46 protein-coding genes, 2 pseudogenes and 1 riboswitch (1 of these 49 only partly in view) are annotated in these 56,891 nt (G+C 73.4%); of the genes and pseudogenes, 19 read left to right on the forward strand and 29 right to left on the reverse strand.

Translation table 11 applies throughout. The features are described from left to right. Positions 1–111 precede the first annotated feature (111 nt). The 3 genes from ACZ4UB_RS04750 to ACZ4UB_RS04760 form a co-directional block, all read right to left on the reverse strand. The gene (locus ACZ4UB_RS04750; RefSeq protein WP_354381000.1) at positions 112–1,230 is read right to left on the reverse strand and encodes a calcium:cation antiporter; all 1,119 of its coding nucleotides are present in this window, start codon (positions 1,228–1,230) and stop codon (positions 112–114) included. A gap of 119 nt (positions 1,231–1,349) precedes the next feature. Further along, a complete protein-coding gene (locus tag ACZ4UB_RS04755) occupies positions 1,350–2,924 on the reverse strand; it encodes an acyl-CoA synthetase (RefSeq protein WP_468068246.1) in 1,575 nt (524 codons plus the stop codon). Next, complete coding sequence (locus tag ACZ4UB_RS04760) at positions 2,921–4,057, reverse strand: nitronate monooxygenase (RefSeq protein WP_354381002.1); 1,137 nt, start codon at positions 4,055–4,057, stop codon at positions 2,921–2,923. Before ACZ4UB_RS04760 ends, ACZ4UB_RS04755 begins: the two co-directional genes overlap by 4 nt. Positions 4,058–4,204: 147 nt before the next feature. On the opposite strand from ACZ4UB_RS04760, the gene ACZ4UB_RS04765 reads away from it, so the two are divergent. Further along, the gene (locus ACZ4UB_RS04765) at positions 4,205–6,205 is read left to right on the forward strand and encodes a serine hydrolase domain-containing protein (protein WP_468068247.1); all 2,001 of its coding nucleotides are present in this window, start codon (positions 4,205–4,207) and stop codon (positions 6,203–6,205) included. Positions 6,206–6,255: 50 nt separating this feature from the next. Here ACZ4UB_RS04765 and ACZ4UB_RS04770 read toward each other — a convergent pair whose 3' ends face one another. Beyond that, positions 6,256–7,029 carry an LppU/SCO3897 family protein gene (locus ACZ4UB_RS04770; RefSeq protein ID WP_468068248.1) on the reverse strand — a complete coding sequence of 258 codons (774 nt, stop codon included), beginning with the start codon at positions 7,027–7,029 and terminating at the stop codon, positions 6,256–6,258. 184 nt (positions 7,030–7,213) lie between these two features. On the opposite strand from ACZ4UB_RS04770, the gene ACZ4UB_RS04775 reads away from it, so the two are divergent. Beyond that, positions 7,214–7,660, forward strand: coding sequence for a nitroreductase family deazaflavin-dependent oxidoreductase (locus ACZ4UB_RS04775; RefSeq protein ID WP_468068249.1), 447 nt, complete (start codon positions 7,214–7,216; stop codon positions 7,658–7,660). A gap of 28 nt (positions 7,661–7,688) precedes the next feature. Here the strand turns inward: ACZ4UB_RS04775 and ACZ4UB_RS04780 are convergent, their stop codons facing one another. From ACZ4UB_RS04780 to metE, 4 genes are all read right to left on the reverse strand, one after another. Further along, the gene (locus ACZ4UB_RS04780) at positions 7,689–9,272 is read right to left on the reverse strand and encodes a phytoene desaturase family protein (protein WP_468068250.1); all 1,584 of its coding nucleotides are present in this window, start codon (positions 9,270–9,272) and stop codon (positions 7,689–7,691) included. Further along, positions 9,269–11,506, reverse strand: coding sequence for a serine/threonine-protein kinase (locus ACZ4UB_RS04785; RefSeq protein ID WP_468068251.1), 2,238 nt, complete (start codon positions 11,504–11,506; stop codon positions 9,269–9,271). Before ACZ4UB_RS04785 ends, ACZ4UB_RS04780 begins: the two co-directional genes overlap by 4 nt. After that, on the reverse strand, positions 11,488–12,513 hold the full coding sequence (locus tag ACZ4UB_RS04790; RefSeq protein WP_468068252.1) for an oxygenase MpaB family protein: 1,026 nt from the start codon (positions 12,511–12,513) through the stop codon (positions 11,488–11,490). The genes ACZ4UB_RS04785 and ACZ4UB_RS04790 overlap by 19 nt, the downstream gene beginning before the upstream one ends. 101 nt (positions 12,514–12,614) lie before the next feature. After that, the gene (gene metE / locus ACZ4UB_RS04795) at positions 12,615–14,963 is read right to left on the reverse strand and encodes a 5-methyltetrahydropteroyltriglutamate--homocysteine S-methyltransferase (protein WP_468068253.1); all 2,349 of its coding nucleotides are present in this window, start codon (positions 14,961–14,963) and stop codon (positions 12,615–12,617) included. Between the two features lie 195 nt (positions 14,964–15,158). Beyond that, positions 15,159–15,384, reverse strand: a riboswitch (cobalamin riboswitch). A gap of 214 nt (positions 15,385–15,598) precedes the next feature. On the opposite strand from metE, the gene ACZ4UB_RS04800 reads away from it, so the two are divergent. Continuing rightward, a complete protein-coding gene (locus tag ACZ4UB_RS04800; protein ID WP_468068254.1) occupies positions 15,599–16,294 on the forward strand; it encodes a hypothetical protein in 696 nt (231 codons plus the stop codon). A 32-nt stretch (positions 16,295–16,326) separates the two neighbouring features. Here the strand turns inward: ACZ4UB_RS04800 and ACZ4UB_RS04805 are convergent, their stop codons facing one another. Together ACZ4UB_RS04805 and ACZ4UB_RS04810 are read right to left on the reverse strand one after the other, a co-directional pair. Continuing rightward, complete coding sequence (locus ACZ4UB_RS04805; RefSeq protein ID WP_468068256.1) at positions 16,327–17,109, reverse strand: aminotransferase class IV family protein; 783 nt, start codon at positions 17,107–17,109, stop codon at positions 16,327–16,329. Between the two features lie 56 nt (positions 17,110–17,165). Continuing rightward, positions 17,166–18,842 carry a carbohydrate binding domain-containing protein gene (locus ACZ4UB_RS04810; protein WP_468068258.1) on the reverse strand — a complete coding sequence of 559 codons (1,677 nt, stop codon included), beginning with the start codon at positions 18,840–18,842 and terminating at the stop codon, positions 17,166–17,168. Between the two features lie 481 nt (positions 18,843–19,323). Here ACZ4UB_RS04810 and ACZ4UB_RS04815 point away from each other — a divergent pair, with 481 nt between their 5' ends. From ACZ4UB_RS04815 to ACZ4UB_RS04845, 7 genes are read left to right on the forward strand one after another with little or no spacing between them, the layout of a single operon-like run. Beyond that, positions 19,324–19,584: an acyl carrier protein gene (locus ACZ4UB_RS04815; protein ID WP_468068584.1), complete on the forward strand. Its 261-nt coding sequence runs from the start codon at positions 19,324–19,326 to the stop codon at positions 19,582–19,584. Between the two features lie 47 nt (positions 19,585–19,631). Further along, positions 19,632–20,768 carry a 3-oxoacyl-[acyl-carrier-protein] synthase III C-terminal domain-containing protein gene (locus ACZ4UB_RS04820; RefSeq protein WP_468068259.1) on the forward strand — a complete coding sequence of 379 codons (1,137 nt, stop codon included), beginning with the start codon at positions 19,632–19,634 and terminating at the stop codon, positions 20,766–20,768. Between the two features lie 4 nt (positions 20,769–20,772). Continuing rightward, positions 20,773–21,762, forward strand: coding sequence for a hypothetical protein (locus tag ACZ4UB_RS04825; RefSeq protein ID WP_468068260.1), 990 nt, complete (start codon positions 20,773–20,775; stop codon positions 21,760–21,762). After that, a complete protein-coding gene (locus tag ACZ4UB_RS04830) occupies positions 21,759–23,444 on the forward strand; it encodes an FAD-dependent oxidoreductase (RefSeq protein ID WP_468068261.1) in 1,686 nt (561 codons plus the stop codon). Before ACZ4UB_RS04825 ends, ACZ4UB_RS04830 begins: the two co-directional genes overlap by 4 nt. After that, positions 23,441–23,920, forward strand: a complete 480-nt coding sequence (locus tag ACZ4UB_RS04835) for an SCP2 sterol-binding domain-containing protein (RefSeq protein WP_468068262.1) — start codon at positions 23,441–23,443, stop codon at positions 23,918–23,920. Before ACZ4UB_RS04830 ends, ACZ4UB_RS04835 begins: the two co-directional genes overlap by 4 nt. Beyond that, entirely contained in the window at positions 23,917–25,167 is a 1,251-nt protein-coding gene (gene fabF, locus ACZ4UB_RS04840) for a beta-ketoacyl-ACP synthase II (RefSeq protein ID WP_468068263.1), read from the forward strand. The genes ACZ4UB_RS04835 and fabF overlap by 4 nt, the downstream gene beginning before the upstream one ends. 37 nt (positions 25,168–25,204) lie before the next feature. Continuing rightward, a complete protein-coding gene (locus tag ACZ4UB_RS04845) occupies positions 25,205–26,647 on the forward strand; it encodes a cytochrome P450 (protein ID WP_468068264.1) in 1,443 nt (480 codons plus the stop codon). 33 nt (positions 26,648–26,680) lie between these two features. Here the strand turns inward: ACZ4UB_RS04845 and ACZ4UB_RS04850 are convergent, their stop codons facing one another. From ACZ4UB_RS04850 to ACZ4UB_RS04865, 4 genes and pseudogenes are all read right to left on the reverse strand, one after another. Further along, positions 26,681–26,893 (reverse strand): VWA domain-containing protein, encoded by a 213-nt coding sequence (locus tag ACZ4UB_RS04850; protein WP_468068266.1) that lies wholly within the window; start codon positions 26,891–26,893, stop codon positions 26,681–26,683. Positions 26,894–26,975: 82 nt separating this feature from the next. Next, positions 26,976–27,491: pseudogene (locus tag ACZ4UB_RS04855) on the reverse strand (TerD family protein); the annotation flags it as partial. 46 nt (positions 27,492–27,537) lie between these two features. Beyond that, positions 27,538–28,656, reverse strand: a complete 1,119-nt coding sequence (locus ACZ4UB_RS04860; protein ID WP_468068268.1) for a fatty acid desaturase family protein — start codon at positions 28,654–28,656, stop codon at positions 27,538–27,540. 7 nt (positions 28,657–28,663) lie between these two features. Then, entirely contained in the window at positions 28,664–29,728 is a 1,065-nt protein-coding gene (locus ACZ4UB_RS04865; protein WP_468068269.1) for a ferredoxin reductase, read from the reverse strand. A gap of 87 nt (positions 29,729–29,815) precedes the next feature. Between ACZ4UB_RS04865 and ACZ4UB_RS04870 the strand changes: the two genes are divergently transcribed. After that, positions 29,816–30,955 (forward strand): PucR family transcriptional regulator, encoded by a 1,140-nt coding sequence (locus ACZ4UB_RS04870; RefSeq protein WP_354381022.1) that lies wholly within the window; start codon positions 29,816–29,818, stop codon positions 30,953–30,955. Positions 30,956–30,972: 17 nt separating this feature from the next. Here ACZ4UB_RS04870 and ACZ4UB_RS04875 read toward each other — a convergent pair whose 3' ends face one another. From ACZ4UB_RS04875 to ACZ4UB_RS04890, 4 genes are all read right to left on the reverse strand, one after another. Next, complete coding sequence (locus ACZ4UB_RS04875; RefSeq protein WP_468068271.1) at positions 30,973–31,341, reverse strand: VOC family protein; 369 nt, start codon at positions 31,339–31,341, stop codon at positions 30,973–30,975. A 124-nt stretch (positions 31,342–31,465) separates the two neighbouring features. Then, positions 31,466–32,656: an acyl-CoA dehydrogenase family protein gene (locus tag ACZ4UB_RS04880; RefSeq protein ID WP_385773355.1), complete on the reverse strand. Its 1,191-nt coding sequence runs from the start codon at positions 32,654–32,656 to the stop codon at positions 31,466–31,468. A gap of 90 nt (positions 32,657–32,746) precedes the next feature. After that, positions 32,747–33,592, reverse strand: coding sequence for a class II fructose-bisphosphate aldolase (locus tag ACZ4UB_RS04885; protein ID WP_354381025.1), 846 nt, complete (start codon positions 33,590–33,592; stop codon positions 32,747–32,749). After that, a complete protein-coding gene (locus tag ACZ4UB_RS04890) occupies positions 33,589–34,491 on the reverse strand; it encodes an SIS domain-containing protein (RefSeq protein ID WP_354381026.1) in 903 nt (300 codons plus the stop codon). Before ACZ4UB_RS04890 ends, ACZ4UB_RS04885 begins: the two co-directional genes overlap by 4 nt. A gap of 187 nt (positions 34,492–34,678) precedes the next feature. Between ACZ4UB_RS04890 and ACZ4UB_RS04895 the strand changes: the two genes are divergently transcribed. Next, positions 34,679–35,467, forward strand: a complete 789-nt coding sequence (locus ACZ4UB_RS04895) for a DeoR/GlpR family DNA-binding transcription regulator (protein ID WP_468068587.1) — start codon at positions 34,679–34,681, stop codon at positions 35,465–35,467. Between the two features lie 1,226 nt (positions 35,468–36,693). Beyond that, on the forward strand, positions 36,694–38,157 hold the full coding sequence (locus ACZ4UB_RS04900) for an erythromycin esterase family protein (RefSeq protein ID WP_468068273.1): 1,464 nt from the start codon (positions 36,694–36,696) through the stop codon (positions 38,155–38,157). Positions 38,158–38,204: 47 nt separating this feature from the next. Here ACZ4UB_RS04900 and ACZ4UB_RS04905 read toward each other — a convergent pair whose 3' ends face one another. The 3 genes from ACZ4UB_RS04905 to tdh form a co-directional block, all read right to left on the reverse strand. Then, positions 38,205–39,119 (reverse strand): LysR family transcriptional regulator, encoded by a 915-nt coding sequence (locus ACZ4UB_RS04905; protein WP_354381028.1) that lies wholly within the window; start codon positions 39,117–39,119, stop codon positions 38,205–38,207. 12 nt (positions 39,120–39,131) lie between these two features. After that, entirely contained in the window at positions 39,132–40,349 is a 1,218-nt protein-coding gene (locus tag ACZ4UB_RS04910; RefSeq protein ID WP_468068275.1) for a glycine C-acetyltransferase, read from the reverse strand. A 152-nt stretch (positions 40,350–40,501) separates the two neighbouring features. After that, positions 40,502–41,530 (reverse strand): L-threonine 3-dehydrogenase, encoded by a 1,029-nt coding sequence (gene tdh / locus ACZ4UB_RS04915; RefSeq protein WP_354381030.1) that lies wholly within the window; start codon positions 41,528–41,530, stop codon positions 40,502–40,504. A gap of 195 nt (positions 41,531–41,725) precedes the next feature. Here tdh and ACZ4UB_RS04920 point away from each other — a divergent pair, with 195 nt between their 5' ends. Next, on the forward strand, positions 41,726–42,673 hold the full coding sequence (locus ACZ4UB_RS04920) for an alpha/beta hydrolase fold domain-containing protein (protein ID WP_468068277.1): 948 nt from the start codon (positions 41,726–41,728) through the stop codon (positions 42,671–42,673). 19 nt (positions 42,674–42,692) lie between these two features. On the opposite strand, the gene ACZ4UB_RS04925 is transcribed toward ACZ4UB_RS04920, so the two are convergent. The 6 genes from ACZ4UB_RS04925 to ACZ4UB_RS04950 form a co-directional block, all read right to left on the reverse strand. Next, entirely contained in the window at positions 42,693–43,442 is a 750-nt protein-coding gene (locus tag ACZ4UB_RS04925) for a class I SAM-dependent methyltransferase (RefSeq protein WP_468068280.1), read from the reverse strand. A gap of 79 nt (positions 43,443–43,521) precedes the next feature. Then, positions 43,522–43,890, reverse strand: a complete 369-nt coding sequence (locus ACZ4UB_RS04930) for a FeoC-like transcriptional regulator (protein WP_468068281.1) — start codon at positions 43,888–43,890, stop codon at positions 43,522–43,524. Continuing rightward, positions 43,887–46,109 (reverse strand): ferrous iron transport protein B, encoded by a 2,223-nt coding sequence (gene feoB, locus ACZ4UB_RS04935; RefSeq protein WP_468068283.1) that lies wholly within the window; start codon positions 46,107–46,109, stop codon positions 43,887–43,889. The genes ACZ4UB_RS04930 and feoB overlap by 4 nt, the downstream gene beginning before the upstream one ends. Continuing rightward, positions 46,106–46,333 carry a FeoA family protein gene (locus tag ACZ4UB_RS04940; RefSeq protein WP_354381035.1) on the reverse strand — a complete coding sequence of 76 codons (228 nt, stop codon included), beginning with the start codon at positions 46,331–46,333 and terminating at the stop codon, positions 46,106–46,108. The genes feoB and ACZ4UB_RS04940 overlap by 4 nt, the downstream gene beginning before the upstream one ends. Before the next feature lie 148 nt (positions 46,334–46,481). Beyond that, positions 46,482–47,723: a glycosyltransferase gene (locus ACZ4UB_RS04945; protein ID WP_468068285.1), complete on the reverse strand. Its 1,242-nt coding sequence runs from the start codon at positions 47,721–47,723 to the stop codon at positions 46,482–46,484. 45 nt (positions 47,724–47,768) lie between these two features. After that, positions 47,769–48,698: a LysR family transcriptional regulator gene (locus ACZ4UB_RS04950; RefSeq protein WP_468068288.1), complete on the reverse strand. Its 930-nt coding sequence runs from the start codon at positions 48,696–48,698 to the stop codon at positions 47,769–47,771. A 92-nt stretch (positions 48,699–48,790) separates the two neighbouring features. Here ACZ4UB_RS04950 and ACZ4UB_RS04955 point away from each other — a divergent pair, with 92 nt between their 5' ends. Further along, positions 48,791–50,260 (forward strand): MFS transporter, encoded by a 1,470-nt coding sequence (locus ACZ4UB_RS04955; RefSeq protein WP_468068291.1) that lies wholly within the window; start codon positions 48,791–48,793, stop codon positions 50,258–50,260. Positions 50,261–50,278: 18 nt separating this feature from the next. Beyond that, positions 50,279–52,462 carry a SpoIIE family protein phosphatase gene (locus tag ACZ4UB_RS04960; protein WP_468068293.1) on the forward strand — a complete coding sequence of 728 codons (2,184 nt, stop codon included), beginning with the start codon at positions 50,279–50,281 and terminating at the stop codon, positions 52,460–52,462. 18 nt (positions 52,463–52,480) lie between these two features. On the opposite strand, the gene ACZ4UB_RS04965 is transcribed toward ACZ4UB_RS04960, so the two are convergent. Then, the gene (locus tag ACZ4UB_RS04965; protein ID WP_468068295.1) at positions 52,481–53,599 is read right to left on the reverse strand and encodes a glycerol dehydrogenase; all 1,119 of its coding nucleotides are present in this window, start codon (positions 53,597–53,599) and stop codon (positions 52,481–52,483) included. Positions 53,600–53,870: 271 nt separating this feature from the next. Between ACZ4UB_RS04965 and dhaK the strand changes: the two genes are divergently transcribed. From dhaK to ACZ4UB_RS04980, 3 genes and pseudogenes are all read left to right on the forward strand, one after another. Further along, the gene (gene dhaK, locus ACZ4UB_RS04970; protein ID WP_468068297.1) at positions 53,871–54,869 is read left to right on the forward strand and encodes a dihydroxyacetone kinase subunit DhaK; all 999 of its coding nucleotides are present in this window, start codon (positions 53,871–53,873) and stop codon (positions 54,867–54,869) included. Between the two features lie 106 nt (positions 54,870–54,975). Continuing rightward, positions 54,976–55,626 (forward strand): annotated as a pseudogene (gene dhaL, locus ACZ4UB_RS04975) (dihydroxyacetone kinase subunit DhaL); the annotation flags it as partial. Between the two features lie 144 nt (positions 55,627–55,770). Next, complete coding sequence (locus ACZ4UB_RS04980; protein WP_468068589.1) at positions 55,771–56,154, forward strand: PTS-dependent dihydroxyacetone kinase phosphotransferase subunit DhaM; 384 nt, start codon at positions 55,771–55,773, stop codon at positions 56,152–56,154. On the opposite strand, the gene ACZ4UB_RS04985 is transcribed toward ACZ4UB_RS04980, so the two are convergent. Then, on the reverse strand, positions 56,139–56,891 hold the 3' portion of the coding sequence (locus tag ACZ4UB_RS04985; RefSeq protein ID WP_468068298.1) for a serine hydrolase domain-containing protein. Its footprint extends 591 nt past the window's final position; the window shows 753 of its 1,344 coding nt (coding positions 592–1,344); the start codon falls outside the window, past its right edge; its stop codon occupies positions 56,139–56,141. The two genes, ACZ4UB_RS04980 and ACZ4UB_RS04985, sit on opposite strands and share 16 nt — an antisense overlap.

The raw sequence follows: 56,891 nt of genomic DNA on the forward strand, positions 1-56,891 counted from the left end.
CCCCTCCCTCTCTCCCTGCCCTGTGGCTGCCTCCACGTGCTCTCTGCCTCTCCCCTCCCCCCCCCCCCCCCCCCCCCCCCCCCCCCCCCCCCCCCCCCCCCGGGGCGCGGGTCAGGGACTGACCGCGAGGAAGAGGTAGGAGGCCAGCAGGACCAGGTGCACCCCGCCCTGGAGCAGGGTCGCGCGGCCCGGGACGATGGTCAGGGCGCTGACCACGACGGTGAGGGCGAGCAGCACCATGTGGATCGGGCCGAGTCCCAGCAGCAGCGGTCCGGTGAGCCAGACCGAGGCCAGGGCGATGGACGGGATGGTCAGGCCGATGCTCGCGATGGCGGAGCCGTAGGCGAGGTTGAGGCTGGTCTGGACGCGGTCGCGGCGGGCCGCGCGGACGGCGGCGAGGGTTTCGGGCGCGAGCACGAGCAGGGCGATGATCACACCGACGACGGCGTGGGGCAGGCCCGCGCTCGCGACCCCCGACTCGATGGTGGGCGAGACGGCCTTGGCGTTGCCGACGACGGCGACGAGGGCGACCAGCAGCAGGCCGAGGCTGATCATCGCGGCCCGGGCGGTCGGCGGCTCCGCGTGCTCCTCCTCTTCCCCGGCCGCCTCGCGGCGCTTCTTCGCGGCGGTGTCCACGGGCAGGAAGTAGTCGCGGTGACGGACCGTCTGGACCGCGATGAAGAGTCCGTAGAGGGCCAGTGAGGCGACGGCGGCGAAGGCGAGCTGCGCGGTGGAGAACTCGGGGCCCGGCTTGCTCGTGGTGAAGGTCGGGATGACCAGGCTGAGGACGGCGAGGGTGGCGACGGTGGCGAGCGCCGCGCCGGAGCCCTCGGCGTTGAAGACGGCGACCCGGTTGCGCAGGGCGCCGACCAGCAGCGACAGGCCGACGATGCCGTTGCAGGTGATCATGACCGCGGCGAAGACGGTGTCGCGCGCGAGGGAGGACGTCCCCTCCCCGCCGTCGGCCATCAGCGTGACGATGAGGGCCACTTCGATGACCGTGACCGCGACGGCCAGGACGAGGGAGCCGAAGGGCTCGCCGACGCGGTGGGCGACCACCTCGGCGTGGTGGACGGCGGCCAGGACCGCGCCCCCGAGGCACAGGGCGACGAGCGCCACCGCGAACGAGGGCAGGTCGCGCCCCCAGCTGAGGGCGAGCGCGACGAGCGCCACCACGGGGACCACCAGGGTCCAGTCGGTCAGGGGGGACGTGCGGGTTGCCGTACTCATACGGCCACGCTGCCAGAACTGTCGCCGTGGTGCGGCGCAAGGCGCGCCGCCGGGGCCCTGACGTGGAACATCTCACAAAATGTCAGGGCCTTTCGGGCAACTTGCCCGCGCGCCGCCCGTCACACGGCGCGCTCGTGCCCCTCCCAGTAGGGATCGCGCAGCCGCCGCTTGTAGAGCTTGCCGTTGGGGTCGCGGGGCATGGTCTCGATGAAGTCCACGGTCCTGGGCCGTTTGAAGCCGGCCAACTGCTGCTCGCAGTGCGCCAGGATGTCGGCGGCCAGCGCCTCGCCCGGCTCGTGTCCCTCCGCGGCTTCGATGACCGCCTTGACCTCCTCGCCCCAGTCCCCGTTCGGGATGCCGAAGGCGGCGGCGTCGGCGACGGCCGGGTGGGTGAGCAGGGCGGACTCGATCTCGGCCGGGTAGATGTTGACCCCGCCCGAGATGATCATGTCGATCTTGCGGTCGCGGAGGAAGAGGTAGCCCTCCTCGTCCATCAGGCCGAGGTCGCCGACGGTGAAGAAGTCCCCGATCCGGTTCTTCCGCGTCTTGCCCTCGTCCTTGTGGTAGCTGAAGCCGCCGGTGCTCATCTTCATGTAGACGGTGCCGAGTTCGCCGGGGGGCAGCCGGTTGCCGTCGTCGTCGAAGACGGCCAGTTCGCTGATGGGCCAGGCCTTGCCGACCGTGCCGGGCTTCTTCAGCCAGTCCTCCGCGGTGGCGAAGGCGCCGCCGCCCTCGCTGGCCGCGTAGTACTCCTCCACGCAGCTCCCCCACCACTCGATCATCGCCCGCTTGACGTGGTCGGGGCAGGGCGCGGCGCCGTGGATGGCGTGGCGCATCGAGGTGACGTCGTAGCCGTCCTTGACCTCCTGCGGGAGCGCGAGCAGGCGGTGGAACTGGGTGGGCACCATGTGGGTGTGCGTGGCGCCGTGCGCGTCGATCAGCCGCAGCATCTCGGCGGGCGTCCACTTGTCCATGAGCACCAGCGGGTGGCCGATGTGCAGGGAGGCGCCCGCGAATTGGAGCACGGCCGTGTGGTAGAGCGGCGAGCAGACCAGGTGGACGTTGCCGTCGAAGGGGCGGATGCCGAAGATGCCGAGGAACCCGCCGAGGTAGGTCTCCTCCGGGAGCTTGCCGGGCAAGGGGCGGCGGATGCCGCGCGGGCGGCCGGTCGTGCCGGAGGTGTAGTTCATGACCCAGCCGAGGGTCCGGTCGGCGGGCGGCGCGTCGCTCTGCCCGTCGAGGAGTTCGGCGTACGGGCGGAAGCCCTCAACGGCTCCGACGGCGTAGCGGTGGCTCGCGGGCAGCCCCGCCTCGTCGGCCGCGTCGGTGGCGGCCGCGGCGAAGCGCTCGTGGGCGATGAGCACCTTGGCGCCGGAGTCGGAGACGATCCAGGCGATCTCGGGGCCGACCAGGTGGTGGTTGACCGGAACGAGGTAGAGGCCGGCCTGGGAGGCGGCGAGGTAGGCGGTGAAGAACTCGACCCCGTTGGGCAGGACCACGGCGAAGACGTCACCGCGCTCCAGACCGGCCGCGCGCAGGCCGTGGACCAGCCGGTTGACGTCGGCGTGCAGGCGCGCGGCCGTCCACTCCTCGCCCTCGGGGGTGACGAGCACGACGCGGTCGGGTTCGGCGCTCGCCTGGGCCCAGAAGCCGTTGGGGCCCTGGGCGGCGGGGGTGCTGGGGGGCGGGGTCATGACGGGAGCTCCTCCTTGCCGGCCGGCCCGGACCGGCCCGCGATGCGGGTGATGCGGTCGATGGCGCGTTCGAAGCCCCGGGTGAGGTCGTCGAAGACGGCCTGGACGCTGCGCTCGCTGTTCATCCGGCCGACGATCTGGCCGACGGGGGTGCCCAGCAGCGGCTGGACCTCGTACTTCTGGATGCGGGAGACGGCTTCGGCGACGAGCAGGCCCTGGAGCGGCATGGGGAGCGCGCCGGGACCGGCCGGGTCGTCCCAGGCGTCGGTCCACTCGGTGCGCAGTTGGCGGGCGGGTTTGCCGGTCAGGGCGCGGGAGCGGACGGTGTCGCCGGAGCCGGCGGCGAGCAGCTTCTCGGTGAGCGCGCGGGAGTGCAGGTCCGCCTCGGTGGTGGTGAGCCAGAGCGAACCGAGCCAGGCCCCCTGCGCGCCGAGGGCGAGTCCGGCGGCGATCTGTTCGCCGCTGCCGATGCCGCCCGCGGCGAGGACCGGGAGCGGGGCGACGGCCTCGACGATCTCGGGCACGAGGACCATGGTGGCGATGTCGCCGGTGTGGCCGCCGGCCTCGTAGCCCTGGGCGACGACGATGTCGATGCCCGCCTCGGCGTGGCGGCGGGCGTGCGTGGCGGTCCCGGCGAGGGCGGCGACGAGGACCCCGTGGTCGTGGGCGCGCCGGATGACGTCGGCGGGCGGGGAACCGAGGGCGTTGGCGAGGAGCTTGATCGGATACGCGAAGGCCACGTCGAGCTGTCGGCGGGCGACCTCTTCCATCCAGCCGGTGATCCGCCAGCCGGAGGCCTCGCCCTCGGCCAGTTCGGGGACCTGGTGCTTGGCGAGGGTCTCGCGGACGAACTCCCGGTGCCCGGCGGGGATCATCGCCTCGATGTCGGCCTCGGAGATCCCGTCCACGGCCTTCTTGGCGGGCATGACGACGTCGAGCCCGTAGGGCTTGCCGTCGGTGTGTTCCTGCATCCAGTCGAGGTCGCGCGCCAGCTCGTCGGGCGCGGTGTAGCGGACCGCGCCGAGGACGCCGAAGCCGCCCGCGCGGGTGATGGCAGCGGCGACCGCCGGGAAGGGCGTGAAGCCGAAGATGGCGTGTTCGACTCCGAGTTTCTTGCTCAGCTCCGTCTCCATGGGCGGCAGGATGCCGCAGGGCGCGGCGCGAGGGAAGAGATTTTCTGATGCTGTGTCAGATTCTTTGCGGGCCGGTCGTGACGGGGTCGGTGGGGTGCGCGGGCAGATACTGGGTGGCGCGCAGGACAGCGGACAGGAGGGCCGGTCATGAGCCAGGGCACGGGGGTCGTCGGGGGCGGGACGGACGGCGGCGGGGAGGACGGGCCGGGCGGCGGACGGGCCGCGGCGGTCCGCAGCTCCGCGGCCGTCCCGAAGCCCGCGCGGGGGGCGAAGTCCGCGGCGGCGGAAGGGAGTCGGCGCGGCGGCCCGGCCGACGGGCTGACCCGCAGGCGGCTCGGGGCGCGCCTGCTCGCGCTGGGCGGGGTGCTGCTCGTGCACGCGGCGCTGCCCGCGGGCCCCGCCGGGGCGGCCGGTCGGGGCGCCCGGGGTGCGGACGGAGCGGGGGTGGACTCCGGCGCCGGCGGGAACCCGGTCGAGCGGCGCGCCCTGCAAGGGCTGCGCCTGCGGTACGGGTCCGCCCGCCAGGCGGGACTGCTGGAGCGGCACCTGGAGGCGACGGCGCAGGAGGCCGCGCGCTTCCTCGGCCCCTCCCCCGAACACCCCTACTACGCGGGGGCCGTGGTGCTCGCGGGGCGCGGTCGGACCGTGGCCCTGCACCGGGCGATGGGCGACGCGGTCCGGTACGCCGACTACGACGGCCGGACCGACCGGGCCCTGGAGTTCCCCGCCGCGGAACGGATCGCGATGAGCGAGGACACGGTCTTCGACCTGGCCTCGCTGAGCAAGCTGTTCACCTCGGTGCTGGCCGTGCAGCAGATGGAGCGGGGACGGCTGGAGCTCGAAGCTCCCGCGGCGCGCTACCTGCCCGAGTTCACCGGCGGCGGCAAGGAGGCGATCACGGTCCGCCAGCTGCTGACCCACACGTCGGGGCTGCGGTCATGGGCGCCGTTCTACCAGGAACCCACGCGGGCGGGGCAGCTGAGGCTGCTGTGGTCGGTGCAGCCTCAGGACACACCCGGAACCGTGTACCGGTACTCGGACCTGAACCTGATCGCGCTGCAACTGCTCCTGGAACGGATCACCAGTCGCACCCTGGACGTCCTGCTCCGCGACGAGATCACCATTCCGCTCGGGATGCACCGCACGCGGTTCAACCCCCCGCTCTCGTGGCGCCGGGTGACCGCCGCCACCGAGGTCCAGCGCCCGCCCTGGTCGGGGCTGGACCGGGGGCTGGTGTGGGGCGAGGTGCACGACGAGAACGCCCACGCGCTCGGCGGGGTGGCCGGGCACGCGGGGGTCTTCGGCACCGCCTGGGACCTGGCCGTCCTCGCCCGCACCCTGCTCGACGGCGGCGCGTACGCCGGCAAGCGGATCCTGCGCCCCGCCTCCGTCGAGCTGCTCTTCACCGACTTCAACACCGCCTTCCCCGGCGACGACCACGGCCTCGGCTTCGAGCTCTACCAGCACTGGTACATGGGCGCGATGGCCACGCCGCACTCCGCCGGGCACACCGGGTTCACCGGCACCTCGCTGGTCCTGGACCCCTCCACGGACTCGTTCCTGATCCTGCTGGGCAACTCGGTGCACCCGGTGCGGACCTGGCGGGCGGGCAGCGCGCCCCGGGTGGCGGTCGGCAACGCCTTCGCCCGGGCGGTCCCCGTCCGCACCCGGCACGGCGGCCCCGCGTGGTTCTCCGGGATCACCCCCGCCGCCTCGGGCACGCTCGTCCTGCCCCCGCTCGCGCCCGCCACGACGCGGGCGCGGCTGCGGTGCTCGGTGTGGTGGGACACCGTGCCCGGCGACGGCGGCTTCTTCGTCGAGGCGGCGCCCGGCCCGGACGGCCCCTGGCAGCCGGTGCCGTTCAGCACGGTGCGCGCCACGGGAGGCAGCCCCGAGCAGTGGCCGCGCGGCACGGTCACGGGCTGGTCGGGCCGCATCTGGCACCGCCTGGAGGCTTCCCTCGCCGACTGGGCCGGTCGGCAGGTCCACCTGCGCCTGCGCCACGAGGCCACCGGGCGCTACGTCGGGCGCGGGGTGTACGTCGACGTCATCCGCGTGTCCGAGGGCGCGCGCCCGCTCTTCGCCGAGGACCGCCCGGACGACGCGTCCCGGATCGTGGCCACGGGCTGGACCCGCTCCTCGGACTGACGCACTGGAGACGGGGGGCCGAGCGGCGGGCGGGCCGTGCGGCTCCCCGCTCAGCGCGCGTAGGAACCGATGCCGACGAGGCAGTAGACGTACTGGTTGAGGGTGATCGCGCCGCGGGAGTAGGTGTAGGAGAAGCCGTACTCGGTCTTGGGGTTGGCCTTGCAGCGGTTCATGTCGGAGGTGCCCGGGAAGCTCTCGATCACCTTGTAGTGGGCGTCCGACGCCGAGCAGGGCACCTCGCGCACGTCGTCCACGCGCTGCGCGGTCGTCGAGTCCGGGAGCTTGCCGTTGAGGCAGGTGCCCCGGTCGAAGGGGGTCGGGGCCGCCTCGGGGGTCGGGAAGACGGGGGCGGGCGCGGTGCCCACCGGGGTGGCCACCGGCGGCGGGGCCGCGGTGGGCGACCAAGCCGTGTAGGAGGGCGCGGGCTCGGGGGCGTAGGTACCGGTGGGGGTGGAGGTGGGGGTGGAGGTCGCGGAGGACGACGCGGTGGCGTTTCCTTCGTCACCGCTGTCCGCCACCACCAACCCGATGACCACGGCGGCGATGATGCCGGTCAGCACCAGCCAGCCCCGCGCCCCCGAGCGGCGCGCCGGTGCGGGAACCCCGGGCCACGCGTCCGCGCCCGGACCCGGGACGGGGGACACCTTGATGCGCAGCAACACCTCGGTCTCGCCGAGCCGGGCCCGTACGAGGTCGCCGTCCCGGCTCGGCGGTATCCGGAGCCGGGCGTTGCCCAGGCCCCGGGGCGCGGGGATGATCACCCCGTGCACGGCCTGCTGCGGGGTGATCGTGATGGGGATCTCTTGCGACTCGTGCGAGGACACCGATGGCTCCCGGAAGTGTGGTGGTGCGGGCGTGCCCTGACGGACCCCCAGGAATTGTGCCCGGCGCGGGTCCGAGGACGCAGGCGTTCCGCCCGAAGGGCCGGGGCATAACGCCGCATCCTTGAATGTTATTGATCGTTGAGGGTTCAACACCGGCAACTCGACACCTGGAGGCGGACCGCAGATGACCGACATCGACTGGGACCACCCGACCGACCCCAAGCCCGGCTGGCAACTGGACCACGTCAAGCAGTACGTCGGGTCCGGTGGAACCGAGGGCCAGTTCTGGAACGGCACCCAGACCCTGCTCCTGACCACCCTCGGGCGCAAGAGCGGCAAGCCCGTGCGCACCCCGCTCATCTACGGCGAGAAGGACGGGCGGTACTTCATCGTCGCCTCCAAGGGCGGCGCCCCCGAGCACCCGCTCTGGTACCTGAACCTCTCCGAGCACCCCGAGGTCCGCATCCAGGTCGGACCCGAGGTCCTCCAGGGCAGGGCGCGCACCGCCGACCCCGCGGAGCGCGCCGAGGCGTGGCCCCTGATGGTCGGGCACTGGCCCGCCTACGACGAGTACCAGACCAAGACGGACCGCGAGATCCCGATCGTCGTCATCGAGCCCGTCGGCGCGTAACGGGCGGGCCGGGGTCAGCGGGCCGGGGTCAGCGGCCCAGGACCGCCATGGCCGCGTTGTGCCCCGGCACCCCGCTGACCCCGCCGCCGCGCACCGCGCCCGCCCCGCACAGGAGCACGTCGGGGTGCCGGGTCTCCACGCCCCACCGCCCGGCACCCGGCTCCGCGAAGGGCCAGGACAGGTCCCGGTGGAAGATGTGCCCGCCGGGCAGGCGCAGTTCGCGTTCCAGGTCGAGCGGGGTCTTCGCCTCGATGCAGGGGCGGCCGTCGGCGTCGACGGCCAGGCAGTCCGCGAGCGGTTCGGCCAGGTGCCCGTCCAACTGGGCCAGCGTCGCGGCGAGCAGGACCTCCCGGGCGCCGGCGTTGTCCTTCTCGAACAGCCGGGCCGGGGCGTGCAGTCCGAAGAGGGTGAGCGTCTGGTAGCCGCGCCCCGCCAGGTCCGCGCCGAGGATCGAGGCGTCGGTCAGCGAGTGGCAGTAGATCTCCGAGGGCGGTGCGGAGGGCAGTTCTCCGGCGGCCGCCTCCCGGTGGGCGCGCGCCAGTTGCTCGTAGCCCTCCGCGATGTGGAAGGTGCCGGCGAAGGCCTCGCGCGGGTCCACCGCGCGGTCGCGCAGCCGGGGCAGCCTGCGCAGCAGCATGTTGACCTTGAGCTGCGCGCCCTCGGGGGCGTCCGGCGCGGCCTCGCCGAGCAGCCGGGCCAGCTCCTGCGGGGAGGCGTTGACCAGCACCTTGCGCGCCCCGACCCGCCCTTCGCCGCGGTCGGTCCGGTAGGTGACCTCCACGGGCCCGCTCGGCTCGGTCCCGGAGCCGGGGTCGACGTCGATGCGCACCGCCTCGTGCCCGGTGACGATCCGCGCGCCGGCGGCGCGCGCGGCGTCCGCGAGCGCGTCGGTCAGCGCGCCCATGCCGCCGACCGGCACGTCCCAGTCGCCCGTGCCGCCGCCGATCACGTGGTAGAGGAAGCAGCGGTTCTGGGCGAGCGAGGGGTCGTGGGCGTCGGCGAAGGTGCCGATCAGGCCGTCCGTGAGCACCACGCCGCGCACCAGGTCGTCGGCGAACCGGTCCTCGACCGCGCGTCCCAGCGGTTCCTCGAACAGCATCCGCCAGGCGCTCTCGTCGTCGATCCGGTCGCGCAGCGCCGCCCGGGTCGGCAGCGGTTCGGTGAGGGTGGGGAAGACCTTGCGGGCGAGGCGGGCGGTCGTCGCGTAGAAGGCCCGCCAGTTCTCGTACTCCCGGTCCGAGCCGGTGAGTCGGGCGAAGGACTCCCTAGTCCGGTCCGCCCCGCCGCCCACGAGCAGTCCGCCCGGCCGGCCGGCGCGCTCGGTGGGGGTGTACGAGGACACCGTGCGCTTGCTGACGGCGAACTCCAGCCCCAGCTCCCGCACGATCTTGTCCGGCAGCAGCGACACCAGGTACGAGTAGCGCGACAGGCGGGCGTCGACCCCCGCGAAGGGGCGGGTGGAGACGGCGGCGCCACCGGTGTGGCCGAGCCGTTCCAGGACGAGGACCGATCGCCCCGCGCGCGCCAGGTAGGCGGCGGCCACCAGGCCGTTGTGCCCACCGCCCACGATCACCGCGTCGTACACGCCCTGGAACCGCTGCTCCTTGGTCATGGCTCTTGGTAGCACACCTGCCCGAGCCGCTCCAGGCAGTGGGCCTCGTCCGCGTGCGCCGCGACCGTGTCCGGGTGGTCGGCGCCGAGCACCCGTTCGCGGGCCCCGGCCACCTCCTGGTACACGGGCAGTGCCTCGTCCCAGCGGCCGAGCCGCCCCAGGCCCACCGCGACCTCGCGGCGGCTGGCCAGCGTGTCGGGGTGGTCGGGGCCGAGCGCGCGGGTCCGCAGCGCGGCCACCTGGCGGGCTTCGGCGACCGCCTCGGCCCAGCGCCCGAGCCGGCCGAGGTTGACGCCGACGACGTGGCGGGCGCGCAGGGTCTCGGGGTCGGCGGCGCCGTATCCGCGGGTGCGGTCGCGCGCGAGCGAGCGGAAGAGGTCCAGCGCCTCGGGGGTGCGGCCGAGCCTCCCGAGGCCGATGCCGACCTCGTAGCGGGCCGCGAGCGTGTCGGGGTGGTCGCGGCCCAGGGTCCGCTCGCGGGCCGCGGCGACCTCGCGGTAGGCGGCGAGGGCCTCTTGCCAGCGGCCGAGCTGTCCGAGGGCGTAGCCGACCTCGTAGCGGGTGAGCAGGGTGTCCGCGTGGTCCGGGCCGAGCACCCGGGCCCGGGCGGTGGCCACCTCCTCGGCGGTGCGGTGCGCGTCGGCGAGCCGGCCGAGCCGGCTCAGGCTGAAGGCCAGGTTGTGGCGGCAGCGCAGGGTGTCCGGGTGGTCCGCGCCGACGGTCCGCTCGCGGGCGGCGAGCACCGCGAGGTAGACCTCGTGCGCCTGCTGGTGGCGCCCGAGCTGGCCCAGGACGTACGCCGTCTCCTGGCGCGCGGCGAGGGTCTCGACGTGGTCGGGGCCGAGCGTGCGGGCCCGACCCTCGGCGACCTCGGTGTGCGCGGCCAGGGCGTCGGCCGGGCGCCCGGCCCGGCTGAGGGCGAAGGCGTGCGCGGAGAGGGCCGCGAGGGTCTCGGGGTGGTCGGGCCCCAAGGGGCGGGGGCTCGGCCGGCCGTAGGCGGCCGTCAGCCGCGGGTCCTCGGCCGCGGGCGGACGGGCGGCGCCCCGCGCGGCGGTGCCCCGGCCGGCGGCTCCGGCTCCCGCTCCGGCCTCGTGGGCGGGTTCGCCGGCCGGTTCGCGGGCGGGGTCCGCGGCGGCCGGCGCGGGCTCCGGCTGCGGGACGGGCACCGGGAGCGGCTGGGGGGCCGACTCGCGGGTCGAGAGCGCCTCGGAGGGCCCCCGGACGGGCGCGGCGGGGCGCGGCGCCGTCCACGAGCCGGTCAGCACCGCCCACGCGCCGCTCGCCGGGCGGGCGTCCAGGCCCGCCTTGCGGCCGGCGGTCATGCCGCGCGCCCACGCGGGCAGCGCGTCGGCCGCCACGGGCACGGCGGCGCTGCCGCGGCGGCCCTCGACGAGCCGCCGGTGCAGCCCGCGGGCGTCGGCGGGCCGGTCCTCGGGGCGCTTGGCCAGCAGGTCCAGGACCACCTGCTCGAAGTGGGCGGGCAGCTCCGGGCGGTGGTGGCGCGGGGGCACGGGAGCGGTGTCCCGGTGTCCGACCAGGACGGACCAGGAATCGCCGAGGTCGAAGGGCGGGGCGCCGGTGGCGATCTCGTACAGGACGCAGCCGAGGGAGTAGAGGTCGCTGCGGTGGTCGACCTCGCCGCCGGCGATCTGCTCGGGCGACATGTAGTGCGGCGTGCCCATGGCCATGCCGCCGCCGGTGAGCTTGGCGGTGAAGCCGATGTCGGCGGCGAGCCGGGCGATGCCGAAGTCGCAGATCTTCACGGTGCCGTCGGTGAGCCGCATGATGTTGGCGGGCTTGAGGTCGCGGTGGACGACGCCCTGGTCGTGGGTGTAGCCGAGGGCGGCGGCGAGCTGTTCCGCGATGTCGACGACGTCGTCGACGGCCAGCGGGCGGGCGTCGTTCTCCTCCAGGAGCTGGCTGAGATTGCTCCCTTCGAGCAGCTCCATGACGAGGTAGAGGGGCCCGCCGGTGGCGCTGTCGTCCCCGAAGTCGTGGACGACGGTGACGCCCCGGTGCTGGAGCGAGGCGGCGACGCGCGCCTCGCGCCGGAAGCGCTCGCGCAGCACCTGCGTGAAGTGGGCGTCCTGCTCCGCGCCGAGCGGTTTGAGGCACTTTACTGCGACATGTCGCCCCAGCGACTCGTCGCGAGCGCGCCACACCTCGCCCATGCCACCGCGACCGATCAGATCGAGCGATCTGTATCGGCCCTGGATCAGTCTGGACTCAGCCATGTCCTACTGCCGCCCCCGTTGTCGTGCGCCACCCTCCCCGGCCGGTCCAGTATGGCCGCTGAAGTGCGCAGTGCGTGCGTCGAGGGGCGACTCCCGGGGCCCATGCGGCGCATCGCTCTCAAGATGTGACCTGGCGGCAGCTGCCAGCGCAGACCTGCGGGAATGCTGCGCAACACGAGGCCGGTGAGGCGCAAGCGCCGGGTGACGCCGCGCGGGGCTCGGGCGGGGCGCCCGTACAGCTGGTGCGCGTACGCCGGGAGGGATCCGTAGGCGAGTTCGGCGAGCGGCCGCCACAGCAGGTTTCGGCCAGGCACGAGGAGCGGGTGGACGGGCGGGCTGCGCAGGAAGTCGTCGACGGCGCGGGCGTCGGCCCCGGCCGCGAGGCGGGGGCGGACCTCGTCGAAGTACGCGGCCAGATCCGCGGTGGTGGCCGGCACCGCGGCGGGATCGAGACCGACGAGGCGGGCATTGGTGCGGTTCTCGTCGACGTACCGGTCGGCCTGCGCGGCGGTGAGGGGGACGCCGGAGCGGCGCAGTGTGTGCAGGAAGGAATCGATCTGCGCGCAGTGCACCCACAGCAGGAGTTCGGGATCGTCGACGGGGAAGCGGTCGCCGGTGGCGGGGTCGATCGCGGACAGCATCCGGTGGATCTTGCGGACCCGCGCTCCGGCCGCCTCGGCGGCCTCGGTGGTGCCGTAGGTGATCGTGCCGACGAAGTCGGCGGTGCGCAGCAGCCGCCCCCAGGCGTCCTGGCGGAAGTCGGAGTTGGCCATGACGCCCCGGACGGCCCGCGGGTGGAGGGCCTGGAGGTACAGGGCCCGGACCCCGGCGATCCACATGATCGGGTCGCCGTGGCACTGCCAGGTCACGGATCCGGGCCCGTACAGCCCAGGGTCGGCTCCCGCGCGGCCCGTTCGGGGCCCGTCCGGCCGGGCGCGGCGGTCCCCGTCGCGCTTCCCGTCACCGTCTCCGTGCACGTGCTCCCGCCCGTACGGCGCTGCGCCCATCGGTGGCCTCCCGTCGCCCGGGACCGAGCGTACCGACCGGGCGGTGCGTACGGCACCGGACGGGGACGGTCCGCTCGGACCGTCCCCGTCCGGCCGCGTGCTCAGCCCGTGGTCAGCCGCGCCCGCATCCGGTGCGCGGCTTCGACGAGGTGTTCCAGGGACGCCTTCGTCTCGGTCCAGCCGCGGGTCTTCAGCCCGCAGTCGGGATTGACCCACAGCCGCTCGGCCGGGATGGCCCCCAGTCCCTTGCGCAGCAGCGTCGCGGCCTCGTCGGCGGAGGGCACGCGCGGCGAGTGGATGTCCCAGACGCCGGGCCCGACCTCGCGCGGGTAGCCCGCGCCGGCGAGTTCGTCGGCGACCCGCATGTGCGAGCGGGCGGCCTCCAGGCTGATCACGTCGGCGTCGAGGTCCTCGATGGCCGCGACGATGTCGCCGAACTCGGCGTAGCACATGTGGGTGTGGATCTGGGTGTCCGGCCGGACGCCGCCGGTGCTGAGCCGGAAGGACTCGGTGGCCCAGGCCAGGTAGTCGGCGTGGTCGGCGGCGCGCAGCGGCAGGGTCTCGCGCAGGGCCGGCTCGTCGACCTGGATGACCGAGGTGCCCGCCGCCTCCAGGTCGTTCACCTCGTCGCGCAGGGCGAGCGCGACCTGGCGGGCCGTGTCGCCGAGGGGCTGGTCGTCCCGGACGAAGGACCAGGCGAGCATGGTGACCGGGCCGGTCAGCATGCCCTTGACCGGCTTCGCCGTCTGCGCCTGCGCGTACGAGGTCCAGCGCACGGTCATCGGATCGGGGCGGGAGATGTCCCCGGCCAGGACCGGCGGCCGGACGTAGCGGGTGCCGTAGGACTGGACCCAGCCGTGCTGGGTGGCCAGGTAGCCGGTCAACTGCTCGGCGAAGTACTGGACCATGTCGTTGCGTTCGGGTTCGCCGTGCACGAGGACGTCGAGGCCGGTCTTCTCCTGGAAGGCGATCACCTCGCGGATCTCGGCCTCGATGCGGCGCTCGTAGCCGGCCTCGTCGAGCCGTCCGGCGCGCAGGTCGGCGCGGGCGGTGCGCAGTTCGGTGGTCTGCGGGAAGGAGCCGATGGTCGTCGTGGGCAGCAGGGGCAGGCCGAGGTGGGCCCGCTGGGCCGCGGCCCGCCGCGCGTAGGGCTGGGAGCGGCGCCCGTCGGCGTCGGTGACGGCGGCGGTGCGGGCGCGCACGGCCGGGTCGTGGGTGATCGGCGAGTGCGCCCGGGAGGCGAGGTCGGCGCGGTTCGCGGCGAGTTCGGCGGCGATGGAGTCCGTGCCCTGTGCGAGGCCGCGGGCCAGGACGGTGATCTCGGTGGTCTTCTGCCGGGCGAAGGCCAGCCAGCGCCGCACCTGGGGGTCGACGTCGCGCTCGGCGGTGACGTCCAGCGGGACGTGCAGGAGGGAGCAGGAGGAGGAGACGTCGACGCTGCCCGCGAGACCGAGCAGGGTGCCGAGCGTGGCGAGGGAGGCCTCGTGGTCGTTGATCCAGACGTTGCGGCCGTTGACCACGCCCGCGACCAGGCGCTTGCCGGGCAGGCCGCCGACGGCGGCCAGGTCGGCGAGGTTGCCGGCGGCCCGGTCGGTGAAGTCGAGGGCGAGACCGTCGACGGGCGCCTTGGCCAGGACCGCCAGGGCCTCGCCGAGCCGGTCGAAGTACGAGGCGACGAGCAGTTTGGGGCGTTCGGCCAGCGCGCCCAGCTCGCGGTAGGTGCGGGCGGCCGCGCCCAACTCGGCCGGGGTGCGGTCCTGGACCAGGGCCGGCTCGTCGAGCTGGACCCACTCGGCGCCCGCCGCGCGCAGGTCGGCGAGCACCTCGGCGTAGACGGGCAGCAGCCGGTCGAGCAGGGTGATCGGCTGGAAGTCGTCGGGCACGCCCGGGGCGGGCTTGGCCAGCAGGAGGTAGGTGACCGGTCCGACCAGCACCGGGCGGGCGTTCAGCCCGAGCGCCAGGGCCTCCCCCAGCTCGGCGACCTGCCGGGCGGAGTCGGCGGTGAACTCGGTGTCGGGGCCCAGCTCCGGGACCAGGTAGTGGTAGTTGGTGTCGAACCACTTGGTCATCTCCAGCGGCGCCACGTCCTGGGTGCCGCGGGCCATGGCGAAGTAGCCGTCCAGGGCGTCCGCCGCGACGGCGGCGCGGTGGCGGGGCGGGACGGCGCCGACCATGACGCTGGTGTCGAGGACGTGGTCGTAGTACGAGAAGTCACCGGTGGGCACCTCGCCGATGCCCGCTTCGGCCAGCTGCTGCCAGTGGGTCCGGCGCAGGGTCGCGGCGGTCTCCCGGAGGGCGTCGGCGTCGACCCGGCCCTTCCAGTAGCCCTCGACGGCCTTCTTCAGTTCCCGGTTCTGCCCCTGCCGGGGGTAGCCGTGGACGGTGGCCCGTACGGCCGGGTCCGGTGCGGCCGCGGAGGTGGTGGAACGGGTGGTGTGCTGGGGTGTCACGGAACTCTCCTTCGCGAGTACGTCTCCATGAGTCCCGGTGACGGACGCGAGGCGCGAAGGGGTGGCGGAGCGGACGGCCCGTCGCACCGCCGTGCGCGAGGCACCGGCTGCGACCGTCCGTCGTTCCCCGGAGCGGGTCCGGGGCGCCCCCGACCGACCCGCCCACGAGGTCACCAGGAAATCCGCGCACGACCGTGCGTGCGCGGGCAACGGGCAGGTCTTCGGACTTGCGGGCGCGCCTGCCGGTCTCCCGGCGGGCTCCTAGTGGCCGTCGCTTCCCAGGACCGTGATCCGGTCCCAGTGCGTATGACGGCGGTCGTTCCCGCTCACCGCTGCGGGGCAGTCCCGGATTCCCACCGGGTTCCCTCTTACGACGCATCCCGCCTGGCGGACGGGGCGAACCAGCTGCTGGGGGTCAGCTTAGGTCGACGCGGCGCGGCGGGGCGGATGTTGACCACATCGCGGACGGTGAGATGAGACACTCCGCGGTCGACGCGCGGACGGCGGTCCCGCTGTCGGGAAGATCACAGGGCGCATGGCGGCTTCGGCGGGAGGGATCGGGCGCGCACGTCCAGAATGGGCCCGGTAGAGGGGGGATCCCCCGTGTCCACATAGGGGAGTTGACCATGCCCACCATGAAACCGAGCCGTGGCGTCCTGGCCGTCGCGGCGGTCGCGTCCGCCGCGGCCGTACTGGCCGGCTGCAGCAGCGAGCCGCCGGCCCTGAAGTTCGAGTCCGCCAAGCCCTCCGGTGCGAAGCTGGAGGCGCGTCCCCCCGCGGGGGGTTCGGTGCCGCTGGCGCAGTGGCCCAACGCGTGCGAGGTACTCGGCGACGAGGAGGTCCGCGCGATCCTGCCGCAGGCCAAGGACTTCCAGCGGACGCCGATCAAGGTGACCGTCATCAACTTCAACCCGCTCGCCACGTCGGATCCCGGCACCACGGGCGACGTACCGGCCGGCGGCTGCAAGACCGAGTTCGGGCTGCCGGCCAAGTACAAGGGCAAGCACAACAGCAGCGTCCGCATCGTCTTCAAGACCGTCGCCGATCCCGCGCTCGTGGCGAACGCCTACGCCGAGGACCGCGACGAGGAGGCGAAGCGGTCCGGCCAGGACACCAAGAAGTTCCGGGACCTGGGGAACTCCCTCGGTACGGCGGGCTGCTACACCCGGGGCACGACGACCACGATGATCTGCCACCAGGGCCCCTACCAGTTCGAAGTGAGCGGTTCCTCGACCGCGGACGGCGTCGGGAAGTACCCCGAGACCGAGGAGAACTGGCGCGAGAAGGTCCTGACCCAGGTGGTGCGCACCCTGGGCGCCCGCATGGCCTGACATCGACGGCCCGTGTCGCGGGACCGGCGGCCCTACGGCCTCTCGCCGGGAACGGACAGGTAGGCCTCGCGGAGCCGGTCCAGCACGGGGTGCTCGGCGAGCAGTGCGGTGTCGTCGATCGCGGCGATCGCCCGGACGCCGATGCTGGTGTTCGTCGCGAAGGCGGCCGCCATGCCCTTCGCCTCTTCCAGGGTCACGGGGGCGACCCGGTGTGCGGCGCGCTGCTGGAGCAGCGCCCTGGTGACTCCGGGCAGGACCGGAGCCTGCGGCCACACGACGCCGCCGTCGGCGTCGACGAATCCGACGTTCCAGGTGGCGCCTTCGCTGACGAGTCCGTCGCGTCCGACGAACAGGGCGTCGTCGAAGCCGGTGAGCTGGGCACCGCGCCGGGTGTGCAGGGCCCCGAAGAGGCCGACGTGCTTCACCTCGGGCAGCTCCCGCTCGTACGGCACGCTCTTGGCGCGCAGCGGAGCCGGCGCGCGCAACGCGCCGGCTCCGCGCACGGTGACCAGGACCCGCGGGTCCCCCGGCGCCGCGAGGTGCCCCATGTCGACCGCGGGGTCGTAGACGGTCACCCGGACGACGCAGGGCCGCGTCTGCCCGTGCAGCGCCTCCCGGACGTACGCGCGCACGCGCCCGGTGTCCAGGTCGGCGCCGCACACGACCTCGCAGTCCCTCGCGAGCCGCGCCATGTGCAGCTCCAGCCCGCGCACGGCGCCCTCGTCGACGCGCATGGACGTGAAGTGACCGACGTTGACCAGGGCCAGGGGCAGCAGGTCGTCGGTGGAAACGGGCTTTCCGTTGAGTGTCGCCATACCTCACAGGATGTCAGGACATCCATTGCCGACGATCAGCGGCGGGCGGCGGGCGGTCAGCGGTTCTGGAGGGATTTGACGTTGTCGCCGAAGCTCCAGCCCTTCGAACCGTCCCAGTTGATCGACCAGGTCATGAGCCCCTTCAGCGAACCGCCGAAGGCGTTCCACGACTGGCCGACCAGGCTCGGCGCCATGTAGCCGCCGCCGGCGCCGGGCTGGGCGGGCAGGCCGGGCACCTGCTTGTCGTAGGGCACCTTGATGGTGGTGCCCTGGATGGTCAGGCCGTTGTTGAGGCAGGTGGTCTGCGCGGTGAAGCCCTGGACGGTACCCGCCTGGTAGGAGTCGCCCGAGCAGCCGTACATGCTGCCGTTGTAGTACTGCATGTTGAGCCACCACAGGCGGCCGTTGTCGACGTACTTCTTGATGATCGGCAGGTACGAGCCCCAGATCGAGCCGTAGGTGACGCTGCCGCCGGTGACGTAGGCGGTTTCGGGGGCCATGGTGAGGCCGAAGCCGGCCGGCATCTGCGCGAGGACGCCGTCGATGATGCGGATCAGGTTGGACTGGGACGCGGACAGCGTGTTGATGTTGCCGCTCCCGGACAGGCCGGTCTCGATGTCGATGTCGATGCCGTCGAAGTTGTACTTCTTCAGGATCGGGACGACGGTCGCCACGAACTTGTCGGCGACGGTGCTGGAGCTCAGGTCGATGCCGGCGGCGGCGCCGCCGATCGACATCAGGAGCGTCGCCCCGGCCGCCTTGGCCTGGCACATCTCGGCGGGGGTGGAGACCTTGACGCCGGCGTCCATGCCGTCCTGCCAGAGCACGGTGCCGTCCGAGAGGATCACCGGGAAGGCGGCGTTGATGACGTTGTAGCCGTGCGCGGCGATCCGGCTGTCCGTGATGGGGACCCAGCCCATGCCGGGGTGGACCCCGTTGGAGGCGCCGTCCCAGTTCTCCCAGTAGCCCTGCAGGACCTTCCCCGACGGCTTGGGCTTGGTGGGACAGGTCTCACCCGGCGGCGGCGTGGTCGGCGGTGCGGTGGTGGGGGGCGCGGTGGTGGGCGGGGCGGTGGTCGGCGGTGCGGTCGTGGGGGGCGCGGTGGTCGGCGGGGCGGTGGTGGGGGCGGTGGCGGTCGGGGTGGGGTTGGGGCCGCCGGGGCCGGCGAGGGCCACGTCGTCCGCGTAGTAGGCGGGCTGCCCGTACCAGCCGTGCAGGTAGACGGTCACCGAGGTGGTGTTGGCCCCGGTGGCGAAGGTGACGCTGAGCTGGCCGTAGGACGGGCTGCTGGGTGTCCAGGTGGACGTGGTGCCGGTGATTCCGGTGCCGGTGGCGCCGAGGTAGACGTAGCTGCCCTGGACGAAGGCGCTCAGCGTGTACTGGGAGTTGGGCTGCACGCTGACGGTCTGGGTGCACTGGGCGTTGTCCGAGCCGGCGGGGGTCGCCTTGAGCGCGGAGGCACCGGAGTGGACCGGGCTGGCGACCGCCGCGCCGGAGCCGCCGGAACAGGTCCAGTCGGACAACCCGCTCTCGAAACCGGAGTTGGCGAGCAGGTTGGGGGTGGCGGCGCCGGCCGTGACGGATCCGGCCGCGGCCAGGCCGGCGGCGACGACGGCGATCGCGCTGACCCCGGCGAGGGTCCGCCTGGAGGCGGTGGTGCGGCGTAGGCCGGGGTCCGTCCGGGGGTGGGGGTCGGCGGACGGGCGTGAGGTGCGCGGCTTGCGACGGAACACGCGGTGCTCCCTTCCCGCCGGGCGACGTGGTCAGGGACCGGCGCGTGGGGGCGTGACGCCCGGCTCTGGGTGAGGTGGACATGTGGGGCTGTGCCGACCGGATCGTAGGAGGGCTGGAATCGGCCGTCAATAGGTCTGGACCAATCCCCCTCAGATCCGCTCCGGTCGCACCGCGATCGGTGCCACCCACCTCGGACCTCTCCCCCGGCCGCTCCCGCCGGACGCCCTTGAATTTCGACCGTGCGGGCGTGTCCGAAAACAGCGAGGTTTCGCCGCTCCTTCGGATATTCGACATCGGTCTCGGGCCGATTTCCATTGCCGTCCGACTTCCGCCCCGTAGCGGAGGCTCGGCCACCGGCTTGAGCGCGTTCGAGGTTCGGTCGAAGTCGATCTCCTCCCGGAAATCCGGCCTTGTCCCGCCCCGTGGCGTGGGCCAGAGTGAAGCCCGTGCCGCACAGGGGGTGAGGCACGGGAGGTGAACATGTCTCTGAGGACAGATCTCTACGCGGATATCACGGGATTCCTCGCGGCCAAGTGCGATGCCGACCCGGAGGAAATCTCCGCGGAATCCGATCTGTACAACGACATCGGCATCGACTCGCTCGACCTCATCGCCATGACGCAAAGCCTTCAGGGCGCGTACGGCATATCGATGGACGACGAGCGCATCGGTGGCATCCGCACCGTCGGCGACATCCTGGACCTCGCCGTCTCCAAGATCGAAATCAAAGCGACCGCGTAGAAAGCACGGCCTAGAAGCAACCGCCCAGATCACGGGGAGACACCGCTATGCCTGCCTACATCACCGCCATGGGAAGCTTCCTGCCCGGCGAGCCGGTGCCCAACGAAGAGGTCGAGGAGTACATCGGCAGCGTGGGCCGCGCGAGTTCGGGGCTGCGCGAGCAGACCCTCGACAACTGCGGGATCAAGACGCGGCACTACGCCATCGACAAGCAGCAGCAGACCCTGTTCTCCAACACCGATCTGGCGGTCGGCGCCATCCGCCGGGCGGTGGAGCGCTCGAACATCACGCTCGACGACATCGACCTCATCGCAGCGGCCACCGGCCTCCCGGACCTCATCGCGCCCGGCTTCGCCAGCGGGGTCCACGGCGAACTGGGCAGCCCGCCCTGCGAGATCGTGAGCACCCACGGGATCTGCAGCTCCGGGATGATGGCGCTCAAGAGCGCCTACCTCCAGGTGGTGGCCGGGGAGAAGAAGAACGCGATCGCCTGCGCGTCCGAACTGATCTCGCGGCTCATGAAGAGCGACCGGTTCGCCGACGTCCGGCCGATCTCGGACGACGGCGCCATCGCCATGGAGATCGCGTTCCTGCGCTACATGCTCTCGGACGGCGCCGGGGCCGCGCTGGTGCAGGACCGACCGGCGGCCGAGGGAATCAGCCTGCGGATCGACTGGATCTCGCTCACCTCCTACGCCAACACCGAGCGCACCTGCATGTACATGGGCGCGGCCGACAACTCGGGGAAGCGGAGCTGGCTGGACTACCCCTCCGCGGCCGAGGCGGCCGTCGACGGCGCGCTGGCGCTGCGCCAGGACCTGGGCCTGCTGCCGCACCTCGTGCGGCTCGGCGTCAAGGAGTACCAGCGGCTGCTCGACGAGGGCCGTTTCGACCCGGACGAGCTGGCCTGGTTCCCCGCGCACTACTCCAGCGAGCGCATGAAGTCCATGGTGCTCAAGGAGATCGAGAAGAAGAAGCTCCGGGGCCCCTCCGTCGAGAAGTGGTACAGCAATCTGACGCGGGTCGGAAACATCGGTTCCGCGAGCATCTACGTGATCCTGGAGGAAATGCTCGCCGAGGGCATGATTTCCGACGGTGACAAGCTCCTTTTGATGGTTCCCGAATCCGGGCGGTTCGCGGTGTCCTTCGCGCACCTGACGGCCGTATCCGGCGGGGAGGCCTGAGGTGGTGGCCCCACGGCCCCGGGTGACCGTGTACTGGTACTCGCAGACCGGTCAGCTCCTGGAATCCGTCTCCGCCGTCACCGACCCGCTGGAAAAGGCGGGTTGGGACATTCGCAAGGTCGAGATCAGGCCACGCGAACCCTTTCCCTTCCCCTGGCCCGTACGCCGCTTCTTCGGCGTATTCCCCGCCTCCGTCGACCCCGACGCGGCACCCGGGATCACCGCCCGGCCGCCGGTGGCCGACGATGACGACGCGGACCTGGTCGTCTTCGCCTTCCCCGTCTGGTACTTGGCTCCGGCGCTGCCCATGCGGGCCTTCGTCGGCGCCGAGCCGACGGCCTTCGACGGGCGCGGTGTCGTCGGCCTCGTGGCCTGCCGGAACATGTGGTACTCCGCCGCCCTCGAGGTGCGGCGGCTGATCGAGGGCGCGGGCGGCCGCTACGTGGGCACGATCGCCTCGGTGGACACCGCCTCCGCCGGGATCACCTTCGTCACCACGCTGCGCTGGCTGCTCGCCGGCAAGCGGGAGGCGTCCTGGGGCTTCCCGCGCGCCGGTGTCGGCGCGGACGAGCTGGACCGGCTCGCGTTCCTCGGCGAGCGCCTCGCCGAACTCTCCCCCGCGCAGCCGGATTTCGCTGCGGAACAGGGCGAGCCCGCTTCCCTCGCCACCTCCGAGTCGGCCTTGGCCGAGCGGGTGCGCGCCGTACTCGCCGCCCATGACGCGGCCCCCGTGAACCCTCCCCTGGCCGCGGCCGACCTCCTGGCCGGGAGGGTCTTCCGGGTCTGGGGGCGGATCATCCGCGCCGCCGACCGGCGGGGAGACCTCCCGCGCAAGGCGTTCACCGGGGTGTTCGTGCTCTGGCTGATCGGCGCCGTGCTCGCCGGGCTGCCCGCGGTCGTCGTCGCCCGCGTCCTGTTCGAGGCCGGCTTCGACGCGGCGGTGGCCCGGCGCCTGGCGCCGGTCGTCGCCGCCCTCGCGGAGGTACGACGATGAACGCGGCAGTACCCCGACCCCCGCGGACGGCGGAGCACTTGGAGGCCGATGTCGTGGTGGTCGGCGGTGGGCCCACCGGCCTCGCCGCGGCCCACTTCCTCGCCGGACTCGGCGTCCGCACCGTCGTACTGGAACAGCGCCCCGCGCCCTCCGGTCACCCGCGCGCCACCGTGATCAACTCGCGCACCATGGAGCTGCTCAGGTACCTGGGCGTCGACGCCGAGGTCCGCCGTGTCGGCGTGCCCCTGCCGAACACGGCGCGCATCACCTGGTGCACCGAACTCGCCGGCACCGAACTCGCCGCCCTGGACGTCATCGAATCGGCCGCGTCCCTGATGCGGCGCGCGGCCATCAGCCCGGTCCTGCCCGTCATCTGCTCGCAGAACCGGGTGGAAGCACTGCTCGTCGAGCGGCTCCCCGCGAACGCCCGGGTGATCCGCGGCGTCCGGGCCGAGGAGCTGACCCGGACCCCCTCCGGCGTCAGGGTGACGGCCTCGGGCGAGCGGCCCCTCGTCGTCGAGGCCCGCTACGCCGTCCTGGCCGAGGGTCTGCACGGCCCGCTGCGCGAGACGGTCGGCCTGCGGCGGACCGCGGCCACACCGCTCGGCCGGCTCCTCGACATCCACTTCAGCGCCGACCTCTCGCCCTGGACCGCCGGCCGGGAGAGCGCCCTGTACTGGGTGATGGGCTCCCTCGTCCGGGGCGTCCTGATCACCGTGGACCCCGCGCGCGGCGAATGGCTCCTGGAGATCCCGGCCCTCACCCCCGAAGAGGAACACACCTACTTCGAGGAGGAGGTCGATCACCTGAAGCTGATCGAGGCCGCCATCGGCACGTCGGTCGAAGGGCTGCGCGTCCACTCCGTACGGAACTGGGTGATGGGCTCCACCGGTCTCGACTCCTGGCGCAGCGCCGACGGCCGGGTGCTCGCCGCGGGGGACGCCGCCCACACCTTCCCGCCCACCGGGGGCTTCGGCATGAACACCGGCATCCAGGACGCCCACAACCTCGCCTGGAAGCTGGCCGCGGTGCTGCGCGGCGGCGCCCCCGACACCCTGCTCGACTCGTACGAGCGCGAACGGCGCCCGGTCGCCGAGTTCAACGCCCGGCACAGCGAGAGCAACGCCCTCCAGAAGCGGGCCCTGCTCCAATCGGACGCGGAGCAGGCGGAGTTCGCGCAGAACATCGAACAGCACCGGCCGCACTTCGACTTCGAGGGGCAGGCGCTGGGCTTCACCTACGCGCCGGGGCCCGGCGAGCCGGTGGTCCAGGACATCGTGACCTACCGGCCGACCGCCCGGGCCGGCCACCGGGCCCCGCACGCCTGGCTCGACCGGGACGGCGACCGGATCTCCACGACCGACCTGAACCGCTCCGGATTCTCCCTGCTCACGGGGGCGCGGGGGGCGGTGTGGCAGGAGGTGGCGCAGGAGGCCGCGACCTTCCTGGGCCTGCCCCTCACGGCAGCCGTGATCGCCGCGGACGGGCCCCACCTGCGCGACGTCACCGGAGCGTTCGCCGACGTCTACGCGCTGGAGGGGCCGGAAGCGGTCCTCGTACGGCCCGACGGTCACGTCCTCGCCCGACTGCCCGGCATCGCGCCGCGGCAGGAACTCCGGCAGGCGGCCGACCGAACAGTCAACAGCGGGCGGGTGCCCGCAGGAGCGGAGGAGTCGTCATGACGACCGAACCCACCTTCTCCCCGGAGCTGCTCGCGGGGCTGCACTCCGGCGACCTCGCCGACATCCGCGCCGTCCTCGCCGGGCTGCCGCGCCAGGAGTTGGCGGCCTGGCTGGCCACGCCCGAGGGCGGGGACGTACTGCGCGCGGCCTTCGAGCGGATGCCCGAGCGCTACACCGGGGGCCTCACGGGTCCCGCGCAGACCGCCCGTTGGGAGGTGTCGCGGTCGCCGGCCGACCCGATCGCTTACGACCTCGTACTGGCCGGGGACACCTGTGACGTGCGCGGGACGGGCATCTCGGGCGAGCCCGCGGTCACCCTCGCCCTGGACGCGGTCAGCTTCGTGGAGATGGCCTCCGCCTCGGTCCAGGGCATGGACCTGCTGCTGGGGGGCCGGCTGCACATCCAGGGCGACGTGCAGCTCGCGATGCGGATGGAGTCTCTCTTCGGACTCGCCGAACCGGGCGAGCCCGGATGAACACCGTTCCCGGTCGCCATCGGGTGGTGGTGACCGGCATCGGCATGGTCAACCCGCTCGGCATCGGCACCGAGACGGTCTGGACGCGGCTGCTCGCCGGAGCGTCCGGCGTGGGACCGATCCGGGGCTTCGACGCCGACCGGCTGCCGGTGCGGATCGCCGCCGAGGTGGCCGACTTCGACCCGACGCCGTGGCTGACCCGCCTGGAGGTCCGGCGCCTCGACCGGTTCTGCCACTTCGCGCTCGTCGCGGCCGAACTCGCCGTGGAGCGGGCGGGTCTGGAAGGCATCGACCGGGACGGCGCGGCCACCGTGATCGGCAGCGCCATCGGCGGCGCCACCACCATGAGGGCGGGGGTGCTGAAGGACGCGGCGGAGCCCTGGTCGGTCTCCCCGTACTTCATTCCCAGCTCCATCGTGAACATGGGTGCGGGCTCGGTCTCCCAGCACTTCGGCTTCCGCGGCCCCGGCGCCGCACCGGTCACCGCCTGCGCCTCCTCGGCCGACGCGATCGGACAGGCCTACCGCATGGTCCGCGACGGCTACGCCGGGGCCGCGCTCGCGGGCGGCTCCGAGGCCTGCATCGCCTCGCCCCTGATCGCGGGCTTCGCCAACCTGCGCGCGCTGTCCCGCCGCAACGACGAGCCCGAGCGCGCCTCCCGCCCCTTCACCGCGGACCGGGACGGCTTCGTCATGGGGGAAGGGGCCACCGTGATGCTCCTGGAGACCGCCGAGTCGGCCGGGGCGCGGGGCGCGTACGTCTACGCCGAGATCTGCGGCTACGGCCAGACCAGCGACGCCTACCACGTCACCGCGCCCGATCCCAGCGGGGACAGCGCCGCCCGCGCGATGCTCGCCGCGCTGCGCGAGGCCGACCTCAAGCCCGAAGAGATCGACCACGTCAACGCCCACGGCACCTCGACCACCTTCTCCGACGCCGCCGAGACCAAGGCGATCAAAACCGCCTTCGGCACGCACAGCGGGAAGCTGGCCGTCAGCTCGACCAAGTCGATGACCGGTCACCTGCTGGGCGCGGCCGGCGCGACGGAGACGGCCTTCTGCGCCCTGGCCATCGACCGCGGGGTCATCCCGCCCACCATCAACCAGGACGCGCCCGACCCCGAGTGCGACCTCGACTACGTACCGAACACCGCCCGTCCGTACCCGGTCCGGGCGGCCCTCTCCAACTCCTTCGCCTTCGGCGGGCAGAACGTCTCGCTCGCCCTCCAACGCTTCGTCAGGGAGTGACCCCGCCCGTGTCCGTGGAGCTCAGGAAGGCACTTCGATGACCCAGGTCTCCCCTCCCGTGGCCACCGCCACCGCGACCGCGACCGCCACCGCGGCGCCCGGCCCCGGCGGCCGGATCCGCTCCCTGCTCGCGATGTCCGGCCATCCGCTGGACTACGTCGGCGGGTTGCGCGACCGCTACGGCCCGGTCGTGCGCATTCCGCTCGGCTGGCGCGATATGTACATGATCAGCGACCCGGAGGCGGCCCACGAGGTGCTGGTCACCTCGCACCGCAACTTCGCCAAGGACGTCATGAGCGCCGGGCGCGGCAAATGGGCCGCCCCGCTCGAAGTGATCCTCGGCAACGGCCTGGTCACCAGCGACGGGACCTTCCACCGCAAGCAGCGCAGGCTGATCCAGCCGATGTTCCACCACGAACGCATCGCCGGATACGGCCGCGCCTTCGCCGAGCTCTCCGACGACCTCCAGTCCGGCTGGAAGGACGGGGACCGGCTCGACATGCAGGTCGAGATGACCGAGCTGACCCTCGCCATCGTGGCCCGCACGCTCTTCGACGTCTCCCTCGACAGCGACGTGGCCCGCACCATCCGCACCGCCGTCCCGCGCCACGAAGGTCCGCTGCGCTGGGATTCCCTGCCCTTCGCCCGCCATCTGGCGAAGCTGCCGCTGCCCGGCAACAAGCGCTTCTACGAGGGCCGGGCCAGCCTCTACGCCATCGTCGACCAGCTCGTCGCGGAGCGCAGGCGGGGCGACGGGCAGGGCGCCGACCTGCTCTCCCTGCTGCTCGCGGCGCGCGACGCCGACACCGGGGAGCCGATGGACGACCTCCAGGTGCGGGACGAGGCGATCACCCTGCTCATGGCCGGCCACGAGACCACGGCCAGCGCCCTCGCCTGGGCCTACCACCTGCTCGGCAACGACCCCGGGGCGCGGGAGCGGATGCACGCGGAGATCGACGAGGTGCTCGGCGACCGGCTGCCCACGGTCGAGGACCTGCCCCGCCTCGTCTGGACCGACGCGGTCCTCTCCGAGGCGATGCGCCTCTACCCCCCGATCCTGGGCGTGGCCCGCCGCGCCCTGACCGACTTCGAGGTCTGCGGCCGCCGCGTGCCCAAGGACGCCTTCGTCGCGATCGTCCCGTGGGTCGTCCACCGCGATCCCCACTGGTGGCCGCAGCCGGAGCGCTTCGCCCCGCAGCGCTGGATCGAGTCCCCGCCGTCCGCCGACCCGGCGGACGAGCTCACCGGCCACGCGGTACGGCCCGGCCGCCCGCGCCTGGCCTACCTCCCCTTCGGCGGTGGCCCGAGGCAGTGCATAGGCAACACCTTCTCGCGGATGGAGGGCGTCATGGCACTGGCCACCCTGGGCCGGCACTGGGAGTTCGACCCCGTCCCCGGCTTCACGGTCGACTCCCTGGCGAGAATCACCATCCGCCCCCGCCAGGGCCTCCCCGTATCCGCCAGACGCCGCCACTGCTGAGCCCGCCGAACCGTCCCGGCCAGGGCCGACGCCTCAATGCCGCAGCCAGGCGGCGAAGGCGTCGACGAGGCCGGCGTAGAACCGCTCGTCGGGCACCGACCCCGGGTTCTTGCTCGCGTCGTAGAAGGCGACGTTGGTGAAGGTGGCCGAGGTGGAGGCGTTGAGGTTCTTGTAGAACGCGAGCTTGCCGCGGCCGAATCCGACGAACAGCCAGAAGACGCCGAGCGGTGCGGCGTTCTGCAGCAAGGAGCGCACCTCGGCCTTGTCCGGTGCCGTCGTCGTCGAGGGTGGCCGACAGCGCGAGGACGCGCTCGGCGAAGGCCTGCACGGCGAAGGAGTCGTACAGCTCTTCCATGTGCAGGTCATGATCCAGGATCAGGTACACCGCCGCCCGCCGGTTCGCGATGCGCTGGTCGACGAGGGCCTTGTTGGCCTGGCGCGCCGGAGACAGCAGTGCGGGGGCCAGCAGCTCGACCTTCGACAGACCATCCGCGGGCGCCGCGGGGACGGGGTTCGAGCGGCCCGGGGCCGGAGCCGGGGCCGGAAGTGGCGCAGGGGCCACGTCGGGCTCGGGTTCCACATCGACCCCGTAGTCGGTCGCGAGGCCGGCCAGGCCGGAGGCGTAGCCCTGCCCCACCGCACGGACCTTCCATCCGCCGCCGCGCCGGTAGAGCTCCGCCAGCACCACGACGGTCTCACCGGACGTGAAGTCCGGCGCCGTGAACGACCGGGCCGGCGAGCCCGTCTGGGCGATCGACAGATGCGGTGCACGGGTGAAGACCGCACCCGGCTGCAGCGGATCGGCACTCACCACGACCACGAGCCGATCCACGCCGGCCGGCACGCGCAAGAGGTCGGCCGTCCCGGCTTTGGGCAGAATGACGCCGGCGTCAGGCCGCGACGAGTTCCTTTTCCCGGTCCGGGGTCGTGACCTTGGGCTTCTTGTTCGGCAGGGAGAGGCGGAAGACCCTGTGCCAGGCGGAGTACACCTGCTTGGGCAGGGGCCCGGTGACGTACTGGAGCTCGTACTTCTCGAACAGGGCGCGCACCTTCACCGCGACCTCGGCGTACCGGTTGCTCGGCAGGTCGGGGAAGAGGTGGTGTTCGATCTGGTGCGACAGGTTGCCGGTCATGAAGTGCATGGCCTTGCTGCCGCTGATGTTCGCCGAGCCCATCATCTGGCGCAGGTACCACTGGCCGCGCGTCTCGCCCTTGATCGACCGGCGCTCGAAGACCTGTACGCCCTCGGGGAAGTGCCCGCACATGATGACCGAGTGGGACCAGACGTTGCGGACCAGGTTCGCGGTGAACGTCGCGGCGAGCGTGGGGAGGAACGACGGGCCCGAGAGGAGCGGGTGGATCACGTAGTCCTTGAGCACCTGCTTGCGGATCTTGCGGCCCACGGCCCTGGCCCGGGCGCGGAACTCCGGGTTCTTGCGGCGGCGCTTGCTCAGGTTCCTGCCGAGTTCCAGGTCGTAGGCGGCGATGCCGTACTCGAAGAAGCAGGCGTTGATGAAGTTCCACAGCGGCTGGCCGAGGTGGAGCGGGTGCCACTTCTGGTCCTCGTCGACGCGCATGATGCCGTAGCCGAGGTCGTTGTCCTTGCCGATCACGTTGGTGTACGTGTGGTGCAGCTCGTTGTGCGAGTGCTTCCACTGCTCGGCCGGCGAGACGTGGTCCCAGTCCCAGGTGGTGGAGTGGATCTTCGGGTCCCGCATCCAGTCCCACTGGCCGTGCAGGACGTTGTGGCCGATCTCCATGTTCTCCATGATCTTCGCCACGGACAGGCCGGCGGTGCCGATCAGCCACGCGGGCGGGAAGAGCGAGAACAGCAGGACGCCCCGGCTGGCCAGTTCGAGCTTGCGCTGCGCCGAGATGACCTTGCGGATGTAGGCGGCGTCCTTCTCACCACGGCTGGCGATCACCTCGTCGCGGATCGCGTCGAGCTCGCGGCCGAGCTCCTCGATCTGCTCCGCGGTCAGGTGGGCGGTGGGGTCGATGGCGGTCAAAGTGCTCCTACCGTTCGATGTCGCAGGGGCCCGCCGCGGCGGACACGCAGGTCTGGATGAGGACGCCCGGCCCGGCCTCGGTGATCTCACCGGTGCGCAGGTCACGGACGGCGCCCGCGGTGAGCGGTATGACGCAGCCGAAGCAGATGCCCATGCGGCACCCGGACGGCATCAGCACGCCGGCCTCCTCGCCGACGTCCAGCAACGGCGTGGCGCCGTCCGCGTCGACGGTCGTGCCCGTGGTGGCGAAGGTGACCTCGCCGCCCTCGACGCCGTCGCCGGTGACGAGGACGGCGGGGCGGAAGCGTTCGGTGTGCAGGCGTTCCGGGACGCCGTGCGCGCTCCAGTGCCGCTCGGCGGCGTCGAGGAGGCCCGCGGGCCCGCAGGCCCAGGTCTCGCGCTCGGCCCAGTCGGGCACGAGTTCGGCGAGACGGGCCATGTCGAGCGTGCCGTCCGTGTCCGTGTGCACCTCGGTGAGCTGCAGCTTCCGCTCCGCGACCAGGTCGTGCAGGTCGCTGCGGAAGATCACGTCCTGCGGCCGCGGCGCGGAGTGGACCATGACGACGTCGTCGAGCTCGGCGTCGCGCAGCATGCCCATCACCGGCGTGATGCCGCTGCCGGCCGTCAGGTAGAGCACCTTGGCGGGCGTGGCCTCCGGCAGTACGAAGTCACCCGTGGCCTGGTCCAGCTGGATCAGCGTGCCCGGCTGCGCCCCGCGGACCAGGTGGTTGCTGACCTTGCCGTCCGGGATCGCCTTCACGGTGATCGCGATCCGGCCGTCGCGGCGGTCCGTCGGCGAGGTGAGGGAGTAGGCGCGCCACAGGCGCACCCCGTCCACGTCGACCCCGATCCGCACGTACTGGCCGGCCGTGTGGCCGCGCCAGCCCTGTCCCGGCTTGATCACGATGGTCGCGGCGTCACCCGTCTCGGGGTGCACGGCTTCGATGCGCCCCCGCAGGTCGCCGCCCGCACGCAGCGGGCTGACCAGGTCGAGGTAGTCCGACGGCAGCAGCGGCGTCGTGACCATCTCCAGCAGTTTCCACGCCCTACTGCGGAGGGCTGCACTCGTCATGGCCCCAGCTTGGTGTGCTTGAGGGGGTAAAGTCCTGTCCGTAGGACGTGAATCTGATCGGTTGAATTGTTCGCAGGGAACAAAAACGTGAGCCATGCAACCCGGAGGGCCAGCGAGCTGGTCCTGGACGAGGCGACGGTCACCGCGATTCGGGCCGCGCTGAGGACCACCGCCGACGAGGTCGTCCAGGCGATCATCGACGAGGTACCGCCCTATGCCAACGCCCTTTCCGGTCGCATGGGCGCCACGATCCGCCGCGCCGTCCGCACCGCCCTGAGCCTCTACCTGGACCTCGCGAGCGGGAACGCCACGGGCGGCGACGCCGGCGAAGCGGCCTACGAGCTGGGCCGCGGCGAGGTCCGCGACGGCCGTTCGATGGACGCCCTGCTCAGCGCCTACCGGGTCGGCGCCCGCGTGGCCTGGCGCGGTCTGGCCGCGGGCGCCGTACCCGCGGGTCTGCCCGCCGCCGAGGTCGCGAAGTTCGCCGAGCTGACCTTCGCCTACATCGACGAGCTCTCCGCCGCGAGCGCCGCGGGCCACGCCGACGAACTGGCCGCCCGGGGCCGGGCCCACGAGCGCCACCTGGAAGAACTGGCCCGCGACCTCCTCGCCGGCGCGAGCCCGGACGCGCTCCTCGCGGCGGCCGGGCGGGCCGGGTGGCAGCCGCCGGTGTCACTGACCGCGGTCCTCCTGCCGGCCGCCCAGGCCCGGCCCGCCTACCGCACGCTGGACCCGGGCACCCTCGTCCTCGACGATCTGCCGGACACCTCCGGCGTGCTGCTCGTCCCCGATGCCGACCGGGCGCACCTGCTGAGGCAGCTGCCCGAGCGCACCGCCGTGGTCGGCCCGGCCCGGCCGTGGACGCGTGCGTCCGCCTCGTACGCACGAGCCGTACGCGCGCGCTCCCTCTCCTGCGACATCCGCGACACCGAGGACCACCTGCCCGAGCTGGTGCTGAGCGCCGACGCGGACGCCTTCGCGGACCTGCGCGCCCGGGCGCTCGCACCGCTGCGGACCCTGTCCGCCGCGACCGCGCGGCGGCTGGAGGAGACGTTGCGGGCGTGGCTGCTGCACCAGGGCAGGCGGGACGAGGTGGCGGCGGCGCTGTTCGTCCACCCCCAGACCGTCCGGTACCGGATGTCACAGCTGCGTGAGCTGTTCCCGGACCTCGGGTCGCCGAACCGGGTCCTCGAACTGACGCTGGCGGTCGGATTCCGGGCGGACTGACGCCGTCTTCGACACCGTCACCGAGCCGGGATCGGCTGGGTGAGGTTCACCGCGTTGCCGTCGGGATCCTTGATGTGGACCACGCGCTGGCCCCACGGCATGTCGTTGGGGCCGCCGTGGACCGAGCCGCCCAGCGCCGTCACCCGGCCGAGCATCTCGTCGACGTCGTCGACGGCGATGCTGAGCAGGATCCGCGGCGCCGCCCCGGTCCCCGGGTCCGCCTTGGCCACCAGTGCGAGGTCGGTGTCGCCGATGCGCAGGCCCAGGTAGAAGGGCTGACCTTCCTCCGGCACCCGGAAGATCTCCTCGGCGCCGAACAGTTTCGTGTAGAAGCCGACCAGAACCTCCTGGTGGGCGGTGATGATCACTGGCTGGATGGTGGACATGGCACTCCTGTCGAGAACGGTCGCGTCGCTGGGTAGACCGTTCCCGCACCGTGAACTCATCGGCATGACCCGCGGCGCGCCCCCTCGCCGCCCGTAGCCGCGCGAGAGCTGTGTTCCCGGGCGCTCAGCGGCGGACCCGGGGCATGCCCAGGCCGATCCAGGAGATGATCTCGCGCTGGATCTCGTTGTTGCCGCCGCCGAAGGTGAAGATGACCGCGCTGCGGTAGCCGCGTTCCAGCTCGCCGTGCAGGACCGCGCCCGTCGAGCCGTCCTTGAGGGCGCCCGCCGCGCCCACGATCTCCATCAGCCAGGCGTACGCGTCCCGGCGCGCCTCGGAGCCGTAGACCTTGACGGCGGAGGCGTCCTGCGGGGTGAGGGTGCCGCTCTGGACGGCGTTGACCATCTGCCAGTTGAGCAGCTTCATCGCATCGAGCCGGGCGTGCGTGCGGGCCAGGCGGCCCCGCACCCAGCCGAGGTCGATGACCCGGCGGCCGTCGGCGAGCTTGGTGTCGGCGGCCCAGCGCTGTACGTCGTGCAGGGCGCGGATGGCCATCGTGCCGTGCGCGGCGAGGGTGACGCGCTCGTGGTTGAGCTGGTTCGTGATCAGGCGCCAGCCCTTGTTCTCCTGGCCGACCCGGCGGTTCGCGGGGACCCTGATGTTCTCGTAGTAGCTCGCGGTGGTGTCGTGCGAGGCGAGGGTGTTGATGAGGGTGCAGGAGTACCCCGGGTCGGCGGTGGGGACCAGCAGCATGGTGATGCCCTTGTGGGCCGGGGCGTCGGGGTCGGTGCGCACGGCGAGCCAGACCCAGTCGGCGGTGTCGCCGTTGGTCGTCCATATCTTCTGCCCGTTGACGACGTAGGTGCCGCTCTCCTCGTCGCCCTCGCGGACGGCCTTGCACTTGAGGGCCGCGAGGTCGGTGCCGGCGTCCGGTTCGCTGTAGCCGATGGCGAAGTCGATCTCCCCGGCGAGGATCTTGGGGAGGAAGTAGGCCTTCTGCTCGTCCGTGCCGAACTGCATGATGGTCGGCCCCACGGTGTTGAGGGCCATCAGCGGCAGCGGGACCACGGCCTGCGCGGCCTCGTCGAAGAAGATGAACTGGTCCATGGGCGACATCCCGCGCCCGCCGTACTCCTTGGGCCAGCCGACGCCGAGCCAGCCGTCGGCGCCGAGCCGGCGGATCGTCTCGCGGTAGAAGCGCTTCTGCGCCGCGGCGTCCTGGTAGCGCCCGTAGACGTCCTCCGGGACCAGCTCGGCGAAGTAGGCGCGCAGCTCGGTGCGCAACTGCTGCTGCTCAGGCGTGTATTCGAGGTGCACGGCCCCTCCGGGAGTCTCACGGTCCGTCCGTCGCTGGCGGGCGTAGAGTAGAACGTGTTCCAAGAATCCGGAAGGGCCTGCGCCGTGCGGTCAGCGGGAGGCGTCCAGCGCCGTGATCATGGCCGCCGTGGTGGCCGTCATCGCCGTACGGGCCGCCGTCAGGTACGGGCGCGGGTCGGCCTTGGTCAGGTGGGTGCGGATGGCCCCGGTCATCGCCACGTTCAGGGCGGTACCGATGTTGACCTTGCGGATCCCGCCCAGCACCGCCGCCGCCAGCTCCGCGTCCGGCAGCCCGGAGGAGCCGTGCAGGACCAGCGGCACCTCGACCGTCTTGGCCAGCCGGGCGAGCAGCGCGTGGTCCAGGGACGCGGTCCGCGAGGTCATCGCGTGGCTGCTGCCGATCGCGACGGCGAGCGCGTCCACGCCCGAGTCCGCGACGAAGCGCCGGGCCTCGTCCGGGTCCGTACGCGCGCCCGGAGCGTGCGGGTCCAGCGGGGCGGCGCCGTCCTTCCCGCCGACCTCGCCCAACTCGGCCTCGATCCACAGGTTGTTGGCGTGCGCCCAGTCGGCGGCCGAGCGGGTGGCCTCCAGGTTCTCCCCGTACGGCAGGTGCGCGGCGTCGTACATGACCGAACCGAAGCCGGCGTCGACCGCCTGGCGCAGCAGGTCGACGCTCTTGACGTGGTCCAGGTGCAGGCCGACCGGCACCCCGGCCGCCTCGGCACAGGCCACCGCGGCGCGGGCGATGGGCAGCAGGCGGCCGTCCCGGAAGCGGATCGCGTTCTCGCTGAGCTGGATGACGACCGGCTCACCGACCTGCTCGGCCCCGGCGACGACGGCCTCGGCGTGTTCGAGGGTGATGATGTTGAAGGCGGCCACGGCCCGACCGGTGGCGGCCGCCTCCCGGACGAGGTCGCCCGCCGGCACGAGGCTCATCGGACGACCTCCTCTTCACTGCTGAGGATCACCGAGCGGGTGAGGTTGCGCGGCCGGTCGGGGTCCAGCTCCTGGTGCGCGGCCACCGCGATCGCGAGGCGGTGCACCCGTACCAGCTCGGCCAGCGGGTCGTGCCGGGCCTCCACCCACTGCGCCCCGGTGTCGCGGACCTGGTCGGCCAGGCCGTCCGGGGCCTCGTCCAGGGCCCAGGTGACCGTGCCGGGACCGCTGATGCTGATGGGGCCGTGCCGGTACTCCATCGCCGGGTAGGACTCGGACCAGGACAGCGCGGCCTCGCGCATCTTGAGGGCGGCCTCGTGAGCGAGCCCGACGCTCCAGCCCCGGCCCAGGAAGGTGAACTGACCGCGGCCCGCCAGCTGTTCGGGCAGCGGTTCGGCGAGCGCGGCGCGCGCGTCGGCCACCACCGACGGGCTGTGCAGGCCGACGTGGGCGCGGAGCAGGGTGAGCGCCGTGGTCGCGAAGCGGGTCTGCACGACCGAGCGCTCGTCGGCGAAGTCCAGCACGACCAGGTCGTCGGCGAGGGTCATCACCGGCGTGTCGGGGTCGCCGATGACGGCGGTGGTGGCGATCCCCGCGTCGCGCAGCTGCGCGAGCAGGTCCAGCACCTCGGTGGTGGTGCCGGAGCGGGTGAGGGCCACCACCCGGTCGTAGCGCCGGTGGCGCGGGAACTCGGAGGCGGGGAAGGCGTCGGTCTCCCCCGCGCCCGACTCCTCGCGCAGTGCGGCCGCGGCCTGCGCCATGTAGTACGAGGTCCCGCACCCGACGATCGCGGTGCGCTCCCCCGGTTGCGGGAGGACCGCCCGCTGCGCCGGGGCCATCTCGGCGGCCCGTTCCCAGCAGTCGGGTTGCGTCGTCAGCTCGTACGCGACATGGCTCATGTCGGCTCCCTGTGCATTGGAGTGCGGGTGATGCATTTTTCTGCAAGATAGCCGGTGGTTTCGCGCAACTTCAAGCATCACCAGGGTGGTGGCCTGAGTTAATGTCGACGGATAGCCCGAACGCCCAGACGTGAACACACACGAACGAACACGAACGCACACAAGGGGGTACGCCGCCGTGGGGTCCATGTCCCGGGAGGTGCGCTGGCAAACGTTGCTGGATCTACTGGTGGAACGCGGCCGCCTGGAGGTCGAACCCGCCGCCGAGGCGCTCGGCGTCTCCGCCGCCACCATCCGGCGCGACTTCGACGAGCTGGCCCAGCAGCAGTTGCTGGTGCGCACGCGCGGCGGGGCGGTGCTGCACGGCGTGTCCTACGAACTCCCCCTGCGCTACCGCACCACCCGGCGCGCGGCGGAGAAGCGCCGGATCAGCGAGGCTGTGGCCGCACTGATCGCCCCGGGCGAGGTGGTCGGCCTGACGGGCGGCACGACGACCACCGAGGTCGCCCGCGCCCTCGCGGGCCGGGCGGACCTGAGCGCGGGCACCGGCGGGGCGCCCGCACTGACCGTGGTGACGAACGCCCTCAACATCGCGGGCGAGCTGGTGATCCGGCCGCAGTTCAAGACGGTGCTCACCGGGGGCGTGGCGCGACCGCAGTCCTACGAGCTGACCGGCCCCCTGGCCCAGGGCGTCCTGGGCCAACTCACCGTGGACACGGCGATCCTCGGCGTGGACGGCTTCGACCCGCTGGACGGGGCCGCCACCCGCCACGAGGACGAGGCCGCGGTCAACCGCCTCCTGTGCGACCGCTCCCGCCGCGTGGTCATCGCGGCGGACTCCAGCAAACTGGGCGTCCGCGCCTTCGCCCGCATCTGCCCGGCCTCGTCGGTGCACGTCCTGGTGACGGACACGGGCCTGTCCGACCAGGGCACCCGCGCCTTCGAGGATGCGGGGGTGGAGGTCATCCGCGTGTGAGCGCGGCTGCGCGCGTCCGGGGTCGGGGTCGGGGTGGGGGCACCGGCTTCGCGCATCGGGGTCGGGGTGGGCTCGGGGGCGTCCCGCCAGTTCAACTGTCTCTTCGTGGGGCCGCGACCTGTCAAGGGCGCTCCCTGCGGTCGCGTCGCTACGCGATGGCCTGCGGCCACCCTTGACAGGCCCCGTCCCCACGAAAAGCCAAGAACTGTCGGGGCGCCCCCGAAGGAAGGCCTGGGGCAACGCCCTCATGACCCCGGATTGTGGACGGATGAGGCGGGTCCGAGTGCGGCCAAGCCCACAACAGACGACAGACAACAGACGACAGACGACAAGCCACAAGCACGCCTGCAGATCGCTACGCGCTTCTCCGAGAGAAGCGTCTGCGAGTTGTGTAGGGCTGGTGAGTGCGGGCTGGTGCTCGGTGGGGGCGTGCCTGGTCACTGGTGGGGGGGTGGCTGGTCACTGATGGGCAGTGCTGGAGGTGCGGGAGGGCCGAAAGCTCGACCCACCCGAGCATGAAGCCGGTCAAGCCACACTCGACACCCAACACCCCTTCAAGACGTACCTTTTGTACTGGTATGAAGTCCTCCCTCCGCGCGGACGGCCGCTTCACCCGTCCCAACCTCGCCCTGCCCGAACTCCCAACCACCAACCACCAACCACCAACCACCAACCACCAACCACCAACAGCTCGCAGACGCTTCTCTCCGAGAAGCGCGTAGCGATCTGAACGCGCAGGCCTTTGCCTGTCGTCTGCCGTCTGCCGTCTGCCGTCTGCCGTCTGCCGTCCGTCGCCCGTCGCCCGTCGTCCGTCGTCTGTTGTCTGTTGTCTGTTGCGGGCTTGGCCGCACTCGGCTCCGCGTCGCCTGTCCGCAATCCGGGGTCATGAGGGCGTTGCCCCAGGCCCTTCTTCGGGGGCGCCCCGACAGTTCTTGGCTTTCCGTGACGGGGTGGCCTGTCAAGGGTGGCCGCAGGCCATCGCGTAGCGACGCGACCGTAGGGAGCGCCCTTGACAGGTCGCCCCGGCGCGGAGAGACAGTTGAACTGGCGGGACGCCCCCGAACCCACTCCGACCCCGGACGCGCGAAGCACCCGCCCCGCGGCGAAGCCGCGCACCTACGCCTCGGCTCCCCGCCCCCTCCCTCCCCATTGGTGGGGATACCTCCACCCTGGCCCCGGGGGGTGGGCCCATGGCTGCCGTGCTTCGCGGGGGCAAGTATTGGATCATGAAACGACGCAAGCCCGCCCTGGCCGCCGCACTGTTCCTCTCCGTCAGCGCCGTGCTCACCGCCGCACCTCTCGCCTCCGCCCAACAGTCGACCGCCTCTACCCCGACCGCCTCTACCCCGACCGGCTCCGCCCCGGCCGCCTCCGCCCCCGCCCCCAACCCCGTCCCCGCACTCGAACGCGCCGCCCAAGCGCTGCGCACCACCGACCCCCAAGGCAGTCTCGCCGACCTGCGCCCCCTCGGGCGGATGGTGCGCGACGCCCGGGTCGTGGGGCTGGGCGAGGCCACCCACAGCTCGCACGAGTTCTTCACCATGAAGCAGCGGGTCTTCCGTTACCTCGTCGAGGACAAGGGCTTCCGCACCTTCGCCCTCGAAGCGAGTTGGAGCACCGGCCTGCGGCTGAACGACTACGTGGTGCGCGGACAGGGCGATCCCGAGCAGATCATGCGCGAGGAATTCCAGACCACTTACGTCTTCTGGAACAACGCCGAGTATCTGGACCTGCTGCGGTGGATGCGCGCCTACAACCTCCAGCACCCGGGCGACCCGGTGCAGTTCATGGGCGACGACTTCGGTTACGCGGGCCCGCAGCTCTACGACGACGTGACCGCTTACGTCGCCGAGGCCCACCCGGCGCTGCTGCCGCGCTTCACCGAGCTGTACGCCGGACTGAAGCCCACCGCCACCCCCGAGGCCCACTTGAAGGAGTACCCGGAACGCCCCCTGGCCGAGCGACAGGCGATCGCCGCGCGAACCGCCCAGGCCCTGGCCCTCCTCAAGCAGCAACCCGGCACCACGACCGAGACCACCGCATCCGCATCCGCGACCGCATCCGCGACCACCCGCGCCCGGAGCCGCACCTGGGCGCTCCAGCAAGCCACCGCCATCGACCAGACGGCCCGCGGCTACTCCTTCGACTTCGACGACCCGCGCCAGGGCGCCGAAGGCATGCGCTACCGGGACCAGATCATGGCCGACAACGTCGACTGGTGGCAGCGGCAGACCGGTGACAAGGTGCTCCTCGCGGCGCACAATGGCCACGTCGCCCTGCAGAGCCACGACCCGGCGCACTACCCCAAGGTGCAAGGCAGCTATCTGCGCGACAAGTTGGGCAAGAACTACGTGAGCATCGGATCCACCTTCGACCGGGGCTCCTTCAACGCCTTCGGGGACGACGGCCGGCTGCGGGCCCACACGGTCGGCGCCGCCGAGCCCGGCACCAACGAGTACACCCTGGACAAGGTCCGCCAGCGCGACTACGTCGTCGACCTGCGCGCCCTGCCGTCCGCGGCCCGCGACTGGCTGTCGACGCCCCGCGCCACCCGCCACATCGGCGGCGCCTACCCCGGCCCCGTCGGGCCCGAGGCGCAGATCGCGCTCGCCGAGTCGCACGACGTCCTCATCCACCTCAACCGGGTCACCGCCGCGCGCCCCCTGCCCGCCCCGGCACCCGGCCGGTGAGGTCCCGGCGCAGCGGCCGGTGAGGTCACGGTGGCCTCCCGATCGGGTCAGTGCGCCGGGAGCCGCCCCGCCTCGCGGGCCAGGCCGGCCAGGACCGGGGCGATGAGGGGGTGGGTCTCGGCGCCCCTGCGGGTGGCCGCGAAGACCCGACGGGTGGCCGCCGGGCCCTCCACCGGCCGGACCTGGACCTCCTTGAGGTCGGTGCCCCGCAGCGCCGAGCGCGGCACCAGGGCGACGCCCGCGCCCGCGCCGACCAGTGCGATCACGGCCCGGAAGTCGTCGGAGGAGTGTCTGAACCGGGGCTGGAAGCCGGCCAGTTCGCAGGCCAACAAGGTCACGTCGTGGCACGGGTTGCCGGGGTACTGGCCCACCCAGTCCGTGTCGGAGAGCCCGGCCAGGGACACCTCGGGGAGCGCCGCGAGGGGATGCCCCGCGGGGAGCACCGCATCGAAGGGTTCGGCGTACAGCGGGAGGACCGACAGCCGGGTGTCGTCGGCGCCCGGGCCGCCGCGGTACTCCACGGCGAGCGCCACGTCGGCCTCGCCGTCGAGCAGGAGCGGGAGGCTCTGGTCGCCCTCCGCGTCCCGGACGCGCAGTCGGATGCCGGGGTGGTCCAGGGCGAGCCGGGCGATGGCCGGGGCGAGCACTTCGGTGATGCCGGTGGCGAAGGCGGCCACCGTGACCTCGCCCGCGACGCCCCCCGCGTAGGCCGCGAGCTCCGCCTCGGCGCGCTCCAGCTGGGCCTGTACCTCATGGGCGTGCCCGACGAGGATCTCCCCGGCGGCGGTGAGCCGTACGCCCCGCCCGCTGCGCGTGAGCAGTACGTGCCCGCTCTCCTGTTCCAGCGCCGCGAGCTGCTGGGAGACGGCGGAGGGGGTCAGGTACAGGGCTGCGGCCGCGGCGGTCACCGTACGGTGGTCCGCCACGGCCCGCAGGATGCGCAGCCGGCGGGGGTCGATCACCCCTCCATGATGTCAGCCCGCGGAGGAGCCGAGCGCCGCGCGGGCGTCGATGAAGGCGGCCACGGCGCGCTCCACGTCGGCCGTCGAGTGGGCGGCCGAGAGCTGGACGCGGATCCGGGCGGCGCCCATCGGAACGACGGGGTACGAGAAGCCGATCACGTACACGCCGCGCTCCAGCAGGAGCTCCGCCATCCGGGCCGCCTCCGCCGCGTCGCCGATCATGACGGGTGCGATGGCGTGGTCGCCGGGCAGGATCTCGAAGCCCGCCTCGGTCATCTTCGTACGGAAGAGCGAGGTGTTGGCCGCGAGCTGCTCGCGCAGGTCGCCGGCCGATTCGAGCAGGTCGATGACCTTGAGCGAGGCGGCGGCGATGACCGGGGCGAGGGAGTTGGAGAAGAGGTACGGGCGCGAGCGCTGGCGCAGCAGGGCGACGATCTCGGCGCGGGCGGCGACGTAACCGCCGGAGGCGCCGCCGAGGGCCTTGCCGAGGGTGCCGGTGATGATGTCGACGCGGTCCATGACCCCGTGCAGTTCGGGCGTACCGCGCCCGCCGGGGCCGACGAAGCCGACGGCGTGCGAGTCGTCGACCATGACCATGGCGTCGTAGCGCTCGGCCAGGTCGCAGATCTCGGCGAGCGGGGCGACGTACCCGTCCATGGAGAAGACGCCGTCGGTGACGATCAGCTTCCGGCGGGCGCCGCCCTCGGTGGCCTCCTTGAGCCGGGCCTCCAGCTCCGCGAGGTCGCGGTTGGCGTAGCGGTAGCGGCGGGCCTTGGAGAGGCGGATGCCGTCGATGATCGAGGCGTGGTTGAGCGCGTCGGAGATCACCGCGTCCTCGGCGCCGAGGAGGGTCTCGAAGACGCCGCCGTTGGCGTCGAAGCAGGAGGAGTAGAGGATGGTGTCCTCCTGGCCGAGGAACGAGGAGAGCCGGGCTTCCAGTTCCTTGTGCACCTCCTGCGTGCCGCAGATGAAGCGGACGGAGGCCATGCCGTAGCCCCAGCGGTCGAGCGCGTCCTTCGCGGCGGCGATCACCTCGGGGTGGTCGGCCAGGCCGAGGTAGTTGTTGGCGCAGAAGTTCAGCACCTCGCCCGTGGCACCCGCCACGCCGCCGGAGGTGACGCCGACGGACGCGTTCTGCGGGGTGCCGATGACGCGCTCGGGCTTGTGCAGCCCGGCGGAGCGGATCTCGTCGAGGGTGGTGCGCAGGTCGTCACGTACGGAATCGAACATGGGGCTCTCTTTCCACTGGAGCGGCGGCGGACGGAGGGGGGCCGGGCCCCGCGGAGGGGGAGGGTGGTGCGGGGCCCGGCCGGGGGGAGATGGTTCGGGGCGGCGCGGGAGGGTGCGCCGGGGGGTGGTGCGGGATCGAGCCGGCCGGACGGTTACGCCGTCCAGTCCAGGATGATCTTGCCACTGCGGGCGGTGGCGGCCTCGTCGAAGGCGGCGCCGAAGTCGCGGTGCGAGTAGCGGCCGGTGATGACCGGGGTCAGGTCGAGCCCGCCCTCCAGCAGCACCGTCATCGCGTACCAGGTCTCGAACATCTCGCGGCCGTAGATGCCCTTGATGGTGATCATCGAGGTCACCACCTTCGCCCAGTCCACCGGGAACTCCTGCGCGGGCAGGCCCAGCATCGCGATCCGGCCGCCGTGGGTCATGTTGTCGATCATGTCGCGCATGGCCTCGGGACGGCCCGACATCTCCAGGCCGATGTCGAAGCCCTCGCGCAGGCCGAGCTGTGCCTGGGCGTCGGCGATCGTGGCGTCGCGGACGTCGAGCGCGAGCGTGGCGCCCGCCTTGCGGGCGATCTCCAGCCGCTCGGGGCTGACGTCGGTGATCGTCACGCTGCGTGCACCGGCGTGCCGTGCGACGGCCGCCGCCATGATGCCGATGGGACCCGCACCGGTGATCAGCACGTCCTCGCCGACGAGCGGGAAGGACAGGGCCGTGTGGACGGCGTTGCCGAAGGGGTCGAAGATCGCCGCCACGTCCAGGTCGACCTCGGTGCGGTGCACCCACACGTTCTGCGCGGGCAGGACCACGTACTCGGCGAAGGCGCCGTCGCGCCCGACACCGAGCCCGATCGTGCTACGGCACAGGTGACGGCGGCCGGCGAGGCAGTTGCGGCACTTGCCGCACACCAGGTGGCCCTCGCCGCTGACCAGCGCGCCGATCTCGATGTCCTGGACGTCCGCGCCGACCGCGGCGACCTCGCCGACGAACTCGTGGCCGAGGATCAGCGGGGTCTTGACCGCGCCCTGGGCCCAGCCGTCCCACGAACGGATGTGCAGGTCCGTGCCGCAGATGCCGGTGCGCAGCACCTTGATCAGCACGTCTCCGGGCCCGTGCTCGGGCTCGGGCACGTCCATGAGCCACAGTCCGGGCTCGGCCTTGTGCTTGACGAGTGCCTTCATGGGGTGGCTCCAGGCATGCGGAGGGGGCGCAGCGACCCCTGGGACAGGTGCGGCGCATCGACGGACACCAATCTGCCGACCCGGTAACGATCAGTCCATCGAGGATTTCTTAAGCGGGTCGACAGCCCAGCTTCACGCCTATGCTCCTCCCGTGACGGGGCCGGGGCACGACGGGGAACAGGGAGGTGGCGGCGGGTGCCGAGTCTGCGCAGTCGCGCGCTGTCGGCCGCGCTGATCGCGGCGGGGCGGCGGAAGAGGTTCGCGAGTGCCGAGGCGGTGCGGGCGCGCGTCGCCGAGTCGGCCCGCAGGCCCGCGTCGCACCTGCCGCCGCGCTGGTTGGGCAAGGTCGCCGAGGTCTCGCGCACCTTCGTCGGGGCGTGGCCGGTGTACGAGGTCTCGCCGCGGGACGCGGAGCCCGCGGCCCGTGTGCTCTACGTGCACGGCGGCGGCTACGTCGGCGAGTTGGTGCGGCCGCACTGGGCGCTGGTGCGGACCCTGGTGAGCGAGGCCGGGGCGCGCTGCGTCGTACCGGCCTACATCCTGGCGCCGCGCGGGACCGCCGACCGGACGGTCCCGGTGGCCGCGGATCTGCTGAGCGGGCTGATCGAGAGCGGCGGGGCCGGTGGCACCGTGCTGATCGGGGACTCCGCGGGCGCGGGACTGGCGCTCGCGGCCGCGCAGCGGTTGCGCGACCGGACCGGCGCGCAGCCCTCGCGGATCGTGCTGGTCTCCCCCTGGCTGGACGTGACGATGACCCATCCCGAGCAGGGTGCGCTGGAGGCGGCCGATCCGATGCTCGCGCGGCCGGGGCTGGTGGAGGCGGGGCGGCTGTACGCGGGGACGCTGGCCACCGACGACCCCCGGGTGAGCCCGCTGCACGGCTCCTTCGCCGGGTTGGCGCCGCTGACGGTGTTCACGGGCTCGCGGGACGTCCTGGTCACCGACAGCCGGGAGCTGGTGCGCCGGGCGCGCGCCGAGGGCGTCGAGGTGGACTACCACGAGCTGGCGGGCCTGCCGCACGTCTACCCGCTGCTCCCGGTCCCGGAGGGGCGTGCGGCGCGCGCGGAGATCGTCCGGCTGGTCCGCTCGGCGACCGACCCCGAACCAGGCCCGGTCCCGGCGCCCGCCCCCACCCCCGGCTGAGCTGCCGTGCGGGAGCCGGTCAGGCGGCGCAGGTCATGAGGGAGCTGATCGGGCGGGCCCGGTACGCCGCCCAGAACGCCTCGTCGCGGTCCGCGTCCGGCGGCGGGGTGCGGGCGGGCTGCCAGGCGACGGTGGCGAAGCCCGCCTCGACGGCCGCCTCGGCGAAGTCGGCGTGGGCCCATTCGCGGAACTCGAAGGGCACGGGCGGATCGGTGAGGAACTGGGCGCGCAGCAGCGGCGCGTCCCCGGACGGGTCCCGGTCCAGGATCCTGACGCCGTACGGCGACCAGTCCTGGTGCGGGAAGGCACCGGGGTTGGGCACGATGGCCAGCAGGCGCCCACCGGGGCGCAGGTTGGCCCGGATCGAGCGGAACATCGCGTGGAGGGCGCTCCGGTCGGGGGCGTAGTTGAACAGGTGGACGGCGGTCGCGAGGTCGAAGGGGCCGAGCTGGGGCATCGCGGCGGCGTCGCCGACCACGTACTCGATCCCTGCCCCGGTGGCCGCGGCCGCCGGCTCGTGGGCCTCGGCCCGGGCCAGCGCGATCATCCGTTCGGAGATGTCGACGCCGACGGTCCGCCGGGCGCCGCCGCGGGCGAGCAGGCGGGTGTTGTAGCCGTATCCGCAGGCGAGGTCGAGGGCGTCGAGCCCGTGTACCCCGCCGAGCGCGTCGAGCGCGCCCAGCAGGGTGCAGGTGTCGGCGGCCGAGAAGGCGGCCGTGGTCTTGGACTCGGCGTAGCGCGCCCCGATGGTGTCGTACTGCTTCCGCATGATCCGTATCGTGCCCCGCGCGGTGCGGCGGGGCCGGTCGGGCCGGTGCCCCGTCCCCCGGACGAGGGAAGCGGTAGGCCTATCGGGGGCGTGCGGACCGCGCGGGGCGTACGGGGCCCCCGGGGCGTACGGGGCTCAGCGCGACCAGCACCGGGCGCGCCGTGGCGCCCGTACGGCCGGCCGCACCGTTCGGGTCGTCCGGGCAGGTGGTGCAACCACGGCTGGCGAAGAAGCACCCGGAGCAGTCCGGGGCGCCGATCTCCTCCCGCCGCAGCCGGCCCTTGCGGACCCAGTAGTCCGCGAGGCCCGCCGCCTCGGCCGTGCTGATGTCGAGCCGGGCGGCGATCCGCGCGAGCCCCTCCCCCGGGGCGGCCTCCTCGAACTCCCGCAGCAGCCGGCGCAGCATCGCGGGCCCGGTGCCCCCGCCGCCGTCCGGCGCGCGGGTCACCACACCAGCCTCGCGAGCTGGAAGACCCCGGTGGCGAGCAGCCAGGCGGCGGCCAGTTGGAGGCCGAAGCCGATCAGGGTGAGCCGGGTGCCGATCTCGGCGCGCTGCGCCGCGAGGGTGGCCATGCAGGGGGTGTAGGCGAGGACGAAGACGAGGAAGGCGAGCGCGGCGGCTTCTGGATGGCCGCCGGAGGACCGCGTGAAGGTCGCGCGCAGGCCGTTCCTGAGCACGGGCCCGCCGTCCTCCTGCGCCGAGTAGGTCTGGGCGAGGGTGGAGATCACGCCCTCCTTGGCGATCAGCCCGGTGCCGAGGGCGGCCGTGGCGTGCCAGTCGCCGAAGCCCGCGGGGGCCACGGCCGGTGCGACGGCCTCGGTGACCCGGCCGAAGACGCTCTGCTCGACGGCGACGTTCCCGAAGCCCGCGGGCCGGCCGGAGCCGTCGGCGCCCGCACCCGCGCCGGCCGGGACGGCCATCAGGAGCCATACGGCCGCGGCGGTGGCCACGATGACGCCGCCCGCGGTGCGCAGGAAGGCGGCGAGCTTCTGCCACACCTGGGCGCCGGTGACGCGCAGGGTGGGGAGCCGGTACGGGGGCAGCTCCAGGACGAGCGGCTCCTCGCGCATGTCCGTGAAGAGGAGCGGGCGCAGCAGCAGGCCCATGCCGACGACGAGCAGGACGGATCCGACGTAGAGGAAGAAGACGACGGTGCCGGAGTGCGAGCCGAAGAAGATGCCCGCGATCATCACGTAGACGGCGAGCCGGGCGGTGCAGCTCATGTACGGGATGAGCATGCCGACCAGGAGCCGGTGCGAGCGCCGGCCGAGGATCCGGGTGCTCGCGAAGGCGGGCACGTTGCAGCCGAAGCCGACGACGAGGGGGAGGAAGGCGCGGCCGGGCAGCCGCAGGGTGCGCATCAGGCGGTCGGCGACGAAGGCGGCGCGGGCGAAGTAGCCGGAGTCCTCCAGCAGCGCCAGCAGCGCGAACATGATGATCATCAGCGGTACGAAGGTCAGCAGTTGCCCGACGCCGTTGATCAGGCCGTCGACGAGCAGGCCGGTGAGCCAGTCGGGGGCCGAGGCGGCTTCCAGGAGCCGGGTCGCCCCGCTGCCGACCGGGCCGGAGACGAGGTCGCCGAGGCCGTCCTGGAGGGGTTTGGCGAGGGTGGTGGTCGCTTCGAAGACGCCCCACATGACGGCGAGGAAGAAGGGGATGCCGAAGGAGCGGGACAGCAGCAGCCGGTCGACCCGGTCGGTCAGCGTGGGGCGGGGCCGGGCGCCGGTGGGCGTGGCCCGGGCGATGACCCGGTGCGCCCAGGCGTAGCGGGCCTCGGCGATCAGCAGCTCGGCGTCCGCTTGCCCGTCGGCGTCGGCGTCGGCGGGTACGTCGCCCCGCGCGCCCTCGGCGGCGGCGAGGCGGGCCGCGGCCGCGCGGGCCAGGGCGGTGAGCGGTTCGGGCGCGGCGGGGGGTTCCTCCGCGCAGAGCAGGTTCACGGCCAACCAGCGCGCCGGGTAGGGGTGGTGGACGGCTTCGGCGGCCCGGACGAGCGGGGCCAGCTCGGCTTCCACGGGCGTGCCGGCCGCCCAGCCGGGGTCGGTCGCCGCGGCGGCGGCCCCCGCCGGGGCGCGCAGGGCGTCGGTGACGGCGTCGGCGAGGAGGTCCAGTCCGGCTCCGGTGCGGCCCTCGACCACGACCACGGGCAGGGCCAGTTCGCGGGAGAGCGCGTGGGGATCGGGCGCGCTCCCGCGCCGGGCGGCGACGTCGGTCATGGTGAGCGCGACGACGACGGGGATGCCGGTGTCCAGGACCTGCGAGAGGAGGTAGAGGTTGCGGGCCGGGTTGGCCGCGTCCAGGGCGAAGACGACAACGGCGGGCCGGGCTCCCGGGGGCGCGCTGAGGACGTCGCGGACGAGTTCCTCGTCCGGGGAGTCGGGGAGCAGGCTGTAGGAGCCGGGCAGGTCGGCGACGCGCAGCCGGCGGCCGTCGGGGAGGACGCCCCGCCAGTCGCCCTGGGCCACCGCGACGGTCTTGCCGGGCCAGTTGCCGACCCTTTGGTGGGCTCCGGTGAGGGCGTTGAAGAGCGTCGACTTGCCGACGTTCGGGTTGCCCGCGAGGGCGACGAGCGGGGCGGCGGCGCCCCGCGAGCCGTCGCCCGCGCCGTCGTCCGCGAGGGCGGCGCCCGCGCCGGCGGTGCTGCGCGCGCCGGGCGCGTGGCAGCTCATCGGGCCCACCGCAGCCGGTCGGCGGTGCGGGAGTCGAGCGCCACCCGGGTGGCGCCGAGGCCGACGAGCAGTCCGCCGGTGGCGCCGCGGGCGATGACGGTGACCTCGGCGCCCGGTACGAAGCCGAACTCCAGGAGCCGTCTGCGGCTGCCGCCGCGGTGGCCGGGGTCGATCCCGGTGATCCTCACGGTCGTCCCGGGACGGCTGTCGTTGAGCGACGGCACCAGTACACCTTCTTCGCTGACTCTTCGGCGGTCGATTCCACTTAGGTAAGCCTAAGCAGCCCCGACCGGACCGGAAGGCGCGCAAAGTCCCTGATCGCGCGGGACTTTCAGCCCGCCACCGGCGGGGCGGGCTCGTCCTTTCGGTCGCTCAGCCCAGTTCCGCGAGCGTCTTGAGCAACGGGGCGGCGCCGTCCTCCCGCGCCAGTGCGGCCGAGAGGTCACGGGCCCGCGCGCGCATGCCCGGGTCGGTGGTGGCCTCGCGGACCGCCGCGGCCAGCCGGTCGACGGTGAGCCGCTGGTAGCGGACCGGGCGCGCGGCCACGCCGAGGGCGTGCAACCGGGCGGCCCAGAACGGCTGGTCGAGCTGGACGGGCACGGGGACGGCGGGCACCCCCGCGCGCAGTCCGGCCGCGGAGGTGCCCGCGCCCGCGTGGTGGATCACCGCGGCGGTCCGGGGGAAGAGCCAGTCGTGCGGGACCTCGGGAACGGCGATCAGGTCGTCCCCCTCGGCGCTCAGCCCGCTCCAGCCCGCCTGGACGATCCCGCGCACCTTGGCCTTGCGCAGGGCGGCGGCCAGCAGCGCGCCCAGGCGTTCCGCGTCCTCGGCGACGAGGCTGCCGAAGCCGGCGAAGACGGGGGGCGGGCCCGCGTCGAGGAAGTCGAGGAGCCGCTGCTGCGGCTGCCAGCCGGGGGGCCGTTCGGGCCACCAGTACCCGCCGACGCGGTGTCCGGCGGGCCAGTCGGCGGGGCGCGGCAGGACGAGCGGACTGAATCCGTGGTGGATCAGCCGGTCCGGGTCCATGCCGAGGGGGCCGCTGAACCGGCGCTTGGGCAGGCCCAGTTCGCGGCGCAGCGCGCGCACTCCGGGGGCGAAGGCCCGGTCGCCGCAGGCCCAGATGGCCCGCCCGGTCAGCTTGTTGCCGTACGGGCCCAGCGAGCGGCCGCCGGCGACGAGCGGCGGGATGGCCCGGCTGGGGGTGACGGGCAGCAGGTGGGCGCCGACGCAGGGCAGCCCGTACCCCTCGGCGAGGGTGGCGCACAGCGGTTCGGTGAGGGTGGAGGCGAGGACGATGTCCGCGCCGGCGCGCACCGCGGCGGCGACCCCGTCGGTCAGGGGCGGGATGAACTCGCGGGCCAGTCGCACGACCCGGGCCATGGCGACGGGGGTGCTGACCGCGCGGGTCAGCCGCTGGCCCACGGGCGAGGCGAGTTCCACCCGGGGGTCGACGGGCAGCGGTCGAAATCCCAGGCCGAGCGCGGTGACGGCGTCCTCGAAGCGCCCGTGGGTGGCGAGGACCACCTCGTGGCCGGCGGCGCGCAGCCGCGTCCCGAGTCCGGTGTAGGGGGCGACGTCGCCCCAGGAACCCGCTGTCACCATCAGTACGCGCATGGTTTCACTGTGTCATCCCGCCCTCGGCCCGCGCGAGTTCGCAGCTCAGGAGGGCGGGACGGGCGGTGCGTCGGGGGCCCGGGTGAGCTCGCGGGCGCAGGAGCGCAGCCAGGCGTGGGCGGGGTCGGCGTCGTGCCGCGGGTGCCAGGCCATCCCGAAGGGCATGGTGGGCAGGTCGAGCGGGATCGGGAAGGTCTCCAGCCCCAGCGCGTCGGCGAGCGGCCCGGCCTGGTGGGTGATCAGCCCGACGAGGTCGCTGCGGCGCAGCACGAACAGGGAGGCGGGGAAGGTCCCGACGCTGCCCACCACCCTGCGGGTCAGGCCGAGTTCGGCGAGCGCGGCGTCCACCGGTCCCTCCAGGCGGCCGCGCCGGGAGGCGATCAGGTGTTCGGCGGCGGCGAACCGTCGGGCGGTGACCCGACCGCGCAGCAGCGGGTGCCCGGGGCGTACGACGCCCAACACGCGCTCGTCGGCGAGGTGTTCCACGTGCACCTCGGGCGAGCGGGTGTCCACGACGCCGAGCTCCAGGTCGGCGACGCCTTCGCGCAGGGCGGCCAGGTCCGCGTGGCTCTCCGGCAGGAACCGCAGTCGCACGCCGGGGGCTTCGCGGGCCACCCGGTCGAAGAGCGTGGCCGCGCAGGTGGCCACGTAGGCGTCGTTCGCGATGACGCTGAAGGTGCGCTGGAGCGTGGCCAGGTCGATCCGACCGCCCGAGAGGAAGAGGGAGCGGGCCCGCTCGACGACGGCGCGCACCTCGCCGTGCACGGCGAGGGCGTGCGGGGTGGGCACCATGGACCGTCCGGCGCGGACGAGGACGGGGTCGCCGAGGGCCTTGCGGATCCGGCCGAGGGTGCGGCTCATGGCGGGTTCGGACAGGTGCAGCCGGGCGGCCGCGCGGGAGACGCTCGACTCCTCCAGCAGCACGTCAAGGGCCACGAGCAGGTTGAGGTCCAGGCCGGATTGCGTCACACGCATTCATTCCTTGCATAACTTGCACTGGAAAGCAGGTCACGCCAACCCTACGGTGAGGGCATCCAGATCACCCCTTCCAGCTCCGAGGAGGAGCCGTGCTCCGCCCTGCCCAGAACCGCCCCGGGCCCTCCGCGCCCGCCCCGCCGACGGCCGCGGCCGCCCCGTCGGTTCCCCCGCGGGCCGTGGTGCTCGTGCTGTGCGCCTGCGTCCTGGTCGCGCAGGCGATGGTCGCGGCCGTCAACCTGCTGATCCCGCAGCTCGCCGCGTCGTCGCTGCATCCCGCGCCCGGGGAACTCCTGTGGGCGGTCGACGCGTACGTCATCGTCTTCGCCGCGCTGCTGATCCCCGCCGGGGCCCTCGGCGACCGGTACGGCCGCAAGGGCGCCCTGCTCGCGGGGCTCGGCCTGTTCGCGGCGGGCGGCGCGCTCAGCGCGCTGGCCGACTCCCCCGCCGTGCTGATCGCGGGGCGCGGGCTGTGCGGGGCGGGAGCGGCGCTGATCATGCCCGCCACCATGTCCGTACTGGTCCACCTGAGCGCGCCGGAGCGGCGCGGCCAGGCCCTGGCCACCTGGACCCTGTCCGCGGGCCTCGGCGGGCTGGCGGGCAATGTGGGCGGCGGGCTGGTGGGCGAGTTCCTGACCTGGCGCGCCCTGTTCTGGGCGGTGGTGCCGCTCGGCGTCCTGCTCGCGCTCGTGGTGGCCCGTACGGTCCCGCGCACCCCGGCGCGGGCCGACGCGGCGGTGGACCCGCTGGGCGCGCTGCTGCTGGCGGGGGCGCTGTTCGCGGTGGTCTACGGGATCATCGAGGGTCCCGCCTTCGGCTGGGCGTCGGCGCCGGTGCTGTGCGCCTTCGGGGCGGGGGGCACGTTGCTGGCGGTCTTCACCGGCTACGCGCTGCGCGTCGCGCGGCCGTTGCTGGACCCGCGGGTCTTCGCCTCGCGGCGCTTGCGGGCCGGCGCCCTCGGAATCGGGGCGGCCTTCTTCGGACTCTTCGCTCTGTTCTTCGTCAACGCGCAGTACCTCCAGTACGCGAAGGGCTTCTCCCCCGCCCTGACGGGTCTGGCGATCGTGCCGCTCACCGTGGGCATGGTGCTGGTGCCCCGGCTGGGCGCCCGGCTCCAGCAGCGGACCGGGCCGCGGCTGCCCGCCGGGGCGGGGCTGGCCCTGATCGGGGTGGGCCTGCTGCTGGTGTCGACGGTGGACGCGGGCACTGCGTACCCGGTGTACGCCTGCTACCTGCTGGTCCTCTCCGTCGGCACCGGTCTGTGCGCGCCCGCGCTGACCCTGACGGTGGTGGCCGAACTCCCGGCGCACCAGGCCGGGCTGGGGTCGGGGCTGAACACGGCGGCGCGGGAGATCGGCGCCGCGCTCGGGGTGGCGGTGGTGGGCACGGTGCTGGCCGCGCGCTTCCACGGGTTCCCGCGGGACGCGGCGCAGGCCGCCGCCTTCACCGACGCCATGGGGACGGCGTTGCGGACGGTGGCCGTGGTGCTGCTGGTGGTGACGGTGGCCGTGGTGACGGGCTACCGGGGCGGTGTGCGCCCCGGCGCGCGCTCGGGCGCGTAGAAAGGCGCGCGCCCCGGGATGCATCGGCCGCCGGTGCGGGCGCATCCTGTCTGTGTGACGGCCAGACCGGACAGCCGCGGGCCCGCCCCGGACGAGACGGGCCGGACACTCGCGCGGGCCGCGGTGGACGCGGCGCGGGCGCTCGGCGGCTACGCGGGCGGGGTGTACCTGCGCTCCGGAACGGCGGGTCTGCTGCGGCTCGCGGTGCTGTCGGGGCTGCCGGGGCCCTTGTTCCGTCCTTGGTGGCGGATGCAGGTGAACCGCCCGTACCCGGTGGCCGAGGCGTACCGCTCCGGGCACGCCGTGCACCTGCCCGACGCGGAATCGACGATGCGGTTGTTCCCGCAGCTCATGGCCGGGCTGCCGTTCGCCTTCGGCTCGCTCTACGAGCCGGTGACCGCCGGGCGCGAGCGGTACGGGGTGCTGATGGTGCTGCGCACGGCGAGCCCCGGCACGCCCGTCGGTCCCGCGGACCGGGAGCGGCTGCGCGGGGCGGCCGCGGCGTTGGCCCGGGAGTTGGCGCGGCTGACCGCGGCGGGCGCGCCGGTGGTGTGGGACGGCGATCCGCTGTGCGTGGAGCCGCCCGGTCCCGCGGCCGATGCCGAGGCCGATGCCGAAGGGGCGCTCGCCCGGATGCCGCAGGCGCTGCTGTCCCTGGACCGGCACGGCCGGGTGGGCTTCGCCAGTGCCGGGGCGGACGCGCTGCTGGGCCCGGAAGCGGCCGGGCTGCGGGGTCGCGTCCTGTGGGAGGCGCTGCCCTGGTTGGGCCAGCCCGTGCAGGAGGACCACTTCCGGGCCGTCTACATGTCCGGGGAGCCCGTGGGGTTCCTGGCCCGCCATCCGAGCGGCGAGTGGATCTCGGTGGACCTGTATTCCGGGGCGGGCGGGGTCAGCGTGCTGCTCGCGGCCTCCGGGCCACCCGCGTACGCGCCCGGCTCGGTGACGCGGCCGGGCGCCGGGCTCGGTTCGCCGGCCGACCGGGCGACGGCCGTGTACCGGCCGGTGGCCATGGCCATCGCGCTGACGGAGGCGGTGACCGCCCGTCAGGTGTCGGCGGTGGTGACCGAGGAGCTGTTGCCGGCCTTCGGCGGCCGCCAGTTGGCGATCTACCTGCTCAACGAGCGCCATCTGCACCTGGCGTGGGAGACGGGCTTCCCCACCGGTTTCCTGAACCGCTTCGACGGGGTGGGGCTGGACGTGCGGCTGCCGGGGGTGGAGACCCTGACGTCGGGGCGGCCGATCTTCTTCGAGTCGATGCAGCACCTGGCCGCGGCCTACCCGGGGATCCCGATGGACACCGACGTCGGCGCCCGGGCCTTCCTGCCCCTGATCGCCTCCGGCCGCCCGGTGGGCTCGTGCATCCTGGGCTTCGACGCCCCCCGCGGCTTCAGCCCGGAGGAGCGCACCGTGCTGACCGCGCTGGCCGGGCTGATCGCGCAGGCACTGGAGCGGGCACAGCGCTACGACACCGAGGCCGCCCTCGCCCGCGGCCTCCAGTCGGCGCTGCTCCCGGCCCGGCTGCCGGTGCTGGACCAGGTGGACACGGTGGCCCGCTACCTGGCGGGCACCCAGGGCATGGACGTCGGCGGGGACTGGTACGACGTCATCGAGACGGGGCCCGGACTGCTGGCGCTGGTGATCGGGGACGTCCAGGGACACGGGGTGGCGGCCGCCGCGACCATGGGCCAACTGCGCAGTGCCGTACGGGCCTTCGCGCTGAGCGGGAACAGCCCGCAGGAGGTGGTGAGCGGCACCAACAGGCTGTTGATCGGCCTGGATCCGGGGCAGTTCGCCAGTTGCTGCTACGTCCTGCTCGACCCGGCGTCGGGCCGGGCCCGCGCCGTGCGGGCGGGGCATCCCCAGCCGCTGCTGCGCCGCCCCGACGGCCGGGCCGAGGTACTGGACCTGCCGGGCGGGGTGGTGCTGGGCATCGACCCGCGGGCCGCGTACCCGGTCGCCGAACTCACCCTGGAGGTCGGCGCGGTGCTCGCCCTGTACACGGACGGGCTGGTGGAGGAGCCGGGTACGGACATCGACGTGGGGGTGGAGCGGCTGCGGGCGGCGCTGGCCGCCGCCGGGCCGGGCCCCCTGACCGAGACGGCGGACCTGCTGATCAGCGAGGCGGGGCAGGCCACCGACCGCCCGGACGACATCGCGCTGCTGCTGGCCGCCCGGACCCCGGGCGGCCAGCGGCAGGGGTGAGCAGCGCCCCGCCCGTGCTCAGCCGTGCTTGCCCGCGGTGGCGCGGGCGTACGCGTCCCCGGCGAGCAGCGCGTCCGCGACCATGTCCGCGGTGACCGCGAAGGGCATGTTGTGCGTGGTCTCGCCCTCGGCGGTGGCCGCGCGGCCGATGGCCAGGAGTTCCTCGCGGTCCGGGTCGACCAGGCCCACCTCGGCGAGCGTGGTCGGCAGGCCGACACCGCGGCTGAACCGCAGGTAGGTGTCGAGCTCCTCGGTGGGCGCGCCCTCCAGGACGAGCTGGGCGAGGGTGCCGAGGTTGACCTTCTCGCCGTGCATCATGCCGTGGGTGCGGTGGGAAACGGTCAGGCCGTTGTGGATGCCGTGGGCGGCCGCGAGGCCGCAGGATTCGAAGCCGAGGCCGGAGAGCAGCGTGTTGGCCTCGGTGACCTTCTCCAGGGCCGGGGTGACCACGTGGGCCTCGGCGGCCAGGCGGGCCTGGTGGCCGTACTCCATGAGGGTCTCCCAGCAGAGCCGGGCCAGGCTCAGGGAGGCGGCCGTGGCGAGGCCGCCCGCCATCGCGGTGCGCTCCGCGGCGACGCAGACGCGGGCCTCGTACCAGGTGGCGAGGGCGTCGCCCATGCCGGAGACGATGAAGCGGCTGGGCGCGTTCGCGACGAGCGCGGTGTCGACCAGGACCAGGTTGGGGTTGCGGCGGAAGAAGGAGTACCGCTCGAACGCGCCGTCCTCGGTGTAGATCACGGCGAGCGCGCTGGTCGGGGCGTCGGTGGAGGCCACCGTGGGGGCGCTGACGACGGCGATGTCACCGAGCGCGTGGCCGACGGCCTTGGCGGTGTCGATGGCGGTGCCGCCGCCGATGCCGACGACCACGTCCGCGCCGGCGGCTCGGGCGGCCGCCGCGACCCGGTCGATCTCCCGCTGCGTGCAGAGTCCGCCGAAGACCTCCTTGGTCAGGCGGACCCCCGCGGCGGCGAGCGAGTCGGTGACGGCCGCGTCGACGAAGCCCCAGACCCCCTTGTCGGCGAGGACCACGGCGTGGGTGCCGAGGTGGGCGACGTGCTCGCCCAGGTCGTTCATCGCCCCCGCCCCCTGGACGTACTTCGGCGGGCTGATGAGCATGCGCGTACCGACGGTCTTCACGGAAATCCTCCTGAATTTCAGACGACTCAATTGGCGCCTTTTTCATCCCTATCACGCTCCGAAGGGCCACGGGCGGGCCTTTCCGCAGGTAAAGAAAGGACCAAGTGCCCCACCCCGGCGGCCGTGTCAGCGACGTAGGGTTCCTAGCAATCGGCCAGTTCACAGGCCGATGGAGCCGTCGCCGGATGAGTTGCATTTCCTTTCCGCATTAACTCATCGAGGCGCAATGAAGCGCATGAAGCGCGCGGAAAGCCATCAGGAGGGGCCCGCAGTGAAGAAGCTCATCAATTCCCCGGAAACCGTGGTCGAGGACGCCCTCCGGGGAATGGCCGCGGCCCACCCGGAGCTCGACGTCGACGCGGGCTCGGGCATCGTCACGCGGGCCGGCGGGACCGGTGCGGGGAAGGTCGCGGTGCTCTCCGGCGGCGGTAGCGGGCACGAGCCGCTGCACGCCGGGTTCGTGGGCCGCGGCATGCTGTCCGCGGCGGTCGCCGGGCCGGTCTTCACCTCGCCGGTGCCGGACGCGATCGCCCGCGCCACCGCCGTGGCCGACTCGGGCGCGGGCGTGCTGCACATCGTGAAGAACTACACCGGGGACATCCTCAACTTCACGATGGCCGCCGAGGACTGCGAGGACGAGGGCATCGAGGTCGCCCAGGTCGTCGTCGCCGACGACGTCGCCGTGGCCGCCGACGCGGCCGGTCCCGGCCGCCGGGGCACCGGCGCCACCCTGTTCGTGGAGAAGATCGCGGGCGCCCTCGCCGAAGAGGGCGCGCCGCTGGCCGAGGTGGCGGCGGTGGCCCGCAAGGTGGGCGAGCGCTCCCGCAGTTACGGAGTCGCCCTGTCCTCCTGCACCACCCCGGCCAAGGGCAGCCCCAACTTCGTCCTGGGCAAGGACGAGATCGAGCTGGGCATCGGCATCCACGGTGAACCGGGGCGCGAGCGGCGCCCGTTGATGAGCGCCGCCGACACGGCCACGGCCATGCTCGACGCGATCCTCGAAGACCTCCCGCAGTGCTCCGACGACCCGGTCATCCTGCTCGTCAACGGGCTCGGCGGGACCCCGCCGGTCGAGCTGTACGTGATGCGCGCCGAGGTCGGGCGCGTCCTGGCGGAGCGGGGCGTCACGGTGGCCCGCTCCCTGGTGGGCGACTACGTCACCAGCCTGGACATGGCCGGGTGCACCCTGACCCTGTGCCGCGCCGACGCCGAGCTGCTGCGGCTGTGGGACGCCCCGGTGAACACCCCCTCCCTGCGCTGGGGTTGCTGAGCCGGACCGCGCCGCGAACCCACCCCGACCCCGCTGACTCCCCCACCTCCACCTCCACCACCACCTCCACCACCCTTCGCCGCCAGGAGTGACACGCATGACGACCATGCAGCCGGAAGCACCCGTTCTCGACGCCGCCTGCTTCCAGCGCTGGCTCGCCGAGACCACCCGTCTGGTACGCCGCGACGCCGAGCGACTCACCGAGCTGGACGCGGTCATCGGCGACGGCGACCACGGCGCCAATCTGGTCCGCGGCTTCGGCGCGGTCACCGCCGCCGTGACCGAGACCCGCCCGCGCACCCCGGGCGCCCTGCTGACCCTGGCCGGGTCCACGCTGACCAACACGGTGGGCGGCGCCTCCGGTCCGCTCTTCGGCACCGCGCTGCGGCGCACCGGCAAGGTGCTGGGCGACACCGAGCAGCCGACCGCCGGGGAGCTGGGCGCCGCGCTCGGCGCCGGTCTGCGCTCGGTCCAGAAGCTCGGCGGCGCCGAGGTCGGCGACGCGACGATGGTGGACGCGCTGGCTCCGGCGGTCCACGCCCTGGCCGACGCCGCCGAGGCGGGACGCCCGCTGCGCGAGGCCCTGGACGAGGCCTCGAAGGCGGCGCGCGCGGGGGCCGACGTCACGGCCGGGTTGCAGGCCCGCAAGGGGCGGGCCAGCTACCTGGGCGAGCGGAGCGTCGGACACCAGGACGCGGGCGCCAATTCGGTGGCGCTGCTGATGGAGGCGCTACGGACGGCCGTCGACGGCGCCGCCGGCGACATCGGCGACATCGGGACGGAGATCGGGACGGACCCGGCGCGGGAAGCCGTCGCCGAGGAACCCCTCGCCGAGGAGCCCGTCGCCGGGGAGGGCCGCCGGGCCCGGGCCGGTGTCACGACCGGCCGGGTCGGCGTCGTCCTGGTCTCCCACAGCAAGGCGGTCGCCGAGTCGGTGGCCGAGCTGACCCGGGCCCTGCTCAGCTCGGCCGAGCCCGGCCCGCTCGCCCTGGCGGGCGGCACCCGGGACGGCGGGATCGGCACCAGCGCGGCGCTGATCCGCGAGGCCGTCCGCGCCGTGGACGAGGGTCGGGGCGTGGCCGTGCTGTGCGACATGGGCAGCGCGGTGCTCACCGTGAAGTCCCTGATCGGCGACGAGGAGGCGGGGCTGCCCGCCGGCACCCGGATCGTGGACGCGCCGTTCCTGGAGGGAGCGGTGGCCATCACCTTGACCTCCGCGATCGGCGCGGACCTGGACGCGGTGCTGGCCGCCGCGGCGGACGCGCGGGACTACCGCAAGCGCTGACCGGCCGCCGAGGACAGCGACGGCGGGGCCAGCGGAGCCTCCAGCGGGTCGGTCTGCGGGGGCGCGAACAGGGGCGGTGCGGGCGCGGGTGCGCCCGTACCGCACAGGGCCAGGGTCTGGAGCCGGTCGAGTGCCGCGTCCACGGGGTGCGGGACCGGCCGGCCCTCGGCGTCGTTCAGCTGGTACTTGCCGAGGTTGGAGCCGAGGGCGAACTGTCGGGCGCCGTCGGCGCTGGACAGCGCGGTGGTGCCCGCGCCCCACACCGAACCGTCGTGGCCCCAGGCCGGCCCGCACGGGGTGTCGACGGTGTAGATGCCGAGGCCGTACCGGGCGATGACCCGGCCGGTGTCGTCCGTGACCGGGTGGGTCGTGCGCATCTCGCGGAGCTGGGCGGCGGGCAGCAGGCCGCCCTGGAGCAGGTCCCGGTAGAAGGTGTTGAGGTCCTGCGGGGTGGAGATCAGCGCCCCGGCCGTGCCGGCCATGGTCATGTCGTACTCGCTGTAGTCGCGGGGCGGGTCGATCAGCCCGTGGAAGCTCTCGTACAGCTTGGCGTGCGGGCCGGCGATGAGCGGGTCCGTCCCCGGGAAGTAGGTGTGGCGCAGTCCGGCACGGCGGATGACGTCCCGGGTGATGACCTCTTCGGGATCGCGGCCGGTGACCTCGCGCAGCAGCTCGCCGAGCAGGACGTAGTTGGTGTTGGAGTACGACCAGTCGGTGCCGGGCGCGAAGACCGGCGG

The sequence above is a fragment of the Streptomyces sp. NPDC028419 genome (assembly GCF_055565515.1).

Coding starts and splice junctions, on each gene's coding strand:
- ACZ4UB_RS04750 (WP_354381000.1), bottom strand. CDS start 1,230: ATGAGTACGGCAACCCGCACGTCCCCCCTGACCGACTGGACCCTGGTG.
- ACZ4UB_RS04755 (WP_468068246.1), bottom strand. CDS start 2,924: ATGACCCCGCCCCCCAGCACCCCCGCCGCCCAGGGCCCCAACGGCTTC.
- ACZ4UB_RS04760 (WP_354381002.1), bottom strand. CDS start 4,057: ATGGAGACGGAGCTGAGCAAGAAACTCGGAGTCGAACACGCCATCTTC.
- ACZ4UB_RS04765 (WP_468068247.1), top strand. CDS start 4,205: ATGAGCCAGGGCACGGGGGTCGTCGGGGGCGGGACGGACGGCGGCGGG.
- ACZ4UB_RS04775 (WP_468068249.1), top strand. CDS start 7,214: ATGACCGACATCGACTGGGACCACCCGACCGACCCCAAGCCCGGCTGG.
- ACZ4UB_RS04780 (WP_468068250.1), bottom strand. CDS start 9,272: ATGACCAAGGAGCAGCGGTTCCAGGGCGTGTACGACGCGGTGATCGTG.
- ACZ4UB_RS04785 (WP_468068251.1), bottom strand. CDS start 11,506: ATGGCTGAGTCCAGACTGATCCAGGGCCGATACAGATCGCTCGATCTG.
- ACZ4UB_RS04790 (WP_468068252.1), bottom strand. CDS start 12,513: ATGGGCGCAGCGCCGTACGGGCGGGAGCACGTGCACGGAGACGGTGAC.
- ACZ4UB_RS04800 (WP_468068254.1), top strand. CDS start 15,599: ATGAAACCGAGCCGTGGCGTCCTGGCCGTCGCGGCGGTCGCGTCCGCC.
- ACZ4UB_RS04805 (WP_468068256.1), bottom strand. CDS start 17,109: ATGGCGACACTCAACGGAAAGCCCGTTTCCACCGACGACCTGCTGCCC.
- ACZ4UB_RS04815 (WP_468068584.1), top strand. CDS start 19,324: ATGTCTCTGAGGACAGATCTCTACGCGGATATCACGGGATTCCTCGCG.
- ACZ4UB_RS04820 (WP_468068259.1), top strand. CDS start 19,632: ATGCCTGCCTACATCACCGCCATGGGAAGCTTCCTGCCCGGCGAGCCG.
- ACZ4UB_RS04830 (WP_468068261.1), top strand. CDS start 21,759: ATGAACGCGGCAGTACCCCGACCCCCGCGGACGGCGGAGCACTTGGAG.
- ACZ4UB_RS04835 (WP_468068262.1), top strand. CDS start 23,441: ATGACGACCGAACCCACCTTCTCCCCGGAGCTGCTCGCGGGGCTGCAC.
- fabF (WP_468068263.1), top strand. CDS start 23,917: ATGAACACCGTTCCCGGTCGCCATCGGGTGGTGGTGACCGGCATCGGC.
- ACZ4UB_RS04845 (WP_468068264.1), top strand. CDS start 25,205: ATGACCCAGGTCTCCCCTCCCGTGGCCACCGCCACCGCGACCGCGACC.
- ACZ4UB_RS04865 (WP_468068269.1), bottom strand. CDS start 29,728: ATGACGAGTGCAGCCCTCCGCAGTAGGGCGTGGAAACTGCTGGAGATG.
- ACZ4UB_RS04875 (WP_468068271.1), bottom strand. CDS start 31,341: ATGTCCACCATCCAGCCAGTGATCATCACCGCCCACCAGGAGGTTCTG.
- ACZ4UB_RS04885 (WP_354381025.1), bottom strand. CDS start 33,592: ATGAGCCTCGTGCCGGCGGGCGACCTCGTCCGGGAGGCGGCCGCCACC.
- ACZ4UB_RS04890 (WP_354381026.1), bottom strand. CDS start 34,491: ATGAGCCATGTCGCGTACGAGCTGACGACGCAACCCGACTGCTGGGAA.
- ACZ4UB_RS04895 (WP_468068587.1), top strand. CDS start 34,679: ATGTCCCGGGAGGTGCGCTGGCAAACGTTGCTGGATCTACTGGTGGAA.
- ACZ4UB_RS04900 (WP_468068273.1), top strand. CDS start 36,694: ATGAAACGACGCAAGCCCGCCCTGGCCGCCGCACTGTTCCTCTCCGTC.
- ACZ4UB_RS04910 (WP_468068275.1), bottom strand. CDS start 40,349: ATGTTCGATTCCGTACGTGACGACCTGCGCACCACCCTCGACGAGATC.
- tdh (WP_354381030.1), bottom strand. CDS start 41,530: ATGAAGGCACTCGTCAAGCACAAGGCCGAGCCCGGACTGTGGCTCATG.
- ACZ4UB_RS04925 (WP_468068280.1), bottom strand. CDS start 43,442: ATGCGGAAGCAGTACGACACCATCGGGGCGCGCTACGCCGAGTCCAAG.
- feoB (WP_468068283.1), bottom strand. CDS start 46,109: ATGAGCTGCCACGCGCCCGGCGCGCGCAGCACCGCCGGCGCGGGCGCC.
- ACZ4UB_RS04945 (WP_468068285.1), bottom strand. CDS start 47,723: ATGCGCGTACTGATGGTGACAGCGGGTTCCTGGGGCGACGTCGCCCCC.
- ACZ4UB_RS04950 (WP_468068288.1), bottom strand. CDS start 48,698: ATGCGTGTGACGCAATCCGGCCTGGACCTCAACCTGCTCGTGGCCCTT.
- ACZ4UB_RS04960 (WP_468068293.1), top strand. CDS start 50,279: ATGCATCGGCCGCCGGTGCGGGCGCATCCTGTCTGTGTGACGGCCAGA.